This window comes from Oceanicella sp. SM1341, assembly GCF_003448965.1.
GTDB lineage: Bacteria > Pseudomonadota > Alphaproteobacteria > Rhodobacterales > Rhodobacteraceae > Paroceanicella.
Genome location: NZ_QRGC01000006.1, coordinates 164,146 through 208,664 on the forward strand (window position 1 = coordinate 164,146; position 44,519 = coordinate 208,664).

38 protein-coding genes and 1 tRNA gene are annotated in these 44,519 nt (G+C 72.6%); 14 read left to right on the top strand and 25 right to left on the bottom strand.

Annotated features, from left to right (window positions below; genetic code table 11):
* Positions 1–359: 359 nt before the first annotated feature.
* The 4 genes from D3P35_RS08350 to D3P35_RS08365 are packed head-to-tail and all read right to left on the bottom strand — an operon-like array spanning position 360 to position 2,714.
* Positions 360–584 carry a Trm112 family protein gene (locus D3P35_RS08350; protein ID WP_118134253.1) on the bottom strand — a complete coding sequence of 75 codons (225 nt, stop codon included), beginning with the start codon at positions 582–584 and terminating at the stop codon, positions 360–362.
* Complete coding sequence (locus D3P35_RS08355; RefSeq protein WP_118134254.1) at positions 581–1,216, bottom strand: LON peptidase substrate-binding domain-containing protein; 636 nt, start codon at positions 1,214–1,216, stop codon at positions 581–583. Before D3P35_RS08355 ends, D3P35_RS08350 begins: the two co-directional genes overlap by 4 nt.
* A gap of 9 nt (positions 1,217–1,225) precedes the next feature.
* Complete coding sequence (locus D3P35_RS08360; protein ID WP_118134255.1) at positions 1,226–2,131, bottom strand: co-chaperone YbbN; 906 nt, start codon at positions 2,129–2,131, stop codon at positions 1,226–1,228.
* Between the two features lie 46 nt (positions 2,132–2,177).
* Entirely contained in the window at positions 2,178–2,714 is a 537-nt protein-coding gene (locus tag D3P35_RS08365) for a prolyl-tRNA synthetase associated domain-containing protein (RefSeq protein WP_118134256.1), read from the bottom strand.
* A gap of 165 nt (positions 2,715–2,879) precedes the next feature.
* Here D3P35_RS08365 and D3P35_RS08370 point away from each other — a divergent pair.
* From D3P35_RS08370 to D3P35_RS08385, 4 genes are all read left to right on the top strand, one after another.
* Positions 2,880–2,954: transfer RNA gene (locus D3P35_RS08370), tRNA-Gly, on the top strand.
* Positions 2,955–3,545: 591 nt separating this feature from the next.
* Positions 3,546–4,169: a (2Fe-2S)-binding protein gene (locus D3P35_RS08375; protein WP_118134257.1), complete on the top strand. Its 624-nt coding sequence runs from the start codon at positions 3,546–3,548 to the stop codon at positions 4,167–4,169.
* Positions 4,170–4,171: 2 nt separating this feature from the next.
* Complete coding sequence (locus D3P35_RS08380) at positions 4,172–5,191, top strand: xanthine dehydrogenase family protein subunit M (RefSeq protein ID WP_118134258.1); 1,020 nt, start codon at positions 4,172–4,174, stop codon at positions 5,189–5,191.
* Positions 5,188–7,386: a xanthine dehydrogenase family protein molybdopterin-binding subunit gene (locus D3P35_RS08385; RefSeq protein WP_118134259.1), complete on the top strand. Its 2,199-nt coding sequence runs from the start codon at positions 5,188–5,190 to the stop codon at positions 7,384–7,386. Before D3P35_RS08380 ends, D3P35_RS08385 begins: the two co-directional genes overlap by 4 nt.
* 244 nt (positions 7,387–7,630) lie before the next feature.
* Here D3P35_RS08385 and D3P35_RS08390 read toward each other — a convergent pair whose 3' ends face one another.
* The 3 genes from D3P35_RS08390 to D3P35_RS08400 all read right to left on the bottom strand — a co-directional run bounded on the left by D3P35_RS08390 (position 7,631) and on the right by D3P35_RS08400 (position 11,175).
* Positions 7,631–8,338: a glutathione S-transferase family protein gene (locus tag D3P35_RS08390; RefSeq protein WP_118134260.1), complete on the bottom strand. Its 708-nt coding sequence runs from the start codon at positions 8,336–8,338 to the stop codon at positions 7,631–7,633.
* A 69-nt stretch (positions 8,339–8,407) separates the two neighbouring features.
* Positions 8,408–9,400, bottom strand: coding sequence for an alpha/beta hydrolase (locus D3P35_RS08395; RefSeq protein ID WP_198670505.1), 993 nt, complete (start codon positions 9,398–9,400; stop codon positions 8,408–8,410).
* 737 nt (positions 9,401–10,137) lie between these two features.
* Positions 10,138–11,175, bottom strand: coding sequence for a phytanoyl-CoA dioxygenase family protein (locus tag D3P35_RS08400; RefSeq protein WP_198670506.1), 1,038 nt, complete (start codon positions 11,173–11,175; stop codon positions 10,138–10,140).
* A 268-nt stretch (positions 11,176–11,443) separates the two neighbouring features.
* Between D3P35_RS08400 and D3P35_RS08405 the strand changes: the two genes are divergently transcribed.
* Positions 11,444–11,680 (top strand): ribbon-helix-helix domain-containing protein, encoded by a 237-nt coding sequence (locus D3P35_RS08405; protein ID WP_118134262.1) that lies wholly within the window; start codon positions 11,444–11,446, stop codon positions 11,678–11,680.
* A 5-nt stretch (positions 11,681–11,685) separates the two neighbouring features.
* Here D3P35_RS08405 and D3P35_RS08410 read toward each other — a convergent pair whose 3' ends face one another.
* The 8 genes from D3P35_RS08410 to D3P35_RS08445 form a co-directional block, all read right to left on the bottom strand.
* On the bottom strand, positions 11,686–13,113 hold the full coding sequence (locus tag D3P35_RS08410) for a glycosyltransferase (protein ID WP_118134263.1): 1,428 nt from the start codon (positions 13,111–13,113) through the stop codon (positions 11,686–11,688).
* Positions 13,110–13,775 (bottom strand): ABC transporter ATP-binding protein, encoded by a 666-nt coding sequence (locus D3P35_RS08415; protein ID WP_118134264.1) that lies wholly within the window; start codon positions 13,773–13,775, stop codon positions 13,110–13,112. Before D3P35_RS08415 ends, D3P35_RS08410 begins: the two co-directional genes overlap by 4 nt.
* Before the next feature lie 4 nt (positions 13,776–13,779).
* Positions 13,780–15,063 carry a hypothetical protein gene (locus D3P35_RS08420; protein ID WP_157982068.1) on the bottom strand — a complete coding sequence of 428 codons (1,284 nt, stop codon included), beginning with the start codon at positions 15,061–15,063 and terminating at the stop codon, positions 13,780–13,782.
* Between the two features lie 214 nt (positions 15,064–15,277).
* On the bottom strand, positions 15,278–16,480 hold the full coding sequence (locus D3P35_RS08425) for an ABC transporter substrate-binding protein (protein WP_118134266.1): 1,203 nt from the start codon (positions 16,478–16,480) through the stop codon (positions 15,278–15,280).
* 51 nt (positions 16,481–16,531) lie between these two features.
* Positions 16,532–17,551: a branched-chain amino acid ABC transporter permease gene (locus D3P35_RS08430; protein WP_118134267.1), complete on the bottom strand. Its 1,020-nt coding sequence runs from the start codon at positions 17,549–17,551 to the stop codon at positions 16,532–16,534.
* Positions 17,551–18,444 carry a branched-chain amino acid ABC transporter permease gene (locus tag D3P35_RS08435; RefSeq protein ID WP_118134268.1) on the bottom strand — a complete coding sequence of 298 codons (894 nt, stop codon included), beginning with the start codon at positions 18,442–18,444 and terminating at the stop codon, positions 17,551–17,553. Before D3P35_RS08435 ends, D3P35_RS08430 begins: the two co-directional genes overlap by 1 nt.
* A 364-nt stretch (positions 18,445–18,808) precedes the next feature.
* Positions 18,809–19,522 (bottom strand): ABC transporter ATP-binding protein, encoded by a 714-nt coding sequence (locus tag D3P35_RS08440; protein ID WP_118134269.1) that lies wholly within the window; start codon positions 19,520–19,522, stop codon positions 18,809–18,811.
* Positions 19,519–20,292: an ABC transporter ATP-binding protein gene (locus tag D3P35_RS08445; RefSeq protein ID WP_118134270.1), complete on the bottom strand. Its 774-nt coding sequence runs from the start codon at positions 20,290–20,292 to the stop codon at positions 19,519–19,521. Before D3P35_RS08445 ends, D3P35_RS08440 begins: the two co-directional genes overlap by 4 nt.
* Before the next feature lie 259 nt (positions 20,293–20,551).
* Here D3P35_RS08445 and rfbC point away from each other — a divergent pair, with 259 nt between their 5' ends.
* Both rfbC and rfbD read left to right on the top strand, forming a co-directional pair.
* Entirely contained in the window at positions 20,552–21,133 is a 582-nt protein-coding gene (rfbC, locus tag D3P35_RS08450; RefSeq protein WP_118134271.1) for a dTDP-4-dehydrorhamnose 3,5-epimerase, read from the top strand.
* Complete coding sequence (gene rfbD, locus D3P35_RS08455; protein WP_118134272.1) at positions 21,130–21,984, top strand: dTDP-4-dehydrorhamnose reductase; 855 nt, start codon at positions 21,130–21,132, stop codon at positions 21,982–21,984. Before rfbC ends, rfbD begins: the two co-directional genes overlap by 4 nt.
* Before the next feature lie 574 nt (positions 21,985–22,558).
* Here the strand turns inward: rfbD and D3P35_RS08460 are convergent.
* The 3 genes from D3P35_RS08460 to mbfA form a co-directional block, all read right to left on the bottom strand.
* Positions 22,559–25,879: a DNA translocase FtsK gene (locus D3P35_RS08460; RefSeq protein ID WP_370030649.1), complete on the bottom strand. Its 3,321-nt coding sequence runs from the start codon at positions 25,877–25,879 to the stop codon at positions 22,559–22,561.
* 41 nt (positions 25,880–25,920) lie between these two features.
* Entirely contained in the window at positions 25,921–27,099 is a 1,179-nt protein-coding gene (locus D3P35_RS08465; protein ID WP_118134273.1) for an aminotransferase class I/II-fold pyridoxal phosphate-dependent enzyme, read from the bottom strand.
* 403 nt (positions 27,100–27,502) lie between these two features.
* Complete coding sequence (gene mbfA / locus D3P35_RS08470) at positions 27,503–28,477, bottom strand: iron exporter MbfA (protein ID WP_118134274.1); 975 nt, start codon at positions 28,475–28,477, stop codon at positions 27,503–27,505.
* A gap of 121 nt (positions 28,478–28,598) precedes the next feature.
* On the opposite strand from mbfA, the gene mutS reads away from it, so the two are divergent.
* Positions 28,599–31,289, top strand: coding sequence for a DNA mismatch repair protein MutS (mutS, locus tag D3P35_RS08475; protein WP_232830427.1), 2,691 nt, complete (start codon positions 28,599–28,601; stop codon positions 31,287–31,289).
* 602 nt (positions 31,290–31,891) lie between these two features.
* Entirely contained in the window at positions 31,892–32,389 is a 498-nt protein-coding gene (locus D3P35_RS08480; RefSeq protein ID WP_118134275.1) for an N-acetyltransferase, read from the top strand.
* A gap of 138 nt (positions 32,390–32,527) precedes the next feature.
* Here D3P35_RS08480 and hppD read toward each other — a convergent pair whose 3' ends face one another.
* A complete protein-coding gene (hppD, locus tag D3P35_RS08485; RefSeq protein WP_118134276.1) occupies positions 32,528–33,637 on the bottom strand; it encodes a 4-hydroxyphenylpyruvate dioxygenase in 1,110 nt (369 codons plus the stop codon).
* A 105-nt stretch (positions 33,638–33,742) separates the two neighbouring features.
* Here hppD and D3P35_RS08490 point away from each other — a divergent pair, with 105 nt between their 5' ends.
* Positions 33,743–34,249 carry an Lrp/AsnC family transcriptional regulator gene (locus D3P35_RS08490; RefSeq protein ID WP_232830428.1) on the top strand — a complete coding sequence of 169 codons (507 nt, stop codon included), beginning with the start codon at positions 33,743–33,745 and terminating at the stop codon, positions 34,247–34,249.
* Positions 34,250–34,497: 248 nt separating this feature from the next.
* Complete coding sequence (locus D3P35_RS08495) at positions 34,498–34,866, top strand: response regulator (RefSeq protein WP_157982069.1); 369 nt, start codon at positions 34,498–34,500, stop codon at positions 34,864–34,866.
* A gap of 11 nt (positions 34,867–34,877) precedes the next feature.
* Here D3P35_RS08495 and D3P35_RS08500 read toward each other — a convergent pair whose 3' ends face one another.
* From D3P35_RS08500 to D3P35_RS08510, 3 genes are all read right to left on the bottom strand, one after another.
* Positions 34,878–35,684, bottom strand: a complete 807-nt coding sequence (locus D3P35_RS08500; protein ID WP_118134279.1) for an SDR family NAD(P)-dependent oxidoreductase — start codon at positions 35,682–35,684, stop codon at positions 34,878–34,880.
* A gap of 123 nt (positions 35,685–35,807) precedes the next feature.
* Positions 35,808–36,644, bottom strand: coding sequence for an inositol monophosphatase (locus D3P35_RS08505; protein WP_157982070.1), 837 nt, complete (start codon positions 36,642–36,644; stop codon positions 35,808–35,810).
* A 333-nt stretch (positions 36,645–36,977) separates the two neighbouring features.
* On the bottom strand, positions 36,978–37,589 hold the full coding sequence (locus D3P35_RS08510; protein ID WP_232830429.1) for a hypothetical protein: 612 nt from the start codon (positions 37,587–37,589) through the stop codon (positions 36,978–36,980).
* Positions 37,590–37,736: 147 nt separating this feature from the next.
* On the opposite strand from D3P35_RS08510, the gene D3P35_RS08515 reads away from it, so the two are divergent.
* The 3 genes from D3P35_RS08515 (at position 37,737) to D3P35_RS08525 (ending at position 41,345) form a co-directional block, all read left to right on the top strand.
* The gene (locus D3P35_RS08515) at positions 37,737–38,555 is read left to right on the top strand and encodes a metallophosphoesterase (protein ID WP_157982071.1); all 819 of its coding nucleotides are present in this window, start codon (positions 37,737–37,739) and stop codon (positions 38,553–38,555) included.
* 118 nt (positions 38,556–38,673) lie between these two features.
* Complete coding sequence (locus D3P35_RS08520) at positions 38,674–39,648, top strand: ABC transporter substrate-binding protein (RefSeq protein WP_118134282.1); 975 nt, start codon at positions 38,674–38,676, stop codon at positions 39,646–39,648.
* Positions 39,645–41,345 (top strand): iron ABC transporter permease, encoded by a 1,701-nt coding sequence (locus tag D3P35_RS08525; RefSeq protein ID WP_198670507.1) that lies wholly within the window; start codon positions 39,645–39,647, stop codon positions 41,343–41,345. The genes D3P35_RS08520 and D3P35_RS08525 overlap by 4 nt, the downstream gene beginning before the upstream one ends.
* Before the next feature lie 451 nt (positions 41,346–41,796).
* Here the strand turns inward: D3P35_RS08525 and D3P35_RS08530 are convergent, their stop codons facing one another.
* From D3P35_RS08530 to hemP, 3 genes are all read right to left on the bottom strand, one after another.
* Positions 41,797–42,843: an ABC transporter ATP-binding protein gene (locus D3P35_RS08530; protein ID WP_118134283.1), complete on the bottom strand. Its 1,047-nt coding sequence runs from the start codon at positions 42,841–42,843 to the stop codon at positions 41,797–41,799.
* Between the two features lie 170 nt (positions 42,844–43,013).
* Positions 43,014–43,523 (bottom strand): hypothetical protein, encoded by a 510-nt coding sequence (locus tag D3P35_RS08535; protein ID WP_157982072.1) that lies wholly within the window; start codon positions 43,521–43,523, stop codon positions 43,014–43,016.
* Positions 43,520–43,696 (bottom strand): hemin uptake protein HemP, encoded by a 177-nt coding sequence (gene hemP, locus D3P35_RS08540; protein WP_118134285.1) that lies wholly within the window; start codon positions 43,694–43,696, stop codon positions 43,520–43,522. The genes D3P35_RS08535 and hemP overlap by 4 nt, the downstream gene beginning before the upstream one ends.
* Between the last annotated feature and the right edge of the window lie 823 nt (positions 43,697–44,519).

Genomic DNA, 44,519 nt, shown 5'->3' on the forward strand with positions numbered 1-44,519 from the left:
GCAGGACGCAGGACGCAGGACGCAGGACGCAGGACGCAGGACGCAGGACGCAGGACGCAGGGCGCAGGGCGCAGGGCGCAGGGCGCAGGGCGCAGGGCGCAGGGCGCAGGGCGCAGGGCGCAGGGTCCAACGTGCAGGGCTGACAGATGATGTGGGTGTGCGGCTGGCCGCTGTGCCGGGGCCGCCGGACCGCGCAGCGGGCCGGCACGGCCCAACGCGGAGGCGGCTTCCGCGCGCAGCGCGGCTGTCCGCCGGAGGGGCGGGAGGCCTCCGTGCCCCCCCCCGCGCCCGGTCAGCAGCGTTCGAGGCGGCTGTCGAGCAGCGCGGGCGAGCAGCGCGGGCGAGCCGCTCCGCCTGCCTCAGTCCTCGAGCTGGCGGGCCTCGTCGAGCAGCATGATCGGGATGCCCTGGCGCACGGGGAAGGCATAGCCGGCGGCTTTCGAGATCAGCTCCTGCGCCTCCGCGTCCCAGGCGAGGGGGCCGCGGGTGACCGGGCAGACCAGCGCCTCGAGCATCCGGCGGTCGAAGCCGGGCGGCCGGGGGGCGTCGGTGTCGGTCCCGGGCGTGTCGGGCGTATCGGTCATTGCAGGTTTCCGTCGGTGCCGCCGCGCAGGGCGAATTCCATGAGGGTGACAAGGGTCTCGCGCCGGGTCTCGAGGCTGGGGGCCTCCAGCAGCGCCTGTTTCTCCTCCGCCTCGAAGGGGCAGAGGATGGAGAGCGAGTTGATCAGCAGTTCCTCGTCGGCGGATTTCAGGGCGTCCCAGTCCGAGCTGAGCTGGGTGACCTCGAAATAGCGCGAGAGCACCTTGAGGAAGGCCTCGCGGTCGAAGCTCGCGTCGCTCTCCGGCGGGCCGAGGTCGCGCTCGAAGCTGCCCCAGTCCACCTGGAAGCGGCGGTAGGGGGTGAAGCCGTCATGCTCCGCCCCCACCCGGAAGCGGCAGAGCCCGCCGAGGGTGATGATGTAGCGCCCGTCATCGGTCTCGTTGAAGGAGGTGACGCGCCCCACGCAGCCGATCTGGTGCAGGCGCTTGCCGCCCTCCATCGGCTGGATCATCCCGATCAGTCGCTCGGGTGTCTTCAGCGCGTCCTCCAGCATGGCGAGGTAGCGCGGCTCGAAGATGTTGAGCGGCAGCCGCGCCCGGGGCAGCAGAAGCGCCCCGGGCAGCGGGAAGACCGGGATGGTGTCGGGCAGGTCGGCCAGCGTGAACCGCCGCATGCCACCCCCTCAGCTGAAGATGATGGAGGAAAGGCGGCGGCGGCCCTTCTGGGCCAGCGGGTCCTTCGGGCCGAGCAGGTCGAAGAGCTTGAAGAGCTGCTCCTTGGCGGCGCTCTCGTTCCACTCGCGGTCGCGGCGGAAGCTCTCGAGCAGCTGGTCCATCGCCTCCTCGAACTTGCGCTCGGCGATCAGCGCGGTGGCGAGGTCGAGCCGGGCCTGGTGGTCGGCGGGGTTCGCCTCCACCGCGGCGCGCAGGGCTGCGGTCTCGCCCGCATCGGCCGAGGCGCCGGCGAGGTCGATCTCGGCCCGGGCGGCGGCGACGGCGGGATCCCCCGCCTTGTCGGCCGGCACCATGGCGAGGATCTCGGCGGCACGCGCGAGGTCGCCCATCGCGACATGGGTGCGCGCGAAGCCGGCGATGGCGCGGATGTTCTCCGGCTCCTCGCCGAGGATGGCGGCGAAGGTCTGGGCGGCGTCGGTGACGGCGCCCTCGGCCAGCATCTCCTCCGCAGCGGCGATGGCTTCCTCGAGGCCGGCGGCCTCGGAGCCCATCGAGGCGATGCGGGCGACGAATTCCTTGATCTGCGCCGGGCCCTGGGCTCCCATGAACCCGTCCACCGGCCGGCCGTCGACGAAGGCGTAGACCGCGGGGATCGACTGGATGCGCATCTGCTGGGCCAGCATCTGGTTCTGGTCCACGTCGATCTTGACCATGCGGACCTTGCCACGCTGCGCCTTCACCTCGGCTTCCAGCGCCGGGCCGAGGGTCTTGCAGGGGCCGCACCAGGGGGCCCAGAAATCGACGATCACCGGGGTCTCGCGCGAGCCCTCGACGACGTCCGCCATGAAGGTGGCCTCGGAGCCTTCGGAGATCAGATCCGCCGCGGCACCGCTGTCCTGTCCGAGTTCGAGCATGTTCGTCCCTCCGGTTTCGGCCAGCAGTCCCGCCGGCTCCCCCTATCTAGAGCCCCGCGGCCCGGGTGCCAAGGGCGGCCGCTTCCAGAGCGTCGAAATCCACCGTCTCGGGGGCATGGCCGGTGTCCGCGAGAAAGCGCAGCAGGTCGGCGGGGGAGAGCGCCACGCTCGCCTCGTTGTGCAGCGGGTGGCAGCAGATGAGATCGGCCGCGGTCACCGCGTTGTCGAGCACCACGCGCACCGCGCCGGCGGCGTCGTTCATCGCGGCGAGCGGGGTGACCGCGCCGGGGATGACGCCCAGGTGCTCCATCAGCCGCTCCGGGCTGGCGAAGCTCAGCCGTTTCGTGCCCAGCACCTTCTCGAGGTCGGAGATGCGGATGTCGCGGTTTTCCCGGCAGGTCACCAGCACCAGCGTGGTGCCCTTCTTGTCCTTCAGGAACATGTTCTTCACGTGCAGGCCCGGCAGCTCGCCGCGCAGTTCCTTGCTCTCGGCCACGGTGCGCAGCGGCGGGTGGGTGTGGTGGCTGTAGGCGATGCCGAGCGCGTCGAGCCGCGCGCGAAGCTGTTCCTCGGTTGCGGGCATGGCTGTCCTCCTGCGCTGCGGCCTGCTGAGACCGGCACGATGGCCCGGGGGGAAGGGGGCTGCAAGAGGCGTGGGCGGGCCCGGGAAATTCTTTTCCATCCGGTCTGAAAAAGGCGCTTGCGTTCCCCCGGCGAATCTCCTAAATCCCCCTCACGCAAGACGGAAGCGGGCGTAGCTCAGGGGTAGAGCATAACCTTGCCAAGGTTAGGGTCGTGAGTTCGAATCTCATCGCCCGCTCCAATTTGCGAAGAAAATCAAAGGCTTTGCACGGCGACCCCAGGGTCGCCGCCTTTGTTTCTGCGGCAGGCAACCACCGGACAACCACCGCTGCGCCCCGGGCGCGAGGCACGCGGCACCCCTGATCGCTTCGCATCGGGAAGGTCCGGGCCGGGCCGCCGCGAAACCGCCCGCGCCGCCTTCCCGCAGCCATCGGTTCAGACCACACGACGGGCCTCTCCGCGCTTCGGTGGCGAGGCGCGGCCTCGGGGTGGCGCCGGGCTCCGTCCGCCTCTGCCCGCCCCGCTTGCGCGGGTGCGCCGCGCGTCTCCGCCGGCCAGCGCAACGGTTCGTCCGCACCCTCCGGAGGCCGACAGGGGCACTCCGCCTTCCCACTCGTTGAGATTATCGGGCCGGTATCTGATCGGACCTGCATATCGGCATGTCGCCGCTGCGTGTCTGATGGCAGGCACAGGAGATGGCGATGCAGCGCCGGTCGGGGCCACGGCCCCCGGAGTGTCGGCAGCATTCCCGGCGGAACTCCCCGCCCTCCTGATCCGGCGGTCCGCGCCCGTCATCGCGAACCGCGCCGCGCAACACATGTCAGGATACGAGATGGCTGAAGAGAACGACCATGAAGTCAGGATCCATGAAAGTCGGCGACGGTTTCTCATCGGGTCGGCACTTGCCGGCGCGGCCCCCCTGTTGCCCGGGGATGCCGGCGCGCAGGCTGACCGCTCCACGCCGGTACCGGAGGCTGCCGGCCCTGCCGGGATCGCCCTGCAGGTGAACGGGCGCACGCACAGGCTGGAGATGGACGCCCGGACCACGCTGCTCGACGCGCTGCGCGAGCATATCGGGCTCACCGGGGCGAAGAAGGGGTGTGATCACGGCCAGTGCGGCGCCTGTACGGTGCTCGTGGACGGGCGCCGTGAGCTCTCCTGTCTCACGCTCGCCGTATCGGTCGGGGAGCGGGAGGTGACGACGATAGAGGGCCTCGCCGAACCGGGTGGCGATCTTCACCCGATGCAGCAGGCCTTCATCGATCGCGATGCCTTCCAGTGCGGCTACTGCACGCCCGGCCAGATCCTCTCCGCGATCGGCTGCGTGCGCGAGGGCCATGCCGCAACGCCGGAAGCCATCCGCGAATACATGAGCGGCAACATCTGCCGGTGCGCCGCCTATCCCAACATCGTGGCCGCGGTGATGCAGGCCCGCGATCAGGTCGAAGGGGGCTGACCATGCGTCCATTCCACTATTCGCGCCCGTCCTCCCTGGCCGAGGCCCTCATCGACATGCGGGATGCCCTTGCCGCGGAACCGAATTCCTCCGCCGCCTTCCTTGCCGGCGGCACGACCCAGCTCGATCTCATGAAGCTGGAGGTGAGCCGCCCCGACCGGCTGGTCGATCTGAACGCGCTGCGCGGGGAGGCAGGCCACATCCGATGGGACGGCACGAGCCTGCGGCTCGGCGCGTTCGCCCGGATGGCGGAAGCCGCCGACCATCCGGATGTGCGCGCCCGGGCGCCGATGATCGCGCAGAGCCTGTCGCTTGCCGCCAGCGCACAGCTGCGCAACATGGCGACCCTCGGCGGCAATGTGCTGCAGCGGACACGCTGCGCCTACTTCCGCGACACGTCCTGGAGCGCGTGCAACAAGCGTGTGCCCGGCAGCGGCTGCGCGGCGCTCGACGGGGTGAACCGCGCGCACGCCGTGCTCGGCACCAGTGACCACTGCATCGCGACCTATCCGGGGGATTTCGCGCAGGCGCTGCTCGCCCTCGACGCCTCCGTCGTCATCGCCGGCCCGGGTGGCGGCCGCACCATCCCCTTCGCGCGGCTGCATCGGGCGCCGGGCACGACACCGCATCTCGAGACCAGCCTGCGGCCCGGCGAGATCATCGCCGAGTTCATCGTTCCGGCCGGCGGCTGGTTCCGTCGCTCGCTCTATCTGAAGGTCCGTGACCGGCAGTCCTACGAATTCGCGGTCGCTTCCGCCGCCGTGGCCCTGGACCTCGAGGGCGACACGGTGCGCGAGGCGCGGGTCGCACTCGGCGGTGTCGCCACCGTCCCCTGGCGCGCGCGGGAGGCCGAAGCCCTGCTGCGCGGCCGGAAGCTGACCGAAGAGGCCGCGCGCGCCGCCGCGCAGGCCGCCTTCACGGAAGCGGCGCCCCACGCCCACAACGCGTTCAAGGTCGAGCTCGGCCAGGAGACGCTGGTGCGCGCGCTGCTGCAACTCGCCACCATGGAGACGCCCCGATGAACCAGCCGTTGTTCCCCGCGCCGGACGTGAAGCCCGGCCAGACGCCACCGCGCTACGAGGGCCGCGCCAAGGTGACGGGCGAGGCCCGCTACCCGAGCGATGTCCGGCTTCCCCGGACCGCCCACGCGTATCTCCACACCAGTCGCATCGGCCGGGGCACGATCCGGTCCTTCGACCTGGCAGCGGCGCGCGCGGTTCCCGGCGTCATCGACATCCTGACCCACGAGACGATCGGCGACGACCCCCGACACATGCCGGCCATCTACCAGGGCGGCTACATCTCGGATTCCGTCCGCCCGCTCGGCTCGGCCGATATCGTGTACTGGGGCCAGCCGGTCGCCATGGTGGTCGCGGAGACGTTCGAGGCCGCCCGGGAGGCCGCGCGTCGGATCGTCGTCGCCTATGCGCCTCACCCGACGCTTGCCGCCGACATCCGGTCAGCCGATGCGGTCACGCAGGCGGTGGAGCCGATGACGATCGACACCGGCGATTTCGCCGCCGCCTACGCGGCCGCGCCGGTCAGGGTGGATGCCGGCTACACCACCCCCGCCCAGCACCAGAACCCGATGGAACTGTTCGCCACGCAATGTGCGTGGGAGGGCGACCGGCTGACGGTTCACGAGCCCAGCCAGTACGTGAACAACGTCAGGTTCGGGCTTGCCGAGCAGCTCGGCATCGACCCCGGGCGCATCCGCGTCGTCAGCCCCTATGTCGGCGGCGCGTTCGGCGCGAAGGGCTTCCTCACCCAGCGCACGGCGCTGGTGGCGATCGCCGCGCGCCGGCTCGGCCGGCCGGTGAAGCTGGTGGCGACGCGCGAGCAGGGCTTCACCGTCTCCGGCTATCGCGCCGAGACACGGCATCGCGTGCAGCTCGCCGCGGACCGCGACGGGCGCCTGCTCGCGCTCCGGCAGGAGGGGTGGGAGCTCACCTCGCGCGCGGATGCCGTTGCCATGGGCGCGGCGTCGATGACCGCAAGGCTCTATGCCTGCCCGAACATCTCGGTGCGCATCAATACCGTCGCCGCCGACCGGTCGACCCCCGGCTTCATGCGCGCACCGGGCGAGATGCCCTATGGCTTCGCGCTGGAAACCGCGCTCGACGAACTCGCCGTGGCGCTGGACATGGACCCGGTCGAACTGCGGCGCGTCAACGACACGCAGACCGAGCCGGTTGCCGGGCTGCCCTATACCAGCCGTTCGCTGATGCGCTGTTTCGACGACGCGGCCGCGCGCTTCGGCTGGAAGGACCGAAGCAGGGAGGCGGGGTCGATGCGCGATGGCGACTGGCTGGTCGGCTGGGGCTGCGCCACCGCCTTCTACCCCACCTATGCCGGAAATTCGGCGGCGCGGGTGCGTCTCTCGGCAGACGGGCGCGTGCATGTGTCGAGCGCCGGCCACGAGCTGGGGCAGGGCATGTACACGATGATGGCGCAGGTGGCCGCCGAGGAGCTGGGCGTGCCCTTCGACCAGGTGACCGCCTCGCTCGGCGATACCGACCTGCCGCCGGCGATCGTGGCGGGCGGCTCCTCCTCCACCGCCAGCGTCGCGCCGGCGATCATGGCGGCCTGCGAGGCCATCCGTCGCCGGCTGGGCGTGGAGGGAGGCTCCCCGGCCGAGGTCATGCCCGCGCTGCAGGCGTCGGGCATGTGGGTCGTGGAGGAGTTCGCCGAAGTCCGCGCGCACGGCCTGCCGGCGGAGAGCATGGCAAGCCTCTACCGCGGCAGGGCGACGCCGGCGGGCGGCGTGCATCTGGCCGACCGCGTGCAGTTCGCGCTCGGCGCGCAGTTCGTCGAGGTCCGCATCCATGCGCGGACCCGCGAAATCCGCGTGCCGCGTGCCGTGGGCGCCTTTGCCGCGGGGCGGATCATCAACCCGCGCACGGCCCACGGCCAGCTCATCGGCGGCATGATCTGGGGCATCAGCTCCGCGATCCACGAGCGCAGCGAGATCGACCACCGCAACGGCAGCTACATCAACGCGAACCTCGCCGAATACCTGCTGCCGGTGAACGCCGACATCGTCGATGTCGAGGCGATGATGGTCGCGGAAGAGGACCATCAGGTGAACCGCGCGGGTGTGAAGGGCGTGGGCGAAATCGGCGTGGTCGGCGTGGCCGCCGCGATCTCCAACGCGGTGTTCCACGCCACCGGCCGGCGGCTGCGCGATCTGCCGATCCGCCTCGAGGATCTCATGTGACCCCCCGGGCCGCCTGGGTGCGGAGTTCGCCGACACCGCGCGGCGGCCGGTGGACGGGCACACGACCCGACCCCGCGCGCGCCGGCCCCCGGGCTCGGCGCGCAGCGGGAGCGGCCCGTCCTCCGCCCCGGCGGCGACCGGCCGGTGTTCCCGGGGATGCCGGGGAGGCGGCCATCGCGCCTCCGGCCCCCGGTTCGCGGCGGGCGCGGGGCCGGGTGCGAGCCGGCCGCCGCGGGCTTCGCGTTCAGCGCGCCTTCTGGCCGAAGAGCACCGACTGCGCCTTGCGATCGTCCTGGATCTGGTTGCGCTTCTCCGCCGCCAGGGCGCGGCCGGCCTGCACGCCGGGGCGGCTGCCCACGCGCTCCAGCCAGGCCTGCAGGTTCTTCAGCCCGGAGATGTCCTGCTGCTGGCCCTCCCAGAGCGAGGCCCAGGGCCAGATCGCCATGTCGGCGATGGAATAGGCGCCGGCCACGAAGTCGCGCCCCTCGAGCCTGCGGTCGAGCACGCCGTAGAGCCGGCCCACCTCATTGCGGTAGCGGTCCTTGGCGTAGGGCAGGTCGTTGGGCGGGTCCATCGCCGGGGCGTACTTGAGGAAGTGATGCGCCTGGCCGGCCATGGGGCCCACGCCGCCCATCTGCCACATCAGCCATTCCTCGACTTCCACCTGCTCGCGCGGGGTGCTGCCGTAGAAGCGGCCGGTCTTGCGGGCGAGGTACTGCAGGATGGCGCCGCTCTCGAACACCGAGATCGGCTTGCCGTCCGGCCCCTCGGGGTCGACGATGGCGGGCATGCGGTTGTTCGGCGCGATCTTCAGGAACCCGGGCTCGAACTGTTCGCCGGCGCCGATGTTCACCAGGTGCAGTTCGTAGGGCAGGCCCATCTCTTCCAGCGCGATGGATATCTTCCAGCCGTTCGGTGTCGGCCAGTAATGCAGCTCAATCGGTGCGGGCATGCGTCTCTCCCCTGCTTCGGAAGAGGTTAATGTGGGCCTGCGATGCCCTGCTGCGCAACCCCGCGCGCGTCACGATGGGCGCGGGCCGCCGAACCGCGGGCGGAAGGCGCCGCGGCCGAGCCCCGCGCCGGGCATCGGCGGCAGCGGGCCGAAGCGCGCCCAGCGGGGCTCGTGCTCGGCCAGCGCCGGGCTGCCGCGCAGGGCGGCGACGGAGAAGATCTCGCGCTCGCGCAGGATGCCGGCATAGAGCGCCATCGCGCCGGGCAGGGTGTAGAAGCCGTTGTGCGCCACCCGGGCCGAGGGGGCGGCGAGGGCGATGCCGCGCGAGCGCGCCCAGCGGCGGGTGGCCGGCCCGTCGATCTGCAGGGCGAGCCAGTTGCGCAGGCGCGGCAGGCGGCGGGAGAGCGCGTGGTCCGCCCCCGGGCCGCGCGGGGCGAAGAGCTCGAACAGCGCGTCGAACGGGTCGTTGAGCCGGGCGACTATGGAATAGACCTCGGGGCGTGCCTGCTCCGGTGCCGCGGCGAAGGCGGCCTCGGCCCGGCCGGCGAACTCGGCGCCGCCGAGCAGGATCATCCGCCCCAGCGCCGCGGCGCCCGGGCCGTCGAGATGCGGCAGGGCCGAGAGGGCCACCCGCGCGCCGAGCGAATGGGCGAGGATGTCCACCGGCCTTCCCGGCAGGGCCGCGCCCAGCCGGTTGAGCAGGCCGGCGAGGGCGGCGCCGGTCTCGCCCGCGCGGTCGTAGACCCGGGCGAAGCCGGTGCGGCCCGAGCGCAGCAGTTCCGGCAGGTGCGGGGCGCGGGCGGTCCAGCCGAAGCCGATGCACAGGCCGCTGCCCGCCGGGCCGAAGCCGAGCTGCGCCGGCCAGCCGCCGGCCGAGTAGAGCGAGCCGTGCGGGCAGGCGCCGGGGCTGGCGGGGTCGTAGCGATATCCGTGAACGAGCACGAGCAGCGGCGCGCCCGGCGGCAGGGCCCGGGCTGCACGGAGCAAGCCCGCGAGGGGAGCGTCATCGGACCCGCCGGGCAACAGCCCCTGCGGCCCGGCGGTGACCCGGAACTGAGCCATGTCTGCGAACCTGCCTCGTCGAACGCCTCGCCCCCTGTCTATGCCGCAGCTGCGAAGACCTCGTGTCCCCGGGGTGACGGCACCGTGACACCTCCGCCCTGCAAGCCACGCCCGACAGCCGCCTCGCCGCCGATCCGGCCAGGTGCACGGCGCCCGGCACGGCCCTGACGGCCGGACACCCGCAGGTGGGCGGCACGCGTGAGCCCTGCCGTCGACCATGGCAGCCGGAGCCCTCCCGTCCTGCGTCGACCCGCCCCTCGCGGGGCGCGTCTCCTGCGGTTTGGGCCGGGCCGCGCGTGCCGCGCGGCGGGGGGCCGCGGAACCGGCCCGGCGGGTGGTCATGCGCCGCGGGAGAGTGCGGGGCCTGCCGGGTGCGCAGCGTCCGGCCCGGCCCTGACGGCCGGACACCCGCAGGTTGGCGGCACGCGTGAACCCCTGCCGTCGACCATGGCAGCCGGAGCCCTCCCGTCCTGCGACGACCCGCCCCCGCGGGGCGCGTCTCCTGCGGTTTGGGCCGGGCCGCGCGTGCCGCGCGGCGGGACGTCGTGCGGAAGCCGGCCCGGCGGGTGGTCATGCGCCGCGGGAGAGTGCGGGGCCTGCCGGGTGCGCAGCACCCGGCCCGGCCCAAAGGGCCGGACACCGTCAGGTGGCCGGCACACGGGAGGGGTCCCGGCCGACAGGCCCTCCGGAGTGAGCGTGGGTCGGGCGCGAGGTCCGGACCGCAGGGTTCTGTCGTGTCAGAGGCGCGCGGGGTCGCGGCCGGTGAGGTTGCCCACCGGTTGCCAGACGCGGGGCTTTCCGAGGCGGGTGGCGGAGAAATCCTTCCAGCCGAGGTGGATGTCGAGCTGGCGGCCGCGGATGCCGGGGAGGGACTGGTAGTCCGCCTCGTTCCAGGGCGTGAACGGGTTGCGCCGCAGGTAGCCGTGCAGCTCGACCCGGGTGGTGGCGTGGTCGGAGGGCGCGCGGCTGTGGAAGCCGAAGGTGTCGGCCACCACCAGCGTGTTCGCCTTCACCGCCATGCGCCGCGGCGCGGCGTAGCCGAGCGCCTCGAGATCGGCCGGCAGGATGCGGAACGAACCGAAGGAATGGTGGGCGCGGGCGTCCGCCCGGGCGGTGAGGCTCTGGCGGTACTCCCAGTCCAGCCGCTCCGGGGTGAGCCGGTGCGAGCCGGGGGAGAAGATGAACGGCCCGTCCTCTTCGCCCACGTCATGCAGGAACAGCCAGAACTTCGCGGTGGAGTGGAAGGTGTCGGCGTGCAGGGCGGTCTGCGGGTCGGCCTCGCCGCCCGAGGGCTCGGCGATCACCGTCTGGATGAAGTGGATCGGCTCGCCCGAGCGGCCGGCCACGTAGCCGGTGAGGGCGCGCAGCGCCGGGTCGCGCACCGCGGCGACGGAGGCGGGCGCGCGGTCGCGGCGCGACAGGGTGAGCGGGGTCATCCGCGTGACGGTGTGGCCCTGGCGCATCTCCCATGCGGGCAGCGGCGTCTCGAAGGCCTCGCGGCAGACGGCCTCGAACACCTCCGGCGGCAGGTAGTTCTCCTTCACCACGAAACCGTCGCGGTCATAGGCGGCGCGGTCGGCTTCGGGCACGGCGTGCATCCGGGCGCGGCGCGCGGCCGCCATGCGCTCGGCGAAGCGCACGCGGGCGCGGTGCAGGCCCATGCGGTTGAGCCGTGCCGAGCCGATGATCGGGTTGGCGATGAAGGACTTCTCCTGCCCCATCACTCCGAGCCCCCAGGACACGGCCTTCACGGGCAGCATCACGTCGAGCTTCATGTTGATCTTCCTCCGCCATGCAGGCCCCCGGGGGGCCGGTTTTCCCTCAGGCTAGCGCCAAATCGCGCCGGTGCAATGCCCGGCGGCGCATCCCGCGCGGCCGGGCCGCGCGCGCCCCCGGGGTGGCAGCCGTGGAGCCCCCGCGCCTCGCACCCCTCGGCCGCGGCCCGCACCCGGTCCCGGGCGGGATGTGCCGCGCAGGGGGGGCTCCCTCCCGCGGGCCACGGGCCGCGTGACGCGGCGGCGCGATGCGGGTACATCTGGGCGCATGTCCTCGGCCCGTCCCGTCAAACGCTCGCTCACCCTGCGCGGCCATCGCACCTCGGTGTCGCTGGAGGATGCCTTCTGGGCGGCCTTCCGCCGCATCGCGGCGCGGGAAGACCTGGCGCTCAACGAACTCGCCGCCCGCATCGATGCCGAGCGCGACCCCGAGACCGGGCTCGCCTCCGCCATCCGTGTCTATGTGCTGGAGAAGGTCCTGGAGGGCCTGCCGCCGCAGGGCTGAGCGCGTCACGCCCCGCCCGGCATGAAGCTGCGCGGCTCCGGCAGGCGGGCGAGCCGCCGGTAGCCGGGCTGCAGCCGGCGGGCGAACCAGGGCGAGAAGGCGGGGTCTTCCGCCCGGCCGGTGTCGTGCAGGGCGCGCAGGGCGGCCTTCTCGGCGCGGAACTGGCGCAGGGCGGCGCCGCTGCGCCGCCGCCGGGTGGCGGATTCGTGGTGGGTGAGCAGGGCCAGCGGGCTCCATGTCACGCCGAAGCCGAGCGCCCGGGCGCGCAGGCAGAAATCCACGTCGTTGTAGGCGATGCCGAAGCGCTGTGCGTCGAAGGGCCCGGTGGCCTCGAGGCAGGCGCGCGAGATCAGCATCGCCGCCCCGGTGACGGCGGAGAGCGATCGGCGCTGCAGCAGGCGGCCGCCGGGCCCGGGTGCCCCGGCCGGGCTGCCGGTGTCGGGGTGGCCGGCGTAGCCCGCGCCGAGCCCGATGGTGACACCCGCGTGCTGCACCGTGCCGTCGGGGAAGAGCAGCTTCGCCCCCACCACCCCGGTGCCCGGCCGCGCGAGGCAGGCGCACATCTCCGCCAGCCAGCGCGGGTCGGTGACCTCGATGTCGTTGTTCAGGAGCAGGAAGGCCTCGCCCGTGGCCGCCTCCAGCCCGTGGTTCACCATGGCGGAGAAGTTGAACGGCGCGTCATGCGCCAGCACCCGGATGCGCCCGGCGAGGCGGGCATAGAGGGCCGCCACCTCCGGGTCGGTCGAGCCGTTGTCGACCACGATGATCTCCGGCGGGGTGCCGTGATGCGCGGTGTCCTCGATGAGGCCGCGCAGCACGGTGGAGATCAGCGCCGGCCGGTCGCGGCTGGGGATGATCACCGAGACCTTTGGCATCGGCGCGGGCGGGGCCAGCGGCGCGGAGGCGGGCCAGGGCGCGGCCGGGCCGATCACGGCCGGGTAGGGCAGGTGCAGGATCGCCTCCGCGCCGAGGCCGCGGGCGGCGGCGGAGACGGTGGCGGCCTCGGAGCCCTGCCAGCCGGTCTCTTCCAGCAGGTCGCGGCGGAAGAGGGCGAGGCGCCCGGCATAGCCGGTTTCGGCCTGCAGCACGGGGTCGAAGCCGGGCTTCAGCCAGGGCGCGGGGCCGGCGGGGCCTTCGAGGCCGGCATGGCCGGCGGGGCCTTCCAGCGCGGTGTCGGTGTAGAGCAGGCGGGCGGCGGGCCGGTCCGCCAGCGCGGCGGAGATCACCGCCGCGGCATGGGGCGCGAGCCGGTCTCCCGGTGCGAGAAAGCCGATCCAGGCGCCGGGGGCTGCGCGCCAGTCGGCACCCTCGGGGAGGATGGAGAGCCTTGGGCCGCCGCGCGCGGCGGCGCCCAGCCACCAGGCCCGCTCCAGCATCGCGGCACCGTCGGCGCGGCTGGCGGGGAGGAGCCGGCGCAGTGCGCCCGGGATCACTGGTCCGCGCCGCGCATGTTGCGCAGGTGCACCTCGATGGCTTCCTCGATGTCCTCGTAATAGGTGAGCTCGCCGTTCTCCAGCACAGCGCCGGTCTGGCAGTAGGAGCGCAGGGTGGAGGTGGAATGCGAGGCCATCACCACGTCCGAGCTCTGCAGGCGCTGGTCGAACACCGCGCGGCACTTGCGCTTGAAATTGTCGTCGCCCACGGCGGTGAGCTCGTCGACGAGGTAGTAGTCGAAGGCGATGCCCATCGACACGCCGAAGGCGAGGCGGGCGCGCATGCCGGAGGAGTAGTTCTGCATCGGCTCGTGCAGGAAGGCGCCGAGCTCGGCGAATTCCTGCACGTATTCCACCAGCTGCTCGGTGTCCACGCCGTAGACCCGGGCGACGAAGCGCACGTTCTGCGCCCCGCTCAGCCCGGGGTGGAAGCTGCCGGAGAAGCCGAGCGGGAAGGAGATGCGGCCGTGCCGGTCGATGCGGCCCTCGTCGGGGTCGAGCGAGCCGGAGATCATCTTCAGCAGGGTGGACTTGCCGGCGCCGTTGCGCCCCAGCAGGCCGATGCTGCGCCCGCGCGGGATGGTGAGGTCGAGGTTGCGCACGATCCATTTCTCGCCCACGCGGGTGGAGAAGTACTTGGTGACGTTGTTGAAGACGATCATCGGCTCACCTGCGGTCGCGCACGTTGTAGTAGATGAACACCGTCACCGCCCAGGTGACCAGGATCAGGAAGCTCACCAGCAGCCCGAGGATGAGGCGCTGCGGGTAGGTGGGCGTTTCGGCCAGCGTGGGCCGGATATGGGTGGCGAGGTAGCGGGTCTGGCGCCGGGCGTCGCTGCGCGCCAGCAGGTAGGAGGCCTGGGCGTTGAGATAGGCCTGGCCGGAGAACTCGAGATCGGTGCGCAGCTCCTCCCAGCGGTAGAGCAGCGCGGAGAGGGCCTGGTTCTGCGGCGCGTCGGGCGAGCCGAGGCGCGCGCGCTCCGCCGTGATCTGCTCGCCGATGGCGGCGATGCGCCGGTCGACCGTGGCGAGGCGCGGGTCGTTCGGCCGGGTGGTGTCGAGCAGCTCGGCCCGGTCGATGATCGCCTGCGACTGCATCTGCTGCAGCTCGGTGAGCAGGGCGAACTGCACCGTGGCCTCGATCTCCGGCGCGATGAGCCGGTTGTCGATGCGGAACTCGCGGATCTCGCCGCGCAGGTCCGTCAGCCGGTCGCGCGCTTCCTGCAGGTCGTTGCGGGCATAGCGCACCGCGTCTTCCTGCGCGGCCTCCGAGAGCCGGTTCACCAGCAGGGTGGAGTAGTGCAGCACCGAGTCGGCGATCGCCTTGGCGTCTTCCGCGGTGAAGGCGCGCACCTGCAGGCCGATGATGCCCTGGCTCTGCTCGTAGGTGAGGTTGACCATCGAGTGCCAGTAGTCCTGCAGCGTCTCGATGCTCGGGTCGTCGCCGAGGGTGAAGAACCAGTCCCGGTCGGCGGGGCGGTTCCAGATGGCGCGCAGGTCGAGCTCGCGGCCCACCTTCTCCACCATCTCCTGGCTCAGGATGTAGCTGTAGAGGATGGTCGCGTCCGAGGCCTCCACCGTGGTGGAGGAGGTGACGAGCTGGCTCAGCAGGTCGGTCGTCGCCATGGGGTCGTTGTTGCGCACGCTGAAGGAGGCGTTGGAGACGTACTGGTCCGCCGCGCGGGTTTCGAGATACCAGTTCCACAGCAGCGAGGGCAGCAGCACGCACAGGAGGAAGCTCGCCAGGATCACCCAGTGGCGCAGCCGCGGCCGGGCGCGCAGTTCCTCCGCCTCGGGCAGGGGCGGCACCTCGATGACCGGAAGCGGTTCCTTCGGCTTTCTCGCCGCTTTCTGGCGCTCTTCCCGGGCCCGCTCCTGTTCTGCGAGCCGCGCCGCCTTGCGCTCCGCGCGCCGGGCCTCGACCACGGCGCGGTTCCTGGAGACCTGCAAGGATTTGTCGTCTGCGCCGGATTGCGTCATTCGGCCTGTCTCTGATCCCTTCGCGACCCATGCGGGGCCCGCCCGGCGGGGCGCCCCGGAAAGCCGGATATCCTCATACGCGCGCAAAGGGCCAGTTGCAAATGCGCAGGTGCGGCAACCGGGGGCCGGGCCGCGCGGGCGCGGCCCCCGGAAGGTGGGCGCCGGCCGGGGCCGGCGCTCCGGATTACTTCAGCAGCACCGAGCTGAAGGTGCCGTCGGCCTGCGGGGTATTCAGGCTGTAGACACCCGCCACGTCGCCCGCGTCGTCGAACTCGATCTCGCCCGAGGCGCCCTGGTAGTTGATGTCCGTGCCCTCGGCGATGAGTTTCTTCGCCTTTTCCCATTCGCCGGGCAGGATCACCTCGCCGGGGGCGTTCGCCACCTCGCGCAGGGCGGCGGCGATGAGGCCGCGGTCGGCGGCGCCGGCCTTCTCGATGGCGAGCGCCATGAGGAAGGTGGCATCGTAGCCGTTGGGCACGAAGGGGCCGGTGGGGTTGGCGAGCCCGGCTTCCTCCGCCGCGGCGATATAGGCCGCCCAGGCGGGCGAGCTGTCATCCGCGCCGGCGGCGGTGAAGGCCGCCTCGGTGAGGTTCTCCGCCCCGATCTGGTTGATCACTTCATCGTCAACCATGCCGTCGGCGCCGAAGAAGCGTGCGAAGGCGGCGGTCTCGAGCGCGTTGCGGATCAGGGTGATTCCGGAGGAGCCGTAATAGGCGAACATCACCAGCGCATCGGCCCCGGCGCCGCCCAGCGTGGCCATCTCGGCGCGGTAGGAGGCCTTGTTGGGCTCGTGCACCTGGCTGGCGGCCACGGTGCCGCCCTTTTCCTCGAAGGCCTGCACGAACACCTCGCCGAGGCCGGCGTTGTAATCGTCGTTCGCCCAGGTGACGGCGACGGTGCTCACCCCGCTGTCGAGCACGTATTGCGCCAGCGCCACGCCCTGGTAGGCGTCCGAGGGCGCCACGCGGAACACGAGGTCATTGTCCTCGAGCGCGGTGATGGAGGGGGCGGTGGCGGATTCGGAGATGTTCACCACCCCGGCGGGGATGGTGACCGACTGCACGAGCGCGTTGGTGGCGCCCGAGCAGTTGGGGCCCACGATGCCCACCACCTGGTCGATGTTCACCACCTTGGAGCCGGCGTCCACCGCGGCCTTGGGGTCGCAGGCGCTGTCGGCCAGCACGAGGGACAGCGTGTCGCCCGCCAGCAGCCCGCCCTGGGCGTTCACCTGCTGCGCGGCGAGGGCGCGGCCCTCCATGATCTCGGCCACGATGTCGGCGATGGGGCCGGTGACCCCGCCGACCGAGCCGACCTTGATTTCCGCGGCCCCGGCCGCTGCCCCGGTGAGGCAGATGGCGGCCGTTCCGGCCAGGAGAAGTTTCTTCATGCTGGTCTCCCTGTTCTTCGCCCCCGGGCCGGCGGCCCGGGATGTCTCGGTTCAGCCCCTCTCCCGCGCGGCGGCGGGAGGCGGGGCGGCGGCAACGGCGGGGCGCGTTTCCGGCAGTATGCCACGCGCGTATCTCTGCAGCACCACCTGCAGCACCAGCCCGATGAGGAACACCCGCAGGTAGGCCGAGCGCACCACCGTCTCGGCCTTCAGCTCGGCCGCGAGATCGGCCGGCAGCAGCCCGGCCAGCAGGCCCAGCAGGCGCGGGGTGAAGATCTCGGTGGCCGACCAGACGGTCCAGATCAGGAAGGCGCCGAGGATGGCGCCGCGGTTGTTGCCCGAGCCCCCCGCGATCAGCATCACCCAGACGAGGAAGGTGGCGGTGAGCGGGTCGGTCGCGTCGGGGCCGATGAACTTGATGTACTGGGCGTAATAGGCCCCGGCGAGGCCCATCACCGCGGCGCCGAGCACGAAGGCCTGCACGCGGAAGCGCTCGACGTTCTTGCCCGCGGCGCGGGCGGCGGCCTCCGAGTCGCGGATCGCGGTCATCACCCGGCCCCAGGGCGAGCGCCAGGCCCGCTCCAGCAGGAGGTAGAGCGCCAGCACCGTGAGCAGCACCATGGCGAGGAAGCCGAGCTGGGCCCAGGGCTCGGGCAGGCCCTCGAAGGCCTTGGGGATGCGGTTGATGCCGCGCGGCCCGTTGGTGGCCCAGCCCTCGTTCTTGAGCACGAGGCGCAGGATCTCGGCGATGCCGATGGTGGCGATGGCGAGGTAGTCCGAGCGCAGCCGGATGCAGATGCGCCCGATCCCCCAGGCGATGAGCGCCGAAACCGCCATCGCCGCCACCGCGCCGAGGGCGAGCGGCAGGCCGAAACCGCCCAGGTGCTCGGGCGTGGCGGCGGTGGTGAGGATGGCCGAGGCATAGGCGCCCACGGCGAAGAACCCGGCGATGCCGGCGTTGAACAGCCCGCCGAAGCCCCATTGCACGTTGAGCCCCAGCGCGAGGATGGCATAGATCCCCCCCGCCGAGAGCAGGGTGACGAGGTAGAGCCCGTAGCCGTAGGCCTCCATCAGAACACCCTCCCCTTGAACAGGCCCGAGGGCCGCCAGATCAGCATCGCCACCATGATGGCGAAGGCGATGCCGGACTTGTAGGCGGGGTTGAGCAGCGCCTCCGTGCCGCCGAAGGGGAAGGAGGACACCTCCTCGGCGATGCCGATCACCAGCCCCCCGGCCACCGCGCCGAAGGGACGGCCGATGCCGCCGAGGATGGCGGCGGCGAACATCGGCAGCAGCATCTTGAAGCCCATCATCGATTCCACGTGGGTGTCGAGCGCGAGCAGCACGCCGGCGGCCACCGCCGTGACTGCCGCCACGGCCCAGGTGGCGCGGATCACCGCCTCCACGTCGATGCCGGTGAGGCGGGCGAGCCCGGGGCTGTCGGAGACCGCGCGCATCGCCTTGCCGATGCGGGTGCGGCTGAGCAGCAGGTGCACGAGCACCATCAGCACCAGCGCCGAGCCGATGATGACGATATGCTTGGGCGGCAGCAGGATGGCGCCGTCGAGGAAGCTCTCGGGCCGCTGGATGCCGCGCAGCAGCGGCCGCGGCTGCACGCCCCAGAAGAACTGCACGGCGGAGCGGATCATCAGCATCAGCCCGAAGCTCGCGATCACCGAGATGATGGCCGGCGCGCCGCGGAAGGGCCGGAACGCCGCCCGGTCGAGCGCCAGTGTCACCGCCACGGTGAGCGCCATGGCCGGCAGCGCCGCGGCCAGCGGCGGCAGCCCGGTGAGCGCGGTGAGGCTGAGGGTGAAATAGGCGCCCAGCATCATGATCTCGCCATGGGCGAAATTGGCGAAGCGCAGGATGCCGAAGGTGAGCGAGATGCCGAGCGCGCCGAGGGCGTAGATGCAGCCCAGCACCACGCCGGGCAGGAAGTAGAAGTTGACGAATTCCCACATCAGCGCTGTTCCTTCCTGCCCGCGCCACGCGGCGTCGAGCCCCGACCCCGGTCCGCAGGCACGGCAATTGCGGGCCGGCGGAGACACCCGCCGCGAGCCCTCGCCAGCCTCCCCGCGCCCCGCTGCCCCGGCCCCCGAGCCGGGGCCTCGCCGGCAGGGCCTGGCGCACCGGCCAGGAGGCTCCGTGTGAGGCCCGGAGCAGGGCGGCAGCAGACCGCCGCCAGCCGCCCCGCGCCCCGCTGCCCCGGCCCCCGAGCCGGGGCCTCGCCGGCAGAGCCAGGCACACCGGCCGGGAGGCTCCGGGTCAGGCCCGGAGCTGGGCAGCGCGGGGGCCGTGCCGTGGCGCGGCGGGGGCGCGGGCCGCTCATGCCCCGCCCCCGAGGAACATCCGCGCCACCTCCGCGTCGGCCGCCAGCGCTGCGCCGGTGCCCTCGTGGCGGTTGGCGCCGTCGACCAGAACGTAGGCGCGGTCGGCGATGCCGAGGGCCTGGCGGGCGTTCTGCTCGACCATCAGCACCGGCACGCCGGTCTCGTTGATGCGCTTCACCGTGGCGAAGATCTCGCCGCGGTATTTCGGCGACAGGCCGGCCGTGGGCTCGTCGAGCAGCAGCACCTTCGGCTCCAGCATCAGCGCCTTGCCCATCGCCACCATCTGCCGCTGCCCGCCCGAGAGGCTGCCCGCCGGCTGGCGGCGCTTCTCCGCGAGGTCGGGGAACATGGCGTAGATTTCGGCAAGGCGCGGCCGCCAGTCGTCGCGGCGCACATAGGCGCCCATCTCGAGGTTTTCCTCCACCGTGAGGTTCACGAAGACATTGCCGGTCTGGGGCACGTAGGCGATGCCGCGGGTCACCACCCGCTCCGGCGCGGTGCCGGTGATCTCGTCGCCCCCCAGCATCACCCGCCCGGCGGTGACGTTGAGCAGGCCGAACACCGCCTTCAGCGCGGTGGACTTGCCGGCGCCGTTCGGCCCGATCACCACCACCACCTCGCCAGCGTCCACATGCAGCGACACGCCGCGCAGCACGGTCGAATCGCCGTAGCCGGCGTCGAGCGCCTCGAGGGCCAGCACCGGGCTCATTCCGCGCCCCCGCCGAAATAGGCCTCGATCACCCGGGCGTCCTCGCGGATCTCCGCCATCGCGCCCTTCGTGAGCACCCGCCCCTCGGCCAGCACGATCACCGGGTCGCAGAGCGCGGCGATCAGGTCCATGTCGTGCTCGATGATGCAGAAGGTGTAGCCGCGCTCGGCGTTGAGCCTGCGGATCATGTCGGCGATGCGCAGCATCAGCGTGGGGTTCACCCCGGCGCCCGGCTCGTCGAGCAGCACCAGCTGCGCGTCGGTCATCATGGTGCGGCCGAGCTCGAGCAGCTTGCGCTGCCCGCCGGAGAGGTTTCCCGCCGGGATGTCGCGGACGTGGGAAAGGCCGAGGAAGGCCAGCGCCTCCTCCGCCCGGGCCAGCACCTCGGCCTCGCGGGCGCGCACGCGGGCGGGGGCGAGCCAGTTGAGCAGGATGCTCTCGCCCGGCTGGTCGGGGGCGGCGGCCATCAGGTTTTCCAGCGCGGTGAGCCGGGCGAATTCCTGCGGAAGCTGGAAGGTGCGCACGATGCCTAGGTGGAAGAGCTCGTGCGTGGGCCGGCCGGTGATGTCCTCGCCGCGGAACAGGATGCGCCCGGCGCTCGGCGCCTCGGCCCCGGCGATCATGTTGAACGTGGTGGTCTTGCCGGCGCCGTTCGGCCCGATCAGCCCGGTGATCGACCCCTCGGGGATCTCGAAACTCGCCCCGTTCACCGCCCGAAGCCCGCCATACCGCTTGGCCAGCCCCTCGACCTGCAATGCCGTCCCGCTCAAGCCGCCCCCTGCTCACGCCCGTGTCACTTGCCCGTGAGCAGAACACAGGCCGGCGGCTTTGCCAAACACTCCGTGAAGGGCGGCGGCACCACCGGCGCAACGTCACCCGCCGCGGGGCGCGCGCAGCGCCCGGCCCGCCGGGGCGGTATCGCCCTGCGGCAAAGCGGCAAAAAGTTGCCGAAAGGGCAAATTCGCTCTTAGATTCTCCCGCCGGATTGGGTATTCCTCGGGTCGGCCAGAGCCGGAGCCCGGAAGACCAATGCCGCTGAACATCGTCCGCCACGACCTGCAAGGTGTGCTGACCGTCACCCCGGTGCGGCACGCGGACCCGCGCGGCTTCTTCTCCGAGACATGGAACGCGGCCGAGTTCGCCGCCCATGGCATCCGCACCGATTTCGTGCAGGACAACCAGTCGCTCTCGCGCGATGCCGGGGTGCTGCGCGGCCTGCACTACCAGGCGCCGCCCGCCGCCCAGGCCAAGCTGGTGCGCGTGCTGCGCGGCGCGGTGCTCGACGTGGTGGTGGACATCCGCCGCGGCTCGCCCACCTTCGGCCAGCACGTGAAGGTGGAGCTCTCCGCCGCCAACTGGGCGCAGATCTACGTGCCCGAGGGCTTTGCCCACGGCCTGCTCTCGCTCGAGCCGGACACCGAGGTGCTCTACAAGGTCTCCGCCCATTACGCCCCCGCGCAGGACGCCGGCATCGCCTGGGACGACCCGGATCTCGGCATCGACTGGGGCTGGCCGCATGACCGGCTGATCCTGTCCGAGAAGGACCGCAAGCACCCGCGGCTGGCCGACATCACCTCCCCCTTCGCGTATGACCCGGAGCCCGTGGGGTGAAGGTTCTCGTCGTCGGGCGCAGCGGCCAGCTCGGCCGGGCCCTTGCCGAGGCGCGCCCCGCCGGCATCGACCTCGCCGTGCTGGGCCGTGAGGAGGCCGATCTCGCCCGCCCCGACACCCTGGCCGACGCCGTCGCCCGCCACGCCCCCGCGCTGGTGGTGAACGCCGGGGCCTACACCGCCGTCGACCGGGCCGAGGCCGAGCCCCGCGCCGCCTGGGCGGTGAACGCCACCGGCACCGGCGCGCTTGCCCGGGCCGCGGCCCGCGCCGGCGCGCCCTTCGTGCATGTCTCCACCGATTACGTCTACGACGGCAGCGGCGAGGCGCCCTGGACCGAGGCCGACGCCCCCGGCCCGCTCGGCGCCTACGGGGCTTCCAAGCTCGCCGGCGAATATCTCGCCGCGGCGCAGAACGCGGCGCATGTGGTGCTGCGCACCTCCTGGGTGTTCTCGTCCGAGGGGCCCGGCTTCGTGCAGTCCATGCTGCGCCTCGGGGCCGAGCGCGACACGCTTTCCGTGGTGGCCGACCAGGTGGGCCGGCCCACCTCGGCCCGCCAGCTCGCCGCCGCGATCTGGCAGATCGGCCCGCGGCTGGTGGCCGGCCGCGGCGCGCCCGGCACCTACAATTTCTCCGGCGGCGGGCCCTTCGTCTCGCGGCTCGAGTTCGCGGCCGAGATCTTCGCCCGCGCCGGCATGAAGGCCCCCGCCCTCACCCCCGCGCGCACCGAGGATTTCCCCTCTCCCGCCCGCCGCCCGCTGAACTCCCGCCTCGACCTCTCGGCCCTCGCGAACGCATGGGGCATCGAGCCGGCCGACTGGCGCGACGAGCTCTCCGCCGCCCTCTCCGCCTGAGGTTCAGCCACCGCTTTCCGCGCAGTCCCGCGGCAGATTGCGCGCCACCCCGTCACCGTCGCGCCACCCGGCATCGGCACCGCCGCTGACGTTGGCCCGCGCGGCACGCGCGGCGCCGGCCGAGGCGGGGGCCTGCCCCCTCCGAGGCCGGCGCTCCTCCCCGCTCGCCGCCCCGCGCTTCGCCGGGAACAGGGCCGCGCCCGGCCCCGGAGGGAGCGCGCCACGCCATCGCCTGCGTTGCCGCCCCGCGCTCTGCCGGGGACACGGCCGCGGGAGGGTGCGCGCCACGCCGTTGCCTGCGTTGCCACCCCGCGCTGCGCCGGGGACAGGGCCGCGTCCGGCCCTCGGGTGGGCGCAGCACCGCTTGTGGTCAGTGCTTTATCCCGAAAGCTCCGGACGACGGCTGAGCGGCGCGCGACATCGCCAGAGCGCCCTCCCGGGGGGAGGGTCGGGCGCGGCCCGGGCTGGGCGCCCGGGCCAGTGCCTGCGGCACGAAAGGGGAATTGGGGGAGGAGGTGGGCGGCCGGGAGGCCGCGCCGGGGGCAGGGCGGCCGGGGGCGGCCGCCCGCAGGTATCAGCGTTCGGCGATGAGCACGTCGCGCTTGCCCACCTGGTTGGCGCCGCTCACCACGCCCTCGTCTTCCATCTGCTCCACCAGGCGCGCGGCCTTGTTGTAGCCGATGCCGAGCTTGCGCTGGATGTAGGAGGTCGAGCACTTGCGGTCGCGCGCGACGATCGCCACCGCCTGGTCGTAGAGCGCGTCCTCGGAGTTGGTGTTGCCGCCGAGGCCGAGCACCGCGTCGATGTTGTTCTCCACCGCCTCGTCCGGCCCCTCCACCACGCCCGACACGTAGTCCGGCGCGCCGATGGACTTGAGGTGGTTCACCACCGCCTCCACCTCCTCGTCGGAGCAGAACGGCCCGTGCACGCGGCTGATGCGCCCGCCACCGGCCATGTAGAGCATGTCGCCCATGCCCAGCAGCTGCTCGGCGCCCTGTTCGCCCAGGATGGTGCGGCTGTCGATCTTCGAGGTCACCTGGAAGGAGATCCGGGTCGGGAAGTTCGCCTTGATCGTGCCGGTGATGACATCGACCGAGGGCCGCTGCGTCGCCATGATCAGGTGGATGCCGGAGGCACGCGCCATCTGCGCAAGGCGCTGGATGCAGGCCTCGATCTCCTTGCCCGCCACCATCATCAGGTCGGCCATCTCGTCGACGATGACCACGATGAAGGGCATCGCCTCGGGCTCGAACTCCTCGTTCTCGTAGATCGCCTCGCCGGTATCGTCGTCGAACCCGGTCTGGACCACGCGGGAGAAGGCCTCGCCGCGGGCCAGCGCGTCCGCCACGCGGGCGTTGTAGCCCTCGATGTTGCGCACGCCCATCTTCGACATCTTGCGGTAGCGCTCCTCCATCTCCGCCACGACCCATTTCAGCGCCACCACGGCCTTCTTGGGGTCGGTGACGACGGGGGAGAGCAGGTGGGGGATGCCGTCGTAGACCGAGAGCTCGAGCATCTTCGGGTCGATCATGATGAGCCGGCATTCCTTGGGCGAGAGCCGGTAGAGCAGCGACAGGATCATGGTGTTGATCGCCACCGACTTGCCCGAGCCGGTGGTGCCGGCGATGAGCAGGTGGGGCATGCGCGCGAGGTTGGCCACGATCGGCTCGCCGCCGATGTCCTTGCCGAGCGCGAGCGGCAGGCGGTGGGTGCTCTCGCCGAACACCTTGTCGGCCAGGATTTCGCGCAGCAGCACCTTCTCGCGCTGGTCGTTCGGCAGCTCGATGCCGATCACCGAGCGGCCCGGCACGGTGGAGACACGCGCGGCCAGCGCCGACATCGAGCGGGCGATGTCATCGGCGAGGCCGATCACCCGGGAGGCCTTCAGGCCCGGCGCCGGCTCGAGCTCGTACATGGTCACGACAGGGCCCGGGCGCACCGAGACGATCTCGCCGCGGATGCCGTAATCGTCGAGCACGTTCTCCAGCATGCGGGCGTTCTGCTCCAGCGCCTCGTCGGACAGCTCCAGCCGCTCGATGTCGCGCGGGTTGGAGAGCAGGCCGAGCGGCGGGGCGTCGTAGGGCGCCTCCTCCTCCTCGTCCTCCTCGGCCATGGCGTGGCGCGGGGCGGTCTCGGGCAGGGCGCGGCCGGGCACCGGCTGGGGCTTGTGCGGCTCGGGGCGCGGGCCGGCGGCCATGGGGCGGGCCGGGGGTTCGGCGTGCAGCCGGTCGTCCGCCTCGTCCTCGTCCTCCGCATCGAAGGCGGAACGGGGGGTGAGGGGGCCTTCGTCGTCCTCGTCCTCGTCATCCTCGGGCAGGGCGAGGTCGATGCCCATCGGCTCGCCCTTCACGATGCGGCGGGTGAGCGGCACGCTCTCCTCCTCCGGCGCCTCGGCGGCCGGGCGGGCGGAGAGGCGCGGGCCCTCCTCCTCCTCGTCATCCTCCGGGCCGGCTGCCCAGGCATCGGGCGCGCGCGGCTCCGGCGCGGCCTCCCGGCTGCCGGCGCGGGAGCGGGCGAGGGCGGCGCGCAGGGCGGCGAAGCCCTGGGGCGCGGCCTCCTCCTCGTCCGCGGAGCGAGGGGGCGTGACGGCGGGCTCGGCCTTCGGTTCGGCTTTCGGCTCGGGGCGCGCGGGGGCGCGGGGCGCCGGGCGCTCCTCGTGGCGGTCGTCCGCGCCGTCGAGGCGGGGCAGGGGGGTGTCGTCCTCCTCCTCGTCCTCGTCTTCCTCGAACACCCGGCCCCGCAGGGTGGGGATGCGGCGCTGCGGCGCCTCGGCGGCCTCGCGGCGCAGGGGCGGCGAGGTGTAGTCGTCCTCGTCGTCGTCGAAGGGCGCGTCGAAGCTGTCCGGCTCCTCCTCGGAGGCGGGCGCGCGCAGCGGCGGCTCGGCGGAGGCGCGCAGAACGCGGGGGCCGGCATTGCGGCGCGCGGCCACGGCCTCGGCCACCGCGCGGTCATAGGGGCTTTCCACCACGGGGGCGGGGGCCTCCTCGATCTCCTCGGGCTCGGTGAGCACGGGCTCGCGGCGGGTGGTGCGGGCCTGCACGGCGGCGGAGATGCGGGCCATCAGCCGGTCGTCGTCGCGGTTGTCGGCCACCTCGGTGCGGGCGGGGGCGACGGCGCGCAGGGCGGCGGCCTCCTCGCGGGCTTCCGAGCGGGCGGCATCGCGGGCGCGGGCCCGGGCGGCAACGCGCTCCTGCAGCCGGCCTTTCTGCTTCGCGCCCAGCGAGGCGGTGCCCGAGAGCGCCTTCACCCCCATCGCTCCGAGGCCGCGGGCAAAGACCGAGACGATGGCGAGCAGCCCGGAGCCGCAGAGCCCGGCGAGGGCGCGGAACTCGCCCCAGTTCATCCCCAGCCCGAGCGCGCTCACCGCCACCACGGCCGGTGCCATGGCGAGCGTGGCGAGCTTCAGCCCGGTGCCGGTTTCCGCCGGCACCAGCGAGAGCACGTTGAGCAGCAGGCTGTCGCCGATGCGCCCGCCGAGGCCGAAGCGGTGCTCCCAGCTGTCGAGCGGCACATGGGCGGCGAGGAAGGCGGAGCTGGCGAGGATGGCGACGAGCCCGATCACGCAGCGGGTGAGCACGCGCTCCTCGCCCCGGTGCACCACCAGCCGCGCGCCCCAGGTGACCAGCATGGCCGGGATGCCCCAGGCCGCCCAGCCGAGCGCGAAGACCAGCGCGCCGGCGATGTTGGCGCCGATGCTGCCGAGCAGGTTCTGCGGCGCCTCGCCGGTGGCGTTGAAGGGCGAGGGGTCGTCGGGCGAATAGGTGGCGAGCACCGCGGCAAAGGCGATGCCGAGGGCGAAGAGCGCCACGCCCAGCAGCTCGGTGCCGCGCTTGCGCAGCATCTCGCGGGTTTCGTCGTCGACCAGTTTTTCAGACCGGGGGGCTGCCATGCTCATGCCTCGTTCCTTTCCCGCCGCGGTTTCTTCTGCCGTTCGCGTTATCTCAGCGTGTCGCGCAGGGCGGTGAGGCCGCGTGCCACCTCCGCCTCCTGTGCGACGAGGGCGACGCGGATGTAGCCCGCCCCGGGGTTTCCGCCACCCAGCCGGGCATCGCTCTCACGCGAGAGGTAGGAGCCCGGCAGCACGCGCACCCCGGTCTCCGCCCAGAGGCGCCGCGTGGTGGCCACGTCGTCCTCCACCCCGACCCAGAGGAAGAACCCGCCCTCGGGGGCGTGGTATCCGGGCAGGTTGCCCAGCAGCTCGTCGGCCAGCGCGAACTTGCGCTGGTAGAGCGCGCGGCTTGCTTCCACATGCGCCTCGTCGTTCCAGCAGGCCGCGGCGGCGCGCTGGGCGGGCAGGGGCAGGGGGGCGCCGGCATAGGCGCGCAGCTGCCGCATGGCGGCGATGTTGCGCGGCCCGCTCACCGCGAAGCCGGAGCGCAGGCCGGGCAGGCTGGAGCGCTTGGAGAGCGAATGGAAGGCGACGATGCGCTCGGGGTCGGCATCGGCCTGCAGGGCGCCCGGCGGCGGGGCCGTGCGCCAGATGTCGGAGTAGCACTCGTCGGCGAAGACGCGGAAGTCGTATTGCTCGGCGAGGTTGGCGAGGCGCTGCCAGTAGGCGGCATCGGCCACCGCGCCCTGCGGGTTTGCCGGCGAGCACATGTAGGCCACGGCGGTGCGGCGCAGCAGCTCGGCGGGAAGGGAGGCGAAATCGGGCAGGAAGCCGGTTTCCGCCGTGGCGGGCACGTAGACCGGCTCGGCCCCGGCGGTGATCGCGGCCACCGCGTAGCACTGGTAGAACGGGTTGGGCAGCAGCACCACCGGCCGTTCGCCGGCCTTCTGCTCCGGGCACATGGCGAGGCAGGCGGCGAACAGCCCCTCGCGCGTGCCGTTGAGCGGGAACACCTCGGTGCCGGGGTCGCGGCTCACGCCGTAGCGGCGGGCGAGCCAGCCGGCAAAGGCCTCGCGCAGCTCCGGGTGGCCGTCGTTGGGCGGGTAGATGCTGTACTCGTGCACATGCGCCGCCAGCACCTCGCCGAGAAACGGCGGGGCCGGGTGCTTGGGTTCACCCAGGGACATGGCGATGGGCTCTCCGCCCGGCTCCACGCCGTCGAGAAGGGCGCGCAACCGCGGAAAGGCGTATTCCGGCAGGCTGGAATACCGCTCGGGAAACTGCATGTGTGCCTCATGTGCAGGCGTCTGTCGCGCCAACTTGAGGCTGCAATCTACAGGCTGGGGGGCTTCAGGTCCAGTCTCCCCCGGCCGGCCGGAGAAGGGGCGCCCCGCCGTGGCCGCAGCGCAACCGCCGGGCAGGCTTGCCCTTGCGGTGACGTCTGAGAAGCCGCGCGGGCTTGCCGGCGCGGCCGGGCCCAAACCGCAGGAGACGCGCGGCCCCCAAGGGGCTGCGGGTCGACGGAGGACGGGAGGGCCCCGTCCGCCGGGCGCCGTGGCGGGGTCGGGAGGCCGGTTGAGCCCGGCAGGCGACAGGGGCGGGCTGCGCGAACCCTCACACTACGGCTCCACAATCGCGGCTCCTGCCTCCCCGCCCGCCGTGCCAGGCGCCAGTAAGGCCGTGCCGCAGTCAGCCGGCGCCGATGAGGATGCCGGCGGCCAGCACGAGGGCGCCGCCGAGCACCACCTGGAAGATCGCCCGCAGGTATGGCGTCTCCATGTAGCGGTTCTGGATCCAGGCGATGGCCCAGAGCTCGACGAAGACCACGGCGAAGGCGATGCCGGTGGCCAGCCAGAACTGCGGCAGCAGGTAGGGCAGCGCGTGGCCCAGCCCGCCGAGCGCCGTCATCACCCCCGAGGCGATGCCGCGCTTCCAGGGCGCGCCGCGGCCCGAGATCACCCCGTCGTCATGTGCGGCCTCGGTGAAGCCCATCGAGATGCCCGCACCCACCGAGGCCGCGAGGCCGACGAGGAAGGTCGTCCAGCTGTCCTGCGTGGCGAAGGCGGTGGCGAAGATCGGCGCCAGGGTGGAGACCGAGCCGTCCATCAGCCCCGCCAGCCCCGGCTGCACCCAGGTGAGCACGAACTGCCGGCGCTCGGCGCCCAGCTCGGCGGAGCCTTCCGGCCCCTCCAGCTGCTCGGCCACGTCATGCGCCTTCTGCTCGTGCCGGCCCTCGGCGGCGGCGAGGTCGCCGAGCAGGCGGCGGGTGTCGGGGTCGGTGGAGCGCTGGGCGGCGGCGATGTAGAAGTCGCGCGCCTGGGCCTCCATGCGCCCGGCCTCGGCGCGGATGGTCTCCAGCCCGAGGTTGTTGACCAGCCACACCGGGCGGCGGGAGTAGTAGCCCGCCACGTGCTCGCGCCGGATCAGCGGGATAGGCCCGTCGAAGCGCGCCTGCCAGAGGTCGATCAGCCGGCGGCGATGGCTGTCCTCCTCGGCGGCCATCTCGTCGAACGCGGCGGCGGTCTGCGGAAATTCCGCCCGCAGCTCATGGGCATAGGTGGCGTAGATGCGGGCGTCGTCCTCTTCCGAGGAAATGGCCAGCGCCAGCACCTCCGCCTCGCTGAGGTCGCTGAAATGCCGGCGGCCGGCGAGGGCGTTGAACATGGCGGATCCTCTTTAGAATAATTCTAAAAACATGTAGCCGATGCCCCCGTGCCTTACAAGTCATTCCACCCCACCGGGCTGCATGCTAGGCAGGGGCGAACCCGAACCGGACGAGTACCCGATGCCCGACGCACCTGCCGCCCCTGCTCCCGACACCGCGCCCGAGGCCACCACCGCGGTGACGCCGATGATGGCCCAGTACCTCGAGCTGAAGGCCCAGTACCCCGACGCGCTGCTGTTCTACCGGATGGGCGATTTCTACGAGATGTTCTTCGACGATGCCCGGGCGGCGGCGGCGGCGCTCGACATCGCGCTCACCAAACGCGGCAAGCACGCGGGCGACGATATTCCCATGTGCGGCGTGCCGGTGCATGCGGCCGAGGGCTATTTGCTCACGCTGATCCGCAAGGGCTTCCGTGTCGCGGTCTGCGAGCAGATGGAGGACCCGGCGGAGGCGAAGAAGCGCGGCTCGAAGTCGGTGGTGAAGCGCGACGTGGTGCGGCTCGTCACCCCCGGCACGCTCACCGAGGACACGCTGCTCGACGCGCGGCGGCACAATTACCTCGCCGCCTGGGCCGAGATCCGCGGCGAGGGCGCGCTGGCCTGGCTCGACATCTCCACCGGCGATTTCGCCGCCACCGCCTGCCCGCGCACGCTGCTCGGGCCGATGCTGGCCCGGCTCTCCCCGCGTGAGGTGCTGGCCGCCCAGGGGGCGGAGGCGTCCCTGCGCGCGATGGTGGAGGAGGGCGGCGGCGTGCTCACCGAGCTTGCCGGCGCGAGCTTCGACAGCCAGTCCGCCGAGCACCGGCTGAAGGGGCTCTACGGCGTCTCCACGCTCGAGGCCTTCGGCGGCTTCGGCCGGGCCGAGGTGGCGGCGCTGGGCGCGGTGGTCGATTACGTGGAGGTGACCCAGAAGGGCAAGCTGCCGATGATCCGCCCGCCGCAGCACGAGGAAGCCGGCGGCACCATGCAGATCGACGCCGCCACGAGGCGCAACCTCGAGATCACCCGCAGCCTCTCGGGCGGGCGCGACGGCGCGCTGCTGCAGGCGGTGGACCGCACGGTGACCGGCGGCGGCGCGCGGCTGCTCGAGGCCCGGCTCTCCAGCCCCTCGACCGACCTCTCCACCATCCGCGCCCGGCACGATGCCGTGGCGGCCCTGCTGGAGGACAGCGCGCTTGCCAGCGCCCTGCGCAGCCGGCTGCGCGGCGTGCCGGACATGGAGCGCGCCCTCACCCGGCTGAGCCTGGAGCGTGGCGGCCCGCGCGACCTCGCCGCCCTGCGCGACGGGCTGGCCGAGGGTGCGGAGATCGCCGGCCTTCTGGCGGGGGACCTGCCCGCCGAGCTCACCGAGGCCGCCGCCGCCCTCACCGGGCTCGAGGACATTTCCGCCCCGCTCGACGCCGCGCTGGTGGCCGAGCCGCCGCTACTGGCGCGGGACGGCGGCTTCATCGCCGCCGGCCACCATGAGGAGCTCGACGACTGCCGCCGCCTGCGCGACGAGGGCCGGGCCGTGATCGCCTCCATGCAGGCGCAATACGCGGCCGAAACCGGCATTTCCTCGCTGAAGATCAAGCACAACAACGTGCTGGGCTATTTCATCGAGACCACGGCCACCCACGCCGAGAAGATGCGCAGCGCCCCGCTGTCGGAGACCTTCATCCACCGCCAGACCACGGCGAACCAGGTGCGCTTCACCACCGTGGAGCTCTCGGGGCTGGAAACCCGCATTCTCAACGCCGGCGGCCGGGCGCTGGAGCTGGAGCGCCAGCTGTTCGAGGCGCTGGCGGCGGGCGTGCGGGCCGGGGCGGCGCGCATTGCCGCCGCGGCGCGGGCGCTGGCGGAGATCGACCTCGCCGCCGCCTTCGCCGAGCTCGCCGACACCGAGGAGTGGGTGCGCCCGCTCATGCAGCTCGGCGGCGCCTTCCGCATCGAGGGCGGCCGCCACCCGGTGGTGGAACAGGCGCTGCGCAGGGCGGGGGACAAGCCCTTCGTGGCCAATGACGTCGACCTCTCCCTCGGGCAGAAGCCGGTCTGGCTGGTGACCGGGCCGAACATGGCCGGTAAATCGACCTTCCTGCGCCAGAACGCGCTCATCGCCCTCCTGGCACAGGCCGGGGCCTTCGTGCCGGCGCGGGCGGCGGAGATCGGGGTGGTGACGCAGCTCTTCTCCCGCGTCGGCGCGGCGGACGACCTTGCCCGCGGCCGCTCCACCTTCATGGTCGAGATGGTCGAGACCGCGGCCATCCTCAACCAGGCCGGGCCCGGCGCGCTCGTCATCCTCGACGAGATCGGCCGCGGCACCGCCACCTGGGACGGGCTCTCCATCGCCTGGGCCACGCTCGAGCACCTGCATGACGCGAACCGCTGCCGCACGCTCTTCGCCACGCATTATCACGAGCTCACCACGCTCTCGGCCCGGCTCGACGGCATGATGAACGCCACCGTGGCGGTGCGCGAATGGGAGGGCGACGTGATCTTCCTGCACGAGGTGCGCCCGGGCGCGGCCGACCGCTCCTACGGCGTGCAGGTGGCCCGGCTCGCCGGCCTGCCCGCGGCGGTGATCGAGCGCGCGCGCCATGTGCTCGAAACCCTCGAGGAGGGCGACCGGGAGGGCGGCGGCTCACGCGCGGCGACGCTGATCGACGACCTGCCGCTGTTCTCCGCCCGCCCTCCGGCGCCCGCGCCCGCCCCGGCGAAAGCCTCCGCCGTGGAGGCGCGCCTGCGCGAGGTGCTGCCCGACGGGCTCTCCCCGCGCGCGGCACTCGACCTCGTCTACGAGTTGCGCGGCATGCTCGACGGCGAGGGCTGAGCGAGAGGCGGAGTGACCCCGGCGTGAGGGGGGGGGCCGGGGCCACTCCTTCGGGAGGCGCGCGGAGCCGGCATCCGGGAGTGCCGGTCCGAACACCGCGATGCAGCCGGAGAGACAGGGGATCGTCCGGCAGGACCGCAGCGCCTGAGATGGAACGCCCCCCGATGTCCCGCACCCCGGCAACCCGGTGCACGGGGTGTTGGTGTGCTCCACCCGCACCCCCCCTATGCCCGGATTCGCCGTGGCCGACTGTGCGCGGGCGCACATATCGAAGGATCTGCGCGAGGGCATGCCGTGCAGGAGTCGCACTGGCGCAGAGGCCGTGAGCTTCGCGCTCCCGCCCGCCGCCTCGGGATCGCCCGGGGTGTACTCGGCGGCCGCCGCGCGCCGGGCCCGCACAGCCTGCGCCCCCGGCTCCGAGGGGGCATCGGCGGGGCCGGGGGGCGGACGCTCTGCCCGGGCCGGGAGGCACCCGCGTTGCGCGGGTGCGCGGTCCGCGAGCTTCAGGGTCGCGCGCCGTGCCGGCGTGCTCCGGGGCGGCTTCCGCGCCGCCGGCCACGGCCTTATCCTGTGGGGGATCGGAGCGATCGGCGGAGCACGCGATGGAGATACTCACCGAGTTCGAGCCCGGTGCCCTGGGGGAGGTGGTGTCGCTGCACGCGCGCCATTATGCCCGGCATTGGGGCTTCGGCACCGTCTTTGAATGCAAGGTGGCCCGTGAGATGGCCGATTTCGCCGCGCGCCGCGCCGCGGATGACCTGGTGCTGCTGGCGCGCGACGAGGCCGGCATCGCCGCCTCGCTGATCCTCGATGCGGGTGACCCCGCCTCCGGCCCGCGCGGCGCGCACCTGCGCTGGTTCATCGTGGCGGGACGGGCGCGGGGCAGCGGGCTGGGCCGGCGGCTGCTCGCCCGCGCCGTGGCCCGTGCGGAAGCGGTGAGCGGCGGGCGCGCCTGGCTCACCACCTTCGCCGGGCTGGCACCGGCCCGGCACCTCTACGAGGCGCACGGCTTCGTGCTGGCCCGCGAGGAGGAAGGCGCGGCCTGGGGCACCCGGGTGATCGAGCAGGAGTTCCGCCGCCCGGCCGATCCCCCCGCCTGAGCACAAAAAGCCCCCGGAGCACGCGGGCCCCGGGGGGAAGGCATTCCTGCCCCGGAGGGGCGGTTGGTGGCTCGCCCCGGAGGGGCGGTTGGTGGCCTGCCCCGGAGGGGCCGCTGTTGGCCCGCCCCGGAGGGGCCGTTACTCGGCGGCGGTGCCGATCACGCCGCGGTCGATCTGGTCCTGCTCGATCGACTCGAACAGGGCGCGGAAATTGCCCTCGCCGAAGCCGTCATCCCCCTTGCGCTGGATGAACTCGAAGAAGATCGGCCCGATGACGGTCTTGGAAAAGATCTGCAGCAGGATGCGGGTTTCGCCGCCGTCCACCACGCCCTCGCCGTCGATCAGGATGCCGTGCTTCTTCAGCTTCTCGAGCGGCTCCTCGTGGTCCTTCACCCGCGCGTGGCTCATGGCGTAATAGGCCGGCGGCGGCGGCGGCATGAAGCTCAGGCCGCGGGCGTGGATCTCGTCGGTCGCCTTGTAGATGTCGTTGGTGGCCACCGCGATGTGCTGGATGCCCTCGCCCTTGTACTCGCGCAGGTATTCCTCGATCTGGCTGTGCTCGTCGGCGCTCTCGTTGATCGGGATGCGGATGCGCCCGCAGGGCGAGGTGAGCGCCCGCGAGAACAGGCCGGTCATCTTGCCCTCGATGTCGAAGTAGCGGATCTGCCGGAAGTTGAAGATATCGGCGTAGAAGTTGAACCAGGTGTCCATGTTGCCGCGGTTCACGTTATGCGTCAGGTGGTCGAGGTAGAAGAAGCCCACGCCTTCCGGCTTCTCGGCCACGCCGGGCAGGCGCTCGTACTCGGCCGCATAGGGCGAGCCCTTCTCGCCGTAGGTCTCGACGAAATAGATCAGGCTGCCGCCGATGCCCTCGATGGCCGGCACGTCGAGCACCTTGCCGCCGCCCTCATAGGGCTTCGCGCCCTTCTCGATGGCGCGCTCGTAGGCGTGCTGCGCGTCGACCACGCGCCAGGCCATGGAGGGGGCGCAGGGGCCGTGCTGCTCCACGAAGCGCATGCCGAAGGAGCCGGGCTCGGCGTTCAGCACATAGGTGATGTCGCCCTGCTGCCAGAGGGTGATGTCCTTCTCGCGGTGCTTCGCGGTGCACTCGAAGCCCATCTTCGCAAACAGGCTGCGCAGGGCCTCCGGGTCCGGATGGGCGAATTCGACGAACTCGAACCCGTCGGTACCGGCGGGGTTGTGCTTGCTGATCTCGGCTGGCGGCGCGTCATGCGGGAAGGGGCCCATGAAATTCCTCCGGTTGGCTGTTGTCTTTGCGCGATGGTGGGGCGGAGTACATGCGCTGAGTGCGCATTCTGCCCGCCTGGGCGCAGCTGGATGCGCAGATTTCGCATGGAACGCGCCTGTCATGCGCGCTATCCTCGATCCATGGCAGAACTCGACCGAATCGATGCCGAACTGCTGCATCACCTGCAGCTCGATGCCCGCCTCACGGCGCAGGACCTGGCGGAGCGGGTGAACCTCTCTCCCAGCCAGTGCGCGCGCCGCCGCCAGCGGCTGGAGGAGGCGGGGATGATCCGCTCCTACCGCGCGGTGGTGAACGCCGCGAAGGTGGGCGCCACGGTGGAGGCCTTCATCCAGGTGGTGATGGCCGCGCACAACCGCGAGAACGCGCGCGATTTCGTCGCCCGCATGCAGGTGACGGCGGAGGTCGTCGCGGTCTGGACCCTCACCGGCTCCACCGACTACCTGCTGCGGGTGTTCTGCGCCGACCTGCCGGCGCTGAACCGGCTGGTGCAGGACGTGCTGCTGCCCCATCCCGCCGTGGCCCGGGTGCAGAGCCAGATCGTGATGGAGCGGCTGAAGGACAACGCCCCGGTTTCCGTCCACCCCGGCTGAGCCGGGCCGTTTACCCTTTCGCAAGCCGGCGGGCGGATAAGCGGGCTCGTGCGGGGTGGATACCGGGCCGCGGGGGCATGCCTGCCGCGCGGGGCCGGTCGGCACGGGCGGGGGCCCGGCCGGGTGAGCAGGGAGGCTTGCACTTGGACAACACTGCCGGGCCGGGGCGGGAGCGCGCGGATCGCTCCCTTCCGGGAGAAGACCCTCTGCCGGATGGCCCGCGGCCAGGCGGCGCCGCTCTCCGCGCGATGGAGATCCTCGTCGCCGAGGACACGCCGACACTGCAATTCGTCATCCGGGGGTTTCTGGCGAAGGCGGGGCACCGCGTGGCGCTGGCCGCCACGGGGGCGGAGGCCTGTGCGGCGCTGGGCCGCGCGCGCTTCGACCTCGCCATCATCGACCTGCTGATGCCGGACATGGATGGCGACGAGGTGGTGCGCCGCCTGCGCCGGGGCCGCTCGGGGCAGCCGGACCTGCCGGTCCTGATGCTCACCGCCGCCATCGACGCCGAGAGCCTCGGCCGCGTGGAGGGCTGCGGCGCCGACATGATGCTGCCCAAGCCCTTCCGGCGCGACGAGCTGCTCGGCGCCATCGACTGCCTGATGGCCGGGCGCTGAGCCCGGCCGGGTCAGGCGATGGTGTCGACCACGCCGCCATCCACCCGCAGCGCCGCGCCAGTGGTGGCGGAGGCCTGCGGCGAGGCGGCGTAGACCGCGAGATGCGCCACCTCCTCCACCGAGGCGGCGCGTCGGATGATCGAGCTCGGCCGGTTGGCCTGCACGAACTCCGCCGCCACGTCCTCCAGCGCGCGGCCGGATTTCTCCGCCTCCGGGCGCAGCATGTCGGCCAGCCCCTCGGACAGCGTGGGCCCGGGCAGGATGGCGTTCACCGTGACCCCGGTGCCGGCCATGCGCTTGGCGAGCCCGCGCGAGAGCGACAGCAGGGCGGTCTTGGTGACGCCGTAATGGATCATGTCCGCCGGGATGTTGAGCGCGGATTCGGAGGAGAGGAACAGCACCCGCCCCCAGCCGCGCGCCTGCATGCCGGGCAGCCAGGCGCGCGAGAGGCGCACGCCGGAGGTGATGTTCACGTCGAAATAGCGCTGCCAGGTGGCGTCGTCGGTCTCGAAGAAATCCTGCGGGCCGAAGATGCCGACATTGTTCACCAGGATGTCGCAGTCCGGGCAGGCGGCGACGAGGCTCTCGCAGCCCTCCGCGGTGCCGAGATCGGCCGCGACGCCGGAGACGGCCTCCGGGCCGCGGGTCTCGCCGAGTTCGGTGCGCAGGGCGGACACCGCCTGGTCCACCGCCGGCTGCTTCCGCCCGTTCACCACCACGCGCGCACCCGCTCCCGCCAGGCCGCGGGCGATGGCGAGGCCGATGCCGCCGGTAGAGCCGGTGACGATGGCGGTCTTTCCGGAAAGGTCGATGCGCATGGGCATGGCTCCTGAAACTGGGCCCCGGAGGGCAGGGTTTGCCGGGCGGCGCCCGGCGGTGGTGTCGGGGCCGCGCGGGACAGGTAGTCCCCTCGCCCGGGCGCGCAAGCCCGGGCCGCCGGATCAGGCCGGTTGCAGGGGCAGAAGCGGGACGATCGCATCACGAACATGCTGCCAGACGCGCGCATTCGCGGCGGCGATCAGCGTCTCTGTCGTGGGATGGCCGGGCCGCCAGCGGCTGCCGTCGGAGAGTGCGGCATGTCCGCCGCTCTCCGCGAGGATGAGCAGACCGGCGCAATGATCCCAGGGCTTCAGCCCGGCCGCGAGCGAGAACTGCGCCCCGCCCTCCGCCAGCATGCGATAGTCGTAGGCCGAGCACTGCAGGTTCATCAGCCGGGTTTCCGGCGCGAGGCTGTGCAGGACGCCGACATGGCTGCGCAGGTCGAACAGCGTGTGGGGAAACAGGCCGGTGAGCCGCTCCGGCGTCCGGCCGCCCGACTGCAGGCGGCGGGCCGGGCCGCCCGGGCGCTGGCGCCAGGCGCCGCCCCCGGCCCGGGCGTGGAGGAAATCCCCCTCGAGGGGATAGTGGATCAGCCCGGCGACGGTCTCGCCCCGCGAGAGCACCGACACCATGCAGCCGAACAGGGGCAGGCCGTTGGCGAAGTTCCAGGTTCCGTCCACCGGGTCGATGACGAAGAGCAGCGGGTCGGCGGCATAGTCGAACCCGTCGCGCGCCGTTTCCTCGCCCGTGACGCGCGCGCCGGGGAAGCGCTGCTGCAATTCGGTGGTGAGCCGGGCCTCCGCCGTGATGTCTGCCACGGTGACGAGGTCGGCCGGGCCGGATTTCTCGCCGATCTCGCCGTCGCCGAGGCTGCGGAAGCGCGGAGTGATCTCCTCGGCGGCGATGCGGGCCATGATCTGCATCACCGCTTCGGTGTCGGCGGCGGAGAACCCGCTCATGCCGCTGCCCGCGCGAAAGCAAGCGGTGCGGGAGACAGGTGGCGCCGGGCGGGTCGGCGGGGCAGAGGGTGCGGGGGCATGTGGCATGTTCCGTGTTCGGGGAGGGTGGCTGGCGCCATCATGCCCGCGCGACGGCGGATCTCAATGGCGGATGCCCTCCGGCCACACCCGGAGCAGGGCGGCAGCACGCGGGGCGCGGGCGACGGCCGGCCCGCCCCGGGGTGCCGAAGCCGCGCCGGGCTGCGGGTCACGCCGCCGGCGCGCGTGCAGCCGGATGACGCCCGGGCCGGCGGCCCGGCTCGCCGGCGGCTCGCCTCGGCCCCCGCCGGCGGGTTACATCAGTCCCAGGCCCTGCCGGCGGGCCAGTTCGCCGAGGTTTATGTCGAAGGTGATGGCGCCGATGCTCCTTCCCTCGGCATCGGTGAGGGTGAGGCTCACCTGGCCGATCCACACCCCCCATTCCGGGATCCATTCCACCTCCCCCATGTCGATCGCGTCGGGGCCGACAAGGAAGGTGTTGGTGAATTTCGCCTCGTCCCCCTGCCAGAAATCGCTGGTGGGCGCCGACTGGCCCACGTTGAGCCCGTTGCGGTCCATCGCGAAGATGGCGGTGAGCAGGCCGACCCGGTCCGACTGCAGGCGGATGAAGTAGATCGACAGCGGGCGCGACAGGGTCATCGCGATGAGCGGCTTCTCGACCGACTTGTGCTCGGTGCGCCACTGCAGGTCCAGCCGGTCGATCTCGGCCTGGGGCAGGCTACCGTAGCGTTCGTTCTGGCTGGAAACGGAGAGCCGCACGATATCCGCCTTGCCCAGGTCCCGCAGGTAGGCGACGACACGCGGGGTGATGAGTGCCTCAAGATCCGGCGGAGTGGTCTCGCCCGCGCTGGCGGGCCGCAGCGCCGGCAGGCCGAGAACGGCCAGAAGGCAGAGGATTCGAAGCATCGAGCGGTCTCCCTGAAAACCCGTGAGGCGCCATCACACCCCATCCGGACTGACATGCGGTTAACGCCACGCGCCGCGGAGTGTCATGATAACGTCGCGCCGGCGAGGCAGAAGGGCCCCGCCCTCCCCAGAGTTCCGGAAGACACGATGACCCGTTTCCTGCACCTCACCGACCTGCATTTCTCGGCCAGCCCCGCCGACGACCCGGACCTGCGCTCCGACACGCCGGCCACGCTGGAGGCGGTGCTCGACAGTCTCGAGGGGCTGGAGCCGGCACCGGATTTCGTGCTGGTGACCGGCGATCTCACCAACCACGGCGAGGCGGAGAGCTATGCCGGGCTGCGGCGGCGGCTCAAGCGCCTGCCGGCGCCGGTGATCGCGGTGCCGGGCAACCATGACGCGCGCTCCGCCTTCCGCTCGGCCTTCCTGCGCGAGGCGCCCTCCGAGGCGCCCTGCCTGAGCGAGACGGTGCTGGCCGGCGCGCATGTGATCGGGCTCGACACCTCCTGGCACGGGCACGTGGGCGGCCGGCTGGAGCCCGAGCAGCTCGAGTTCCTCGACGCGGCGCTCGACCGCCACCCCGACCTGCCGAAGCTCATCGCCATGCACCACGGCCCCTCGCTCTCCGACGCGCCGGAGGCGGAGTGGGAGAGCCTGACGCGCGCCGACACGGCGCGGCTGGGGCAGGTGATCGGCAACCGCGCGGTGGCCGGCATCTTCACCGGGCACATCCACCTCGACCGGCTGGCGCTGTGGCTGGGCATCCCCGTGGTCACCACCACGGGCCTGCACTGCACGCACGACCCGCGGCCGGGGCCTGATCTCGTGGCGCTCACCGGTGCCTCGGTGGCGCTCTGCGCGCTCTCGCCCGAGCTGGCGGTGACCTGGATGCAGCTCCCCTCCGACCGGCGGGAGATCGGCCGCATCCCGCGCGCGATGATCGCCGGGCACGACGCGGAGGCCTGAGACGGTCATCGAACTGTCATCGCCCTGTCGTGGGCGGGCCACGGGCCGGGGGTAGGCGGCGGGGGAGAGGGGCCGCGCGGCCCTGCCCTGCCCTGAAACATCCTCACCGGAGCGCCCGATGAAGACCCTGCTTTCCGCCGCCGCCCTCAGCCTCGCCCTCGCATCCGCCGCCGCCGCGGCCGAGGGCAGGCTGGTGCTCTACACCTCGCAGCCCAATGCCGATGCCCAGGCCACGGTCGATGCCTTCACCGCCGCCAACCCCGGCGTGGAGGTGGAGTGGTTCCGCGACGGCACGACCAAGGTGATGGCCAAGCTCGCCGCCGAGTTCGAGGCCGGAGACCCGCGCCCCGACGTGCTGCTGATCGCCGATTCCGTCACCATGGCGGGGCTGGCGGCCGAGAACCGGCTGATGGCCTACCCGGAGGCCGATACCGCCGCCTACGAGGACGGGCTGATGGACCCCGGGCACATGTGGTTCGCCACCAAGCTCATCACCACCGGCATCGTCTACAACACTTCCGCCGAAATGGTGCCCGCCACGCTCACCGACCTGCTGAAGCCCGAGGCCGAGGACCAGATCGCCATGCCCTCGCCGCTCACCTCCGGCGCCGCGGCCATCCACATGGCGGCGATCACCGGCGCGGAGGGCCTCGGCTGGGAGTATTATCAGGGCCTTGCCGGCCAGGGCACCCGCCCCACGGGCGGCAACGGCGCCACCTACAAGGCCGTGGCCGGCGGCGAGAAGCTCTACGGGTTCCTGGTCGACTACCTCGCCATCCGTGAGGCGGCCAAGGGCGCGCCGGTGAAGTTCGTCTTCCCCGAGGAGGGTGTCTCGGCGGTGACCGAGCCGGTCGCCATCCTCTCCACCGCGCAGAACCCGGAGGCGGCGAAGGCCTTCGTCGACTTCCTGATCTCGCGCGAGGGGCAGGAGCTGGCGGCCCGGCAGGGCTACCTGCCGGCGCTGGCCGATGTCACCCCGCCCGAGGGCTTCCCCGCGCGTGACACCATCCGCCTGCTGCCCTTCGACGCCGCGCAGGCGCTCGAGAACGACCAGGCCGACAAGCTGCGCTTCGTCGAGATCTTCGGCGAGTGATCCGCCGCCTGACGGGCGAGGGCGCCGCCCTCGCCCTGCTCGCCTGCCTCGGCGTGCTGCTGCTGGTGGTGCCGCTGGGGCGGCTTGCGCTCACCGGCCTCGCGCCCGGCGGCGTGCCCGACCCCGGCGCTTTTGTGGCGGCGCTGGGCGCGGGCTCCACGCTGCGGGCGCTCGCCAACAGCCTCGTCTCCGCCGGCGGCTCGGCGCTGCTCGCCACGCTGGCGGGCGGGCTGATCGCGCTCGGGCTCGGCCTCACCGACATCCGCGGCCGCGGGGTGCTCACCTTCCTCGTGCTCCTGCCGATGATGATCCCGCCGCATGTCACCGCCATTGCCTGGATCCAGGCCACCGGCCCCGCGAGCCCGCTCCTGCTGCTGCTCGGCCTCGCGCCGGCGCCGGGCTCGGAAAACCCGCTCTACTCGGCCGGGGGGGTGATCGCGCTCCTTTCGGTGCAGAACACCGGCCTTGCCTTCCTCGTGGTGCGCACCGGGCTGCGCGCCCTGCCGCGCGACGTGTCGGAGGCGGCGCGGGTGTTCGGCGCCGGGCCGGGGCGGATGCTGCGCCGCGTGGTGCTGCCGCTGGTGGCCCCCTCGCTGATCGCGGCGCTGGCGCTGGCCTTCGTCTCGGCGCTGGGGAATTTCGGCATCCCGGCGCTGCTCGGCATCCCGGCGCGCTTCACCACCCTGCCGGTGCTGATCTGGCGGCGGCTCACCAGCTTCGGGCCGGGCATGCTGCCCGACGTGGCGGTGCTGGCGGTGATCGTGGGCGCGGTGGCGCTGCTGGCGGTGGCCGCACAGCGCCGCGCGCAGGCCCGGGCCGGCGCCGCCCTCACCGGCGCGCCGCAGCCGGCGCTGGCGCTGCGGCTGGGCCGGGCGCGGCCCTTCGCCGAGGCCGCTCTCTGGGCTTGGGTGGCGGCCACGCTGGCGCTGCCGCTCGCGGCCCTCATCTCCACCGCGCTGGTGCCGGCCTACGGCGTGCGGCTCAGCGCCGAGACCGCCACGCTGGAGAGCTTCCGCGAGGTGCTCTTCGTGCAGGAGGCGCCCTTGCGCGCCTTCGCCAATTCCACCCTGCTGGCCGGGCTCGCGGCGGCGCTGCTCGCCGCCCTCGCGGTGCTCACCGGCTATTTCGCCGGCCGGCGGGCGCGGCTGCCGCGGTCGGTGGCGGGGGCTGTCGCCACCCTCGCGGACCTCGCCTACGCCATCCCGGGGCTCGTGGTCTCGATCGCGATGATCCTCGTCTTCCTGCGGCCGCTGCCGGGGCTGGGCGTGTCGCTCTACGGCACCGGGGGGATCATCCTCGCCGCCTATCTCACCGGGTTCATGGCCATCGCGCTGAAGCCGGTGGCGGCGGCCTATGCCCGGCTCGACCCCGCGCTCGACGATGCCGCCCGCACCTCCGGCGCCGGGTTCTGGCGGCGGATGCGGCGCATCCTCGGCCCGCTCACCGCGCCGGCGGCGGCCTCGGGCGCGATCCTCGTCTTCCTCACGGCCTATAACGAGGTGACCGTCTCCGCCCTGCTCTGGTCCACCGGCAACGAGACCATCGGCACCGCGATCTTCAACTACGAGGACAGCGGCGCCACCCCGCTCGCCGCCGCGATGTCGGTGATCACCGTGCTCGCCACCCTGTGCCTGATGCTGCTGCTCGACCGGCTGGGCCGCCGCGCCCCGCCCGGCGTGGTGCCCTGGCGCGACTGAGCCGGCCGCTTCCCGCGCGACATCCCGCACCACGCCACGGACAGGTCCCCTCCCGGCCCCGGAGCGCGCCGCAACGCCCGTCGCCCGCACCACACTCTGCCACGCCTCCGCCCGGCACGAAGGGCCGCGCCCGACCCTGGGTGGGCGCGGCGTCGCTCGTGGTCTGCGGTTTATCCCTGAAACCCCGGACGAGGGCTGAGCCCCGTCTGACATCGCCATCGCGCCCTCCCGGGGGGAGGGTCGGGCGCGGCCCGGGCTGGTCGCCCGGGCGAGCGGGTGGAGCAGTCACGCACAAAATATTGGCAGGACGCAGCGGCGGGTGGAGGAGCGAGCGCGACAGTCCGGCCCGTGCCGCCGCGCCGCAGGCGCGGCCCGGCCCAAACCGCAGGAGACGCGCCCGCGAGGGCGGGTCGACGGAGGGCGGGAGGTCTCCGACTCCGCTCGCCCGGCCTCAGCCCTCGGGCAGCAGCCAGCCGCCGGTGACCCGCAGCGGCACGGTCTCGCCGGGTGTCAGGCGGGCAGGGGTGGCGACCGGGAGGGCATTCTCCCAGCCCTCCGGCCGGGCCCGGCCTTCCCACACACCGCCGCGATAGCGCACGCTCTCCAGCCGCGCCGGCAACCCGCCCCCGGCGATGGCCACCTGGCCCGGGCGCAGCAGCACGGCGCCGGTGCCGCGGGTGGTGCCGGGGCGGCAGCTCACCTCGGCCGCGAGCCCGTTGCCCAGCCGCACCTGCGCCCGCGCGCCCTCGGCCGCGAGCACTTCGGCCGGAACCACCGCGCCGGTGCCCACGAAGCCCGCCACCCGGGCCGAGACCGGCCGGTCATGCAGCTCCTCTGGCGGGGCGACCTGCAGGAAACGCCCCTCCTCCATCACCGCCACGAGGTCGGAGAGCGCCATCGCCTCGCGCTGGTCGTGGGTGATGTAGAGCAGCGTCGCGCCGGAGGCGCGGTGGAAGGCGGTGAGCTCCTCCTCCATCGCGCCGCGCAGGTGGGGGTCGAGATTGGCGAGCGGCTCGTCCATCAGCACCGTGCCGGCCCGGCTGGCGAGGCAGCGCGCCAGGGCCACGCGCTGGCGCTGCCCGCCCGAGAGCTCGGCCGGCTTGCGCCCGGCGAGCGGGGTGAGCGCGACGGTTTCGAGGTGACGTTCCGCCTCTTCACCCGCGCGGGCGCGCGAGGCGCCGGCGGTCTCGATGGGGAAGGCCACGTTCTCGCGCACGCTCATGTGCGGCCAGAGCGCGTAGGACTGGAACACCACCGCCACGCCGCGCGCCTCGGGCGCCACGTGCAGCCCCGGCCCGGCCATGGCCCGGCCGCCGAGGGCGATCTCGCCGCCGTCGAGCTCCTCGAGCCCGGCGACCAGCCGCAGCAGGGTGGATTTCCCGCAGCCCGAGGGCCCGAGCACGGTGAAGAACGCGCCCTCCGGGATATCGGCCGTGAGGCCGCGCAGCGCCGGGCTTCCCGAGAAGCTCTTGCGCAGGTCGTTCAGATGGATGGACATCTCGCCTCCCCCCTCGCTCCGGGGCAGGCATAGCGCCCCCGGGGGCCGGGGGGCAAGCGCCGGGGCCGCGGCAGGGCGCGGCGCCCCGTCACGCCTGCCGGCAGGCGTGTTTATACCGCGTCACGCCTGCGTGCAGGCGGCCTGATGCCGGTCACGCAGGCGCAGGCGCTTCAGTGGATGCGATGCTGGCGCAGCTGCACCACGTTCGGGGCGGAGAACGGATCCTCCTCCGCCTCTTCCTCCGCGCGTTCGCCGTCCGGCGGGGCGGCGAAGCTGGTGGCCATGCGCAGCGCGGCCGCGATCACCACCGGCAGCACGGCGGGGGCGACGAACAGCGCCGCCACGAGCCCCGCATCCTCGGTGTGCCCGTCCCGGGCGTAGGCGACCATCTGGGCGAAGGCCGCCTCGTCGCCGCCGAAACAGGTGCAGTTCACCCCGTGGCGCTGCAGCGGCCGGCGGGCGTTGCGCAGCACGAGGCCCATCAGGCTCTCGAAATCCCGCAGCGCCCGGGCGGCGCGCACCGTGCCGAGCCGGTTGGCGAGATCCTGCCAGACCTCGGCCTGGCTCTCCGGCCCGTCGCACCACAGGCGCAGGTAGCGCACCACCTGCATCTCCAGCGGGGGAAGCTCGGAGACCACCCCCACCGGTGCCGCGCCGCGCGCTCTCTGCGCAGGCGTCATTTCGTGAGGATCAGCTTGCCCTGGCGGGTGATGCGCAGGGTGTAGATGTTGCCGTTGAGGGTGATGCGCGCCTCGCGGCCGCCGTCGGTGAGCACCCGCGCGTCATGCACGCAGGGGCCGCTGGCGGCGACATGGGTGGCGGAGGCGTCTGCGATGGAAGCAACAACATTCATTCCCGATTCTCCCGTGATGGCGGCGTTTCGCCGCGAACTTGCCTGGACCGGAAGGACCAGCCGCGGCCGTGCGGACAACGGACGGCGCAAATCTTGGGTGGGCAGGTCCTGGGCGGATGCATTGACAGAAGATGTGGACTGCATGGATCTGATCCCGGTCTGAGCGTGGTCCGGGCTGCCCCGGGGTCGGGGTGGCTAGGCGATGAGGAAAGTCTTACAAAAACGCTCAGGTTGGTCAATCCCGATTTTTTTGCTAAGTTTCTTTGGCGGAGAAAAATGCTCGGGAATCGGCGTGATTATCATGCAATTCAATCGCTTAGGCCGCAAGGGGCCCGTGCTGCGGCCGCGAACACCCACGGCGCTGTGTCTTGACAGTTTTTATCGGATTTGCGTAACCGGCGAAAGACGGGCCGCGAACCGGGCCGGAGGGGAAACACGGATGCGCCGCATGGCGGATCCGTCTTCCGCTCCCGCGACGGTCGGGCCTGTGCGGCGGGAAAGCCCCGCTGCCAGGAAGGAGCCGAGATTGGTCATGGCAGGACATCCCACCGGGCCGCAGGCAGGCCGGACGTCTTCCGCAGCGTCGGAAGCCGCCCGCAGGCATGCCCGCTGTCCGGATCCGTTCCGCCGTGCCGTGCCGCGCTCCGTGCCCCCCATACTCCATCCGTTCCGGGAGATCCGCCATGGAGCCTGAAACCACCCCCTCGACCCTGCCCCAGGCTCCGGCCGCCGATTCCGCCGCCGAGGCGCCCTCCGGCGCCGCCGCGCCCGCGCAGGCCCCGGAGAGCGGCGCCGCCCCGGCCGGGGGCGCCGCTCCCGCGCC

Excerpts from the sequence above, each read along its gene's own strand:
- D3P35_RS08390 (WP_118134260.1), bottom strand. The coding sequence starts at position 8,338 with ATGCCCGCACCGATTGAGCTGCATTACTGGCCGACACCGAACGGCTGG.
- D3P35_RS08360 (WP_118134255.1), bottom strand. The coding sequence starts at position 2,131 with ATGCTCGAACTCGGACAGGACAGCGGTGCCGCGGCGGATCTGATCTCC.
- D3P35_RS08375 (WP_118134257.1), top strand. The coding sequence starts at position 3,546 with ATGGCTGAAGAGAACGACCATGAAGTCAGGATCCATGAAAGTCGGCGA.
- D3P35_RS08530 (WP_118134283.1), bottom strand. The coding sequence starts at position 42,843 with ATGTCCATCCATCTGAACGACCTGCGCAAGAGCTTCTCGGGAAGCCCG.
- D3P35_RS08355 (WP_118134254.1), bottom strand. The coding sequence starts at position 1,216 with ATGCGGCGGTTCACGCTGGCCGACCTGCCCGACACCATCCCGGTCTTC.
- D3P35_RS08385 (WP_118134259.1), top strand. The coding sequence starts at position 5,188 with ATGAACCAGCCGTTGTTCCCCGCGCCGGACGTGAAGCCCGGCCAGACG.
- D3P35_RS08520 (WP_118134282.1), top strand. The coding sequence starts at position 38,674 with ATGAAGACCCTGCTTTCCGCCGCCGCCCTCAGCCTCGCCCTCGCATCC.
- D3P35_RS08480 (WP_118134275.1), top strand. The coding sequence starts at position 31,892 with ATGGAGATACTCACCGAGTTCGAGCCCGGTGCCCTGGGGGAGGTGGTG.
- D3P35_RS08535 (WP_157982072.1), bottom strand. The coding sequence starts at position 43,523 with ATGACGCCTGCGCAGAGAGCGCGCGGCGCGGCACCGGTGGGGGTGGTC.
- D3P35_RS08495 (WP_157982069.1), top strand. The coding sequence starts at position 34,498 with ATGGAGATCCTCGTCGCCGAGGACACGCCGACACTGCAATTCGTCATC.
- D3P35_RS08400 (WP_198670506.1), bottom strand. The coding sequence starts at position 11,175 with ATGAAGCTCGACGTGATGCTGCCCGTGAAGGCCGTGTCCTGGGGGCTC.
- D3P35_RS08435 (WP_118134268.1), bottom strand. The coding sequence starts at position 18,444 with ATGTGGGAATTCGTCAACTTCTACTTCCTGCCCGGCGTGGTGCTGGGC.
- D3P35_RS08460 (WP_370030649.1), bottom strand. The coding sequence starts at position 25,879 with ATGAGCATGGCAGCCCCCCGGTCTGAAAAACTGGTCGACGACGAAACC.
- D3P35_RS08380 (WP_118134258.1), top strand. The coding sequence starts at position 4,172 with ATGCGTCCATTCCACTATTCGCGCCCGTCCTCCCTGGCCGAGGCCCTC.
- D3P35_RS08425 (WP_118134266.1), bottom strand. The coding sequence starts at position 16,480 with ATGAAGAAACTTCTCCTGGCCGGAACGGCCGCCATCTGCCTCACCGGG.
- D3P35_RS08500 (WP_118134279.1), bottom strand. The coding sequence starts at position 35,684 with ATGCGCATCGACCTTTCCGGAAAGACCGCCATCGTCACCGGCTCTACC.
- D3P35_RS08505 (WP_157982070.1), bottom strand. The coding sequence starts at position 36,644 with ATGAGCGGGTTCTCCGCCGCCGACACCGAAGCGGTGATGCAGATCATG.
- D3P35_RS08415 (WP_118134264.1), bottom strand. The coding sequence starts at position 13,775 with ATGATCGTCTTCAACAACGTCACCAAGTACTTCTCCACCCGCGTGGGC.
- D3P35_RS08405 (WP_118134262.1), top strand. The coding sequence starts at position 11,444 with ATGTCCTCGGCCCGTCCCGTCAAACGCTCGCTCACCCTGCGCGGCCAT.
- D3P35_RS08490 (WP_232830428.1), top strand. The coding sequence starts at position 33,743 with ATGGAACGCGCCTGTCATGCGCGCTATCCTCGATCCATGGCAGAACTC.
- D3P35_RS08510 (WP_232830429.1), bottom strand. The coding sequence starts at position 37,589 with ATGCTTCGAATCCTCTGCCTTCTGGCCGTTCTCGGCCTGCCGGCGCTG.
- D3P35_RS08395 (WP_198670505.1), bottom strand. The coding sequence starts at position 9,400 with ATGGCTCAGTTCCGGGTCACCGCCGGGCCGCAGGGGCTGTTGCCCGGC.
- rfbC (WP_118134271.1), top strand. The coding sequence starts at position 20,552 with ATGCCGCTGAACATCGTCCGCCACGACCTGCAAGGTGTGCTGACCGTC.
- D3P35_RS08350 (WP_118134253.1), bottom strand. The coding sequence starts at position 584 with ATGACCGATACGCCCGACACGCCCGGGACCGACACCGACGCCCCCCGG.
- hppD (WP_118134276.1), bottom strand. The coding sequence starts at position 33,637 with ATGGGCCCCTTCCCGCATGACGCGCCGCCAGCCGAGATCAGCAAGCAC.
- hemP (WP_118134285.1), bottom strand. The coding sequence starts at position 43,696 with ATGAATGTTGTTGCTTCCATCGCAGACGCCTCCGCCACCCATGTCGCC.
- mbfA (WP_118134274.1), bottom strand. The coding sequence starts at position 28,477 with ATGTTCAACGCCCTCGCCGGCCGCCGGCATTTCAGCGACCTCAGCGAG.
- D3P35_RS08430 (WP_118134267.1), bottom strand. The coding sequence starts at position 17,551 with ATGGAGGCCTACGGCTACGGGCTCTACCTCGTCACCCTGCTCTCGGCG.
- D3P35_RS08515 (WP_157982071.1), top strand. The coding sequence starts at position 37,737 with ATGACCCGTTTCCTGCACCTCACCGACCTGCATTTCTCGGCCAGCCCC.
- D3P35_RS08465 (WP_118134273.1), bottom strand. The coding sequence starts at position 27,099 with ATGCAGTTTCCCGAGCGGTATTCCAGCCTGCCGGAATACGCCTTTCCG.
- mutS (WP_232830427.1), top strand. The coding sequence starts at position 28,599 with ATGCCCGACGCACCTGCCGCCCCTGCTCCCGACACCGCGCCCGAGGCC.
- D3P35_RS08440 (WP_118134269.1), bottom strand. The coding sequence starts at position 19,522 with ATGAGCCCGGTGCTGGCCCTCGAGGCGCTCGACGCCGGCTACGGCGAT.
- D3P35_RS08365 (WP_118134256.1), bottom strand. The coding sequence starts at position 2,714 with ATGCCCGCAACCGAGGAACAGCTTCGCGCGCGGCTCGACGCGCTCGGC.